Origin of the sequence: Thioclava litoralis, from assembly GCF_045278885.1 — a bacterium.
GTDB lineage: Bacteria > Pseudomonadota > Alphaproteobacteria > Rhodobacterales > Rhodobacteraceae > Thioclava > Thioclava litoralis.
The window spans coordinates 2,749,344-2,792,843 of record NZ_CP135443.1 but is presented as its reverse complement, the minus strand read 5'-3'; the positions used below and the strand labels follow the sequence as shown (position 1 = coordinate 2,792,843).

General features: G+C 61.5%; 43 protein-coding genes (1 of these 43 cut by a window edge). 32 read left to right on the top strand and 11 right to left on the bottom strand.

Annotation, left to right across the window (positions count from 1 at the left end):
• Positions 1-524 precede the first annotated feature (524 nt).
• Together RPE78_RS13720 and RPE78_RS13715 are read left to right on the top strand one after the other, a co-directional pair.
• Positions 525-2,138, top strand: a complete 1,614-nt coding sequence (locus RPE78_RS13720) for an FAD-dependent oxidoreductase (RefSeq protein WP_406720873.1) — start codon at positions 525-527, stop codon at positions 2,136-2,138.
• 178 nt (positions 2,139-2,316) lie between these two features.
• Positions 2,317-3,084 (top strand): DeoR/GlpR family DNA-binding transcription regulator, encoded by a 768-nt coding sequence (locus tag RPE78_RS13715; protein WP_406720872.1) that lies wholly within the window; start codon positions 2,317-2,319, stop codon positions 3,082-3,084.
• A gap of 17 nt (positions 3,085-3,101) precedes the next feature.
• Here the strand turns inward: RPE78_RS13715 and RPE78_RS13710 are convergent, their stop codons facing one another.
• Complete coding sequence (locus tag RPE78_RS13710; protein WP_339107481.1) at positions 3,102-4,547, bottom strand: NCS1 family nucleobase:cation symporter-1; 1,446 nt, start codon at positions 4,545-4,547, stop codon at positions 3,102-3,104.
• A gap of 288 nt (positions 4,548-4,835) precedes the next feature.
• Here RPE78_RS13710 and RPE78_RS13705 point away from each other — a divergent pair, with 288 nt between their 5' ends.
• Both RPE78_RS13705 and RPE78_RS13700 read left to right on the top strand, forming a co-directional pair.
• On the top strand, positions 4,836-5,117 hold the full coding sequence (locus tag RPE78_RS13705) for a FeoA family protein (RefSeq protein WP_339107480.1): 282 nt from the start codon (positions 4,836-4,838) through the stop codon (positions 5,115-5,117).
• A gap of 21 nt (positions 5,118-5,138) precedes the next feature.
• Entirely contained in the window at positions 5,139-7,016 is a 1,878-nt protein-coding gene (locus RPE78_RS13700) for a ferrous iron transporter B (RefSeq protein ID WP_406720871.1), read from the top strand.
• An 11-nt stretch (positions 7,017-7,027) separates the two neighbouring features.
• Here RPE78_RS13700 and RPE78_RS13695 read toward each other — a convergent pair whose 3' ends face one another.
• Positions 7,028-7,789 carry a Crp/Fnr family transcriptional regulator gene (locus RPE78_RS13695; RefSeq protein ID WP_406720870.1) on the bottom strand — a complete coding sequence of 254 codons (762 nt, stop codon included), beginning with the start codon at positions 7,787-7,789 and terminating at the stop codon, positions 7,028-7,030.
• 248 nt (positions 7,790-8,037) lie between these two features.
• Here RPE78_RS13695 and RPE78_RS13690 point away from each other — a divergent pair, with 248 nt between their 5' ends.
• Entirely contained in the window at positions 8,038-8,619 is a 582-nt protein-coding gene (locus RPE78_RS13690) for a YceI family protein (protein ID WP_406720869.1), read from the top strand.
• A gap of 125 nt (positions 8,620-8,744) precedes the next feature.
• Here RPE78_RS13690 and RPE78_RS13685 read toward each other — a convergent pair whose 3' ends face one another.
• Together RPE78_RS13685 and RPE78_RS13680 are read right to left on the bottom strand one after the other, a co-directional pair.
• On the bottom strand, positions 8,745-9,365 hold the full coding sequence (locus tag RPE78_RS13685) for a DNA-3-methyladenine glycosylase I (protein ID WP_406720868.1): 621 nt from the start codon (positions 9,363-9,365) through the stop codon (positions 8,745-8,747).
• Positions 9,366-9,493: 128 nt separating this feature from the next.
• Positions 9,494-10,705 (bottom strand): cytochrome b/b6 domain-containing protein, encoded by a 1,212-nt coding sequence (locus RPE78_RS13680; RefSeq protein WP_406720867.1) that lies wholly within the window; start codon positions 10,703-10,705, stop codon positions 9,494-9,496.
• A 287-nt stretch (positions 10,706-10,992) separates the two neighbouring features.
• On the opposite strand from RPE78_RS13680, the gene fabD reads away from it, so the two are divergent.
• The 25 genes from fabD to cysE all read left to right on the top strand — a co-directional run bounded on the left by fabD (position 10,993) and on the right by cysE (position 34,414).
• On the top strand, positions 10,993-11,925 hold the full coding sequence (gene fabD, locus RPE78_RS13675) for an ACP S-malonyltransferase (protein WP_406720866.1): 933 nt from the start codon (positions 10,993-10,995) through the stop codon (positions 11,923-11,925).
• A 129-nt stretch (positions 11,926-12,054) separates the two neighbouring features.
• On the top strand, positions 12,055-12,792 hold the full coding sequence (gene fabG / locus RPE78_RS13670; RefSeq protein ID WP_339107473.1) for a 3-oxoacyl-ACP reductase FabG: 738 nt from the start codon (positions 12,055-12,057) through the stop codon (positions 12,790-12,792).
• Positions 12,793-13,021: 229 nt separating this feature from the next.
• The gene (locus RPE78_RS13665) at positions 13,022-13,255 is read left to right on the top strand and encodes an acyl carrier protein (RefSeq protein WP_135505123.1); all 234 of its coding nucleotides are present in this window, start codon (positions 13,022-13,024) and stop codon (positions 13,253-13,255) included.
• A gap of 265 nt (positions 13,256-13,520) precedes the next feature.
• Positions 13,521-14,939: a GGDEF domain-containing protein gene (locus RPE78_RS13660; protein WP_406720865.1), complete on the top strand. Its 1,419-nt coding sequence runs from the start codon at positions 13,521-13,523 to the stop codon at positions 14,937-14,939.
• 82 nt (positions 14,940-15,021) lie between these two features.
• Positions 15,022-16,620, top strand: a complete 1,599-nt coding sequence (locus tag RPE78_RS13655) for a GGDEF domain-containing protein (protein WP_406720864.1) — start codon at positions 15,022-15,024, stop codon at positions 16,618-16,620.
• Positions 16,621-16,762: 142 nt separating this feature from the next.
• Positions 16,763-18,022, top strand: coding sequence for a beta-ketoacyl-ACP synthase II (gene fabF / locus RPE78_RS13650; protein ID WP_339107470.1), 1,260 nt, complete (start codon positions 16,763-16,765; stop codon positions 18,020-18,022).
• A complete protein-coding gene (mltG, locus tag RPE78_RS13645; protein WP_339107469.1) occupies positions 18,022-19,191 on the top strand; it encodes an endolytic transglycosylase MltG in 1,170 nt (389 codons plus the stop codon). The genes fabF and mltG overlap by 1 nt, the downstream gene beginning before the upstream one ends.
• A 230-nt stretch (positions 19,192-19,421) precedes the next feature.
• Positions 19,422-19,748, top strand: a complete 327-nt coding sequence (locus RPE78_RS13640; RefSeq protein WP_406720863.1) for a hypothetical protein — start codon at positions 19,422-19,424, stop codon at positions 19,746-19,748.
• The gene (locus RPE78_RS13635) at positions 19,687-21,045 is read left to right on the top strand and encodes a DNA-packaging protein (protein ID WP_406721665.1); all 1,359 of its coding nucleotides are present in this window, start codon (positions 19,687-19,689) and stop codon (positions 21,043-21,045) included. Before RPE78_RS13640 ends, RPE78_RS13635 begins: the two co-directional genes overlap by 62 nt.
• 78 nt (positions 21,046-21,123) lie before the next feature.
• Positions 21,124-22,302: a phage portal protein gene (locus RPE78_RS13630; protein WP_406720862.1), complete on the top strand. Its 1,179-nt coding sequence runs from the start codon at positions 21,124-21,126 to the stop codon at positions 22,300-22,302.
• Between the two features lie 3 nt (positions 22,303-22,305).
• The gene (locus RPE78_RS13625) at positions 22,306-22,539 is read left to right on the top strand and encodes a hypothetical protein (protein WP_339107465.1); all 234 of its coding nucleotides are present in this window, start codon (positions 22,306-22,308) and stop codon (positions 22,537-22,539) included.
• A 9-nt stretch (positions 22,540-22,548) separates the two neighbouring features.
• Entirely contained in the window at positions 22,549-23,106 is a 558-nt protein-coding gene (locus RPE78_RS13620) for an HK97 family phage prohead protease (protein WP_406720861.1), read from the top strand.
• 40 nt (positions 23,107-23,146) lie between these two features.
• Positions 23,147-24,346: a phage major capsid protein gene (locus RPE78_RS13615; protein ID WP_406720860.1), complete on the top strand. Its 1,200-nt coding sequence runs from the start codon at positions 23,147-23,149 to the stop codon at positions 24,344-24,346.
• 187 nt (positions 24,347-24,533) lie between these two features.
• Positions 24,534-25,133 carry a head-tail connector protein gene (locus RPE78_RS13610; RefSeq protein WP_339107462.1) on the top strand — a complete coding sequence of 200 codons (600 nt, stop codon included), beginning with the start codon at positions 24,534-24,536 and terminating at the stop codon, positions 25,131-25,133.
• On the top strand, positions 25,130-25,462 hold the full coding sequence (locus RPE78_RS13605; protein WP_406720859.1) for a head-tail adaptor protein: 333 nt from the start codon (positions 25,130-25,132) through the stop codon (positions 25,460-25,462). The genes RPE78_RS13610 and RPE78_RS13605 overlap by 4 nt, the downstream gene beginning before the upstream one ends.
• On the top strand, positions 25,459-25,869 hold the full coding sequence (locus RPE78_RS13600) for a DUF3168 domain-containing protein (protein ID WP_406720858.1): 411 nt from the start codon (positions 25,459-25,461) through the stop codon (positions 25,867-25,869). Before RPE78_RS13605 ends, RPE78_RS13600 begins: the two co-directional genes overlap by 4 nt.
• A 63-nt stretch (positions 25,870-25,932) precedes the next feature.
• Positions 25,933-26,355 carry a phage major tail protein, TP901-1 family gene (locus tag RPE78_RS13595; RefSeq protein ID WP_339107459.1) on the top strand — a complete coding sequence of 141 codons (423 nt, stop codon included), beginning with the start codon at positions 25,933-25,935 and terminating at the stop codon, positions 26,353-26,355.
• A gap of 1 nt (position 26,356) precedes the next feature.
• The gene (locus RPE78_RS13590) at positions 26,357-26,677 is read left to right on the top strand and encodes a gene transfer agent family protein (RefSeq protein WP_339107458.1); all 321 of its coding nucleotides are present in this window, start codon (positions 26,357-26,359) and stop codon (positions 26,675-26,677) included.
• Positions 26,674-26,904: a rcc01693 family protein gene (locus tag RPE78_RS13585; protein WP_406720857.1), complete on the top strand. Its 231-nt coding sequence runs from the start codon at positions 26,674-26,676 to the stop codon at positions 26,902-26,904. The genes RPE78_RS13590 and RPE78_RS13585 overlap by 4 nt, the downstream gene beginning before the upstream one ends.
• A complete protein-coding gene (locus tag RPE78_RS13580) occupies positions 26,897-27,553 on the top strand; it encodes a phage tail tape measure protein (RefSeq protein WP_406720856.1) in 657 nt (218 codons plus the stop codon). Before RPE78_RS13585 ends, RPE78_RS13580 begins: the two co-directional genes overlap by 8 nt.
• Positions 27,554-27,584: 31 nt before the next feature.
• On the top strand, positions 27,585-28,217 hold the full coding sequence (locus tag RPE78_RS13575) for a DUF2460 domain-containing protein (RefSeq protein WP_339107455.1): 633 nt from the start codon (positions 27,585-27,587) through the stop codon (positions 28,215-28,217).
• Positions 28,214-29,104, top strand: coding sequence for a DUF2163 domain-containing protein (locus RPE78_RS13570; RefSeq protein WP_339107454.1), 891 nt, complete (start codon positions 28,214-28,216; stop codon positions 29,102-29,104). The genes RPE78_RS13575 and RPE78_RS13570 overlap by 4 nt, the downstream gene beginning before the upstream one ends.
• The gene (locus RPE78_RS13565) at positions 29,101-29,541 is read left to right on the top strand and encodes a peptidase (RefSeq protein WP_406720855.1); all 441 of its coding nucleotides are present in this window, start codon (positions 29,101-29,103) and stop codon (positions 29,539-29,541) included. The genes RPE78_RS13570 and RPE78_RS13565 overlap by 4 nt, the downstream gene beginning before the upstream one ends.
• Positions 29,542-29,544: 3 nt before the next feature.
• Positions 29,545-33,450 (top strand): glycoside hydrolase TIM-barrel-like domain-containing protein, encoded by a 3,906-nt coding sequence (locus RPE78_RS13560; RefSeq protein ID WP_406720854.1) that lies wholly within the window; start codon positions 29,545-29,547, stop codon positions 33,448-33,450.
• 160 nt (positions 33,451-33,610) lie between these two features.
• On the top strand, positions 33,611-34,414 hold the full coding sequence (gene cysE / locus RPE78_RS13555; protein ID WP_339107451.1) for a serine O-acetyltransferase: 804 nt from the start codon (positions 33,611-33,613) through the stop codon (positions 34,412-34,414).
• Positions 34,415-34,543: 129 nt separating this feature from the next.
• Here the strand turns inward: cysE and RPE78_RS13550 are convergent, their stop codons facing one another.
• The 6 genes from RPE78_RS13550 to RPE78_RS13525 form a co-directional block, all read right to left on the bottom strand.
• The gene (locus tag RPE78_RS13550; RefSeq protein ID WP_406720853.1) at positions 34,544-35,839 is read right to left on the bottom strand and encodes a pyruvate dehydrogenase complex dihydrolipoamide acetyltransferase; all 1,296 of its coding nucleotides are present in this window, start codon (positions 35,837-35,839) and stop codon (positions 34,544-34,546) included.
• A 12-nt stretch (positions 35,840-35,851) separates the two neighbouring features.
• Positions 35,852-37,222, bottom strand: coding sequence for a pyruvate dehydrogenase complex E1 component subunit beta (locus tag RPE78_RS13545; RefSeq protein WP_406720852.1), 1,371 nt, complete (start codon positions 37,220-37,222; stop codon positions 35,852-35,854).
• Between the two features lie 14 nt (positions 37,223-37,236).
• Positions 37,237-38,262, bottom strand: coding sequence for a pyruvate dehydrogenase (acetyl-transferring) E1 component subunit alpha (gene pdhA / locus RPE78_RS13540; protein WP_339107448.1), 1,026 nt, complete (start codon positions 38,260-38,262; stop codon positions 37,237-37,239).
• Between the two features lie 190 nt (positions 38,263-38,452).
• On the bottom strand, positions 38,453-38,749 hold the full coding sequence (locus RPE78_RS13535) for a septum formation initiator family protein (protein ID WP_339107447.1): 297 nt from the start codon (positions 38,747-38,749) through the stop codon (positions 38,453-38,455).
• Between the two features lie 210 nt (positions 38,750-38,959).
• The gene (locus tag RPE78_RS13530; RefSeq protein WP_406720851.1) at positions 38,960-39,553 is read right to left on the bottom strand and encodes a peptidylprolyl isomerase; all 594 of its coding nucleotides are present in this window, start codon (positions 39,551-39,553) and stop codon (positions 38,960-38,962) included.
• On the bottom strand, positions 39,546-40,052 hold the full coding sequence (locus RPE78_RS13525) for a peptidylprolyl isomerase (RefSeq protein WP_339107446.1): 507 nt from the start codon (positions 40,050-40,052) through the stop codon (positions 39,546-39,548). Before RPE78_RS13525 ends, RPE78_RS13530 begins: the two co-directional genes overlap by 8 nt.
• 202 nt (positions 40,053-40,254) lie before the next feature.
• Between RPE78_RS13525 and RPE78_RS13520 the strand changes: the two genes are divergently transcribed.
• Together RPE78_RS13520 and RPE78_RS13515 are read left to right on the top strand one after the other, a co-directional pair.
• Positions 40,255-41,445: a phosphoglycerate kinase gene (locus RPE78_RS13520; protein ID WP_339107445.1), complete on the top strand. Its 1,191-nt coding sequence runs from the start codon at positions 40,255-40,257 to the stop codon at positions 41,443-41,445.
• Between the two features lie 231 nt (positions 41,446-41,676).
• Positions 41,677-42,579, top strand: coding sequence for a fructose bisphosphate aldolase (locus tag RPE78_RS13515; protein ID WP_339107444.1), 903 nt, complete (start codon positions 41,677-41,679; stop codon positions 42,577-42,579).
• Positions 42,580-42,762: 183 nt separating this feature from the next.
• Here RPE78_RS13515 and tyrS read toward each other — a convergent pair whose 3' ends face one another.
• Positions 42,763-43,500 carry the 3' portion of a tyrosine--tRNA ligase gene (gene tyrS / locus RPE78_RS13510; RefSeq protein WP_406720850.1) on the bottom strand. Its footprint extends 513 nt past the window's final position, so the window shows 738 of its 1,251 coding nt (coding positions 514-1,251); its start codon lies beyond the right edge, outside the window; the stop codon is at positions 42,763-42,765.

Genomic DNA, 43,500 nt, shown 5'->3' with positions numbered 1-43,500 from the left:
ACTTCCTCCCCCCTAATAAGCCCTCGAAAACTGTCGCTGTGACCCGGATCGGAAAGGCCGTTCCTCGCGGCTTTCCGGTCTCCTCCATAGTGACCGGGTCACGGGTAATTTCGATTCTCCATCCGAGCAAGGGCAAAATGTTCGGAATCGAAAATTATGAACTCAAACTTGGCCTATTCGAACATCTGGTCAATATCTCTTTGAATGTTAGCGGATGACAGTTCCGTGAGCGGAGATGCGGAAAGACCATTCGTGGATAAATTGCGAATATTCGATATGTTTTCGCGATTCTCTCTGGGGACTGGGCAGGGGGTTTGCCCTGCATTGGCGATGAGACCTGCAAGCCGATCCGGATCTTGACGGGTCCAAAGGCGGATTTGCGCCCGTTTCAGCGGAAAATCAGGAGCATTGAGGTGTCATTTCCTGTCATGACGCTTTCACTTGAAAAAAAACGAACATCAATCTATCTGGAAAGGACAGCGGACGTTCCGCGACCTGTTTCCTATCCGGCACGAGGCTATCCGATGCGCGCTGAGACACTTGCCAAGCTGCAAAGCAATGAACTCTTCGATCTTCTGATCATTGGCGGCGGGGCAACCGGCTGCGGGATTGCGGTCGATGCGGCCACGCGAGGGCTGAAGGTGGCGCTTGTCGAGCGTTACGATTTCGCGGAAGGCACGTCCAGCCGGTCCACCAAACTGGTGCATGGCGGCGTGCGCTACCTTGAGGCGGCGGTCAAAAAGCTCGACCGCGGGCAATATGATCTGGTGCGCCATGCGTTGCACGAACGCGGGGCACTGTTGCGCAATGCGCCGCATCTGTCGCGCCCGCTGCCGCTGATCACGCCGGTCTATAGCTGGCTGCAGGTGCCCTATCTTTACGCCGGACTGAAGCTCTATGATATTCTGTCGGGCAAGATGAATATCGGCCATTCCAAGATCATCAGCGCGAAAAAGGCCAAGGCGCGGTTCCCGATGCTGCGCTCCAAGGGGCTGAAGGCCGTTGTGCAATATTACGACGGGCAATTCGTGGACTGCCGGATGTGCGTGACGCTGGCCATGACGGCGCAGCGGGCAGGGGCGGTGATGGCCAACCATATCGCGGTGACCAGCCTCACCCATGAGGCGGGCAAGATCACCGGCGCCAATGTCGAGGATGCGCTGACCGGCGCGGCCTTCGCGATCCGCGCCAAGAAGGTGGTCAATGCGACCGGCCCCTTTGCCGATACCATCCGCCGGATGGACCATGCCGATGCCAAGCCGATCCTGAAGGGCAGCTCGGGGATCCATATCCTGCTGGACAGCTCGTTCGTGCCGCCCGATGAGGGGCTGCTGATCCCGCAGACCGATGACGGGCGGGTGGTCTTTATTCTGCCGTGGCAGGGGCAGGCGCTGGTGGGCACCACCGACACCTCCTGCGAGGTGGTCGATCATCCCACCGTGTCCGAGGAAGATATCGCCTATCTGCTGGATTATGTGAAACGCTATTTCGACATCAATGTAACGCGCGCGGATGTGAAATCGGCATGGTCGGGCATCCGGCCTCTGGTCTTCAATCCCGATGCCAAGGACACCGCAGAGCTGGCGCGTGACCATGTGATCATCGAGGATGGCTCGGGGCTGATCACCATTTCGGGCGGCAAATGGACCACCTACCGGCATATGGCGGAAGAGGCGGTCGATAAGGTCGTCTCGGGCGGGGAATTTGCGGGGCTGAAGCCCTGTCGGACCCATGACATGAAGCTTCTGGGGGCCGAAAACTACGTGCCCGAGGGGGCGCAGGCTCTGGCCCGCGAATTTGGCCTGCCGCCGGATGTGGCCCGTCACCTGCATCATTCCTATGGTGACCGTGCGCCCGTGGTGGCGGGGATTGCGCGCGACGAGGGCTGCGCGACCCGTCTGGCCGAGGCGCATCCCTATATCGAGGCAGAGGTGCTTTATGCGATGCGCCACGAGGCTGCGCTGCGGGTGGCCGATGTGCTATGCCGCCGCATGACGCTGACCCATGTCGACAGCCGTGCCGCCGATGCCGCGATTGCCCGTGTGGCGGATCTGATGGCGCGCGAGGCCGGATGGGATGCTCCGCGTCTTGCGGCAGAGATCGCGCTGGCCGAACAGCGCACGCAGATCGCCCTGTAACCCGAACCCTTTCCGTGCCCGGCCTTGAGCGGGGGGCGGAAAGGTGGGCGCGCGGGGCCGGACGAAATGGGCCAGTCCGGCCTCGCGGCGTACGCCCTTTCGGGGCCTAAGCACTTGACAGATTTGGCTCTGCTTCGCCAAGTAGGGCCTGCCGGTGCTTCATGAGATCAAGGTCGCGATGTCCACGCTTACCCAACGCCAGAACCAGATTACCGAAATCGCCCGTTCCGAAGGGTTCGTAGGCATCGAGGATATTGCCGTGCGTCTTGATGTGACGCCGCAGACCATCCGGCGCGACATCAAGCTGCTTTGCGATATGGGGATCTTGCACCGCTATCATGGCGGGGCGAGCCTGATGACCAATACCCGCAACCGCGACCATGCCCGCCGCCGCGAGGATATGGCGCATGAGAAGGCCCGCATCGGCGAGATGGTGGCCGCGCATATTCCCGATGGGGCCTCGCTTTTCCTGAATATCGGCACCACGACCGAGGCCATCGCGCAGGCCCTCCTTGGCAAAAAGGATCTGCATGTGGTGACCAATAATATCAATGTGGTCACGCTGCTTTCCAGCCGCGAGGATTTCGATATCACCATCGCGGGCGGTCAGGTGCGCAAGCGCGATCTGGCAGTGGTGGGCGAGGCGACGCTGGGGTTTATCAACCAGTTCAAGGTGGATTTCGGGATCATCGGGATTTCGGGGATCGACGAGGATGGCACGCTTCTGGATTTCGACTACCGCGAGGTGCAGGTGGCGCAGGCAATCATTGCCAATTCGCGCACGACCTTCCTTGCGACCGATCACACGAAATTCGGGCGTCGCGCGATGGTCAAGCTGGGCCATCTGAACGATCTCGACGGTCTGTTTATCGATGCGCTGCCCGCCGCACCCTATGCCGAGATGCTGGAGGCCTCGAAGGTCTCGGTGCATGTGGCCAAGCCCTGAGGCTTGGCCTGTCGGGCTTACAGCACAATCCGCGAGGGGGCGAGAATGCGGTAGAGGAGGCCGCCCAGAAGCGCGCCGAAGATCCATGCATAGCCGGATAGCACGGCCAGCACCGGCACCCAGACCGTGGCCACCGAGAAGACCGCAGCAATGACGAAGGCAATCAGCGCCGCATCGTTCCAGCCGTTTTTATACTGGTAGCGCCCGCCCTTGGCGCGGTAGAGGTCGGCCTTGTCCAACCGCCCCCTGCGCAGCAGGAAGTAATCCGCGATCATGATGCCATAAAGCGGGGCCAGTGTCGCGCCCAAGGTGTTGACAAAACCCGAGATGCCGACATCGGCGATGAAACTCACCCATAGCCCGCCGATCACCAGCGCAAAGCCCGAGGTGATCGCCCCTGCCATGCGAAAGCTGATATGGCGCGGTGCGAGATTGGCGATGCCATTGACCGCAGGGATGAAATTCGCCACCAGATTGATGCCCACCGTCGCGGCGAAGAAGGTGATTGCGGCGATGATGCCAAGGATCACGCTATCGGTGCGCGCGACGATCTCGGTCGGGTTGGTGAGCGCCTCGCCATAGACCACGGCAGCCCCTGCGGTGGTCAGCAGCGCCAGCGCGGAAAACAGCACCATATTCAGCGGCAGCCCCGCCAGATTGCCCAGCATCATGGCGCGTGTCGATTTCGCATAGCGCGAGAAATCGGAGAAGTTGATCAGCACGGCGGCGAAATAGGACACCATCGTGCCGACAATCGCGACAAAGCCCGAGGTTTCGGTCCAGAACGTGCCTTCGGGATTGGCGAAGATGGTCTGCGCCTGTGTCCAGAGCTGCCCGTCGGATTTGATCCAGAGCACGATCAGCAGGCCGATCATCACCGCATAGACAAACGGGCCCGCGACATTAAGAAAGGTCTCTACCCAGTTCATTCCACGCCAGAAAATGACGATATGGAAGGCCCAGACAAGGAGGAAGCTGATCCAGTCGATCGTGCCCAGACCAAGAAAGGTGCCGCCCGCGCCCAGCCCCGTGACAGAGCGGATCAGCAGCGCCAGTGCCGTCGAGGCGAAATAGACCTGCACCCCGTACCAGAACACCGCCACGATGGCGCGCAGGATGGCGGGAAGTTTTGCGCCCTGAAGTCCTTGGCTTGCGCGCGCCAGCACCGGATAGGGAATGCCGTAACGCTGGCCCGCCACGCCGGACAAGGTCACCAGCCCCATTACCAGAAGCCCCGCCACGATCAGCGCCGCAAAGGCCGTCCACCCGCTGACCCCGTAGGAGATGAACAGCGAGGCCACCAGTGAATATCCGAAAAGCGACTGGATATCATTGGCCCAGATGTTGAAGATGGCAAACCACCCCCAGGTCTGTTCGTAGGGGGCGGTCGGGGCCAACGGGTCGCTGTCATGCGGCGAGGAGGGCAGATGGACCCTTTCGGGGTCGAAGCTTGCATCGGTCATGGGGCGTCTCTTTATGGTTGTCTTATGGAGCATCCTTGATGGGCCCAGCCTAGGCGCAGCGCGGGGACAGGGGCATCTGGCCTGCGGAAAATCGCAAGCAGGCTTCGGGAATTGCGCGGTGGATGCCTGCTTTTCGGGCGTCTGGGCGCGGAAACGGGCGGTCTGTGTCGGGGAGGGACCGTGCAATCCTGATCTTTTCACTCACTTTCCGGCGATTTGATCTGGCGCATGGTTGCGAAATGTATCCGAGTCATTCTATCAGGATGTGACCTGTATAGGATTCGCCTGATGGAACTTGGACAGATTGACGCAATCGAGCGCACGGTGGCTCTGGGACTGACCCGCAAGGGCTATCGCGGGCGGGTGGCCTGTATCCTGCCGATCCCGGGCAATGGCCGCCTTGCGCCCGAAGAGATGGAGCGTCGTCTGATCGAGATGGGCTTCATCGAGGGCGTGGAGATCTCTGTCATCCATGAAGGCCCGTTCGGACGCGACCCGATTGCGGTGCGCGTGGGCGAGGCGACGGTTGCGCTGCGCCGTCGAGATGCTATGGCAATCCTGACGGAGTAAGTTTCCCGACGGAGTGCATATATGCTCGAGCCTCAAGCCAGAGCGGATAGCCCCTTGCGGGTGGCCCTGATCGGGGCCCCGAATTGTGGCAAGACCTCATTATTCAATGCCCTGACCGGCGCCAACCAGCGGGTTGGCAACTATTCGGGCGTCACGGTTGAACGCAAGATCGGGCAGGCCGTGACACCTGCGGGTGTGCCGTTGACGGTGGTCGACCTTCCCGGAACCTATTCCTTGCGCGCGCGCAGTCCCGACGAGGTTGTGACGCGCGATGTCATTCTGGGGCGGCGCAAGGATGTGGGGCAGATCGACCTGCTGATGGTGGTGGCCGATGCCACCCATCTGCGCCCCGGCCTGCGTCTGGCGCAGGAATTGCGCGCCTGCGGTATTCCGATTCTCGTGGTGCTGAACATGATCGATATCGCCCGCCACCGCGGGATCGAGATCGATCTCGAGGTGCTGGAGCGTTCGCTTGGTCTGCCGGTTGCCGCCTCGACCGCGGTGCGCCGCGGGGGAATGGACGCGCTTTGGGGACGGCTTGGCGGGCTGATCGGGCAGGGGCTGCCCGCGCGCGGCGCGATGACATGGGAGGCCCCGAGCGCCGCCCAGCTGCGCGCGGCGCTGCGGCAGGCCGACCAGTTGATTGCCCATGCCGTGCACAAGCCCGTAGCCCCCCGCAGCCTGACCGAGAAGGTGGATGCCGTCGTGCTCAACCCGTTTGCGGGGCCGATGATCCTGCTGGTGCTGATGTTTGCGATGTTTCAGGCGGTCTTTGCCGGTGCCGCGCCGCTGATGGAGGCGATCGGCGCGATGATCGACTGGCTTTCGGGCGCGGTCTCGGCGCTGTTGCCGGAGGGCCTGTTGCGCGGGCTGATCGTGGATGGCGCGATTGCCGGTGTGGGCTCTGTGGTGGTGTTCTTGCCGCAGATCGTGATCCTTTTCGGCTTTATCCTGATCCTCGAAGATCTGGGCTATATGGCGCGGGCAGCCTTCCTGATGGACCGTATCATGGGCCATGCGGGGCTGCACGGGCGGGCGTTCATTCCGCTTCTGTCCAGCTTTGCCTGCGCGGTGCCGGGCATCATGTCGGCCCGCGTGATCGATGACCGCCGTGACCGCCTGACAACCATCCTGATTGCGCCTTTGATGACCTGTTCGGCGCGTATTCCCGTCTACACCCTGCTGATCGGGGCCTTCGTGCCCGCCCGCAGCATCGGGCCGGGGATCGGGTTGCAGGGGCTGGTGATGTTCGGCCTCTTTGCCGCCGGTGTGATCTCGGCGCTGCTGGTGGCCTTTGTCAGCCGGATGCTGTTGCGCCGCAACGAGATTGCCGCGCCTTTGATGCTGGATCTGCCCGATTACAAGATCCCGCAGATGCGCGGTGTGCTGCTGGGCCTGTGGCAACGGGCGCGGGCCTTCCTGCGCCGCGCGGGCACGATCATCTTTTACGCTTCGGTGGTCGTCTGGGTGCTGTCGACCTTTCCGTTCCCGCCCGAAGGGGCAACGGAACCCGCCATCAATTACAGCTTTGCGGCCATGATCGGCCATCTGCTGGAACCGATCCTGTCGCCGATCGGCTTCAGTTGGCAGATCTGTGTGGCTCTGGTGCCCGGTATGGCCGCCCGCGAGGTGGCGGTGGCGGGGCTCTCGACCGTTTATGCCGTCTCGGGCGGGGAAACGGCGCTCGGGGCCGAGCTTGCGGCGAATTGGTCGCTGGCCACGGGAGTGTCGCTTCTGGTGTGGTATATCTTTGCGCCGCAATGCCTGTCGACGCTGGCGGTGATCCGGCGTGAAACGGGGCAGGCGCGCTGGATGTGGGTCTCGGTCGTCTATATGTTCGGGCTGGCCTATATCTGCAGCTTCATCGCCTATCACGTGATGCGGGCGCTCGGAGGGTAGCAGATCGGCGGCTAGAAGATCGGGCCGCCATCCTCGTCATTGCCGGTGGCCTCCATGAGCGCGCGCATGTTCCAGATGGTGATCAACCGTGCGCTATTGGTGCTGAGAATGCCCGCCGCGCGCAGCCGTGCGAAATTCCGGCTGACGGTTTCGGGGGTCAGCCCCAGATAATCCGCGATCTCGTGGCGTGCGAGCGGCAGCGACAGTTCCACCCCCACGGGCGAACGCTGGCGGCGATGGCTATAGCGTTCGGCCACGGTGTAGATCATGCTGGCCAGCCGTTCGAGCGCGGTCTTGCGCCCCAGTACGAACATCCAGTCCCGCGCCTCCTGCAGGTCATGCAGCTTGCGCTCCAGCAGGCGGCGGGACAGGGCCTTTTCGGTCTCCAGCCGGTGTTGCAAGCTGGCTTCGGACAGGCAGCACAGCTCCAGCGGGGTGGTTGCGGTGATGGTGTATTTCGAGGCAAGCGCAGGGCGGGAATTGAAAATATCCGACGGGTAGAGAACCCCCACGATCTGTGAGCGCCCGTCGGACAGGCTGCGGGTCAGGCTGGCCGTGCCCGCGCGGATCGTTGCGGCATAGGGGAAATGATAGCCCGCCATCACCACTGCCTGACCGGGGGTGAAGCGCATATGTTTGAAGCCCGTGGCCGGTTCCGTCCCGGCGCTGTCACTGAGGGGGTCTGTCCGCCACAGGCAGTGACGTTCTTCGGGGCAGGTGATGCAGTCATCGGCGGTATTGCGCGCAATTTTCTGGTAAATCTGCTCGTCCATGCGACCCTCATAAAAAATTCAAATCCAAACACCATGCGCAACAAAATACCCGAAAACGCGTTCAAGGTTGCGCAACATTATTAACCAAAGGTTAAATTAAACTATGACAGTAAAAAAGAGATGAATTCAGTTTTAAGCATGCTTGTGTTTTTTTCTGCACATAATTTGTTTGCTTCTGTTGAATTGTGCAAGGCCACCTTTGGGCTATCCTTCTATCCAACGTACTCATGCAAGCTTTGGAGATCCCAATGAAATCGCTCGTTCTTGCCGCCGGTCTGATGGCCTCTTTCGCGTCGATGGCCCATGCCCAGGCAGAAACCTATACGCTTGATCCCAGCCACAGCCAGATCGTCTTCGATTACAACCACCTTGGTTTCTCGACCACGACCAGCATGTTCTCGGGCTTTGAAGGCACGATCGAGTTTGACGCGCAGGATCCGGCAAAATCCTCGGTCAGCGTCGAATTTCCGGCGGAAAGCCTGATCACCGGCTGGGATGCGCGCACGAAGCATTTCATGACCGATGATTTCTTCGGCGCGGCCGAAAACCCCGAAATCACGTTCAAATCGACCTCGATCGAGGTAACGGGGGAGAAAACCGGCAAGATCACCGGCGATCTGACGGTCAATGGCGTGACCAAGCCGATCACCATCGACGCGACCATGACCCAGATGGGCGAGCATCCGATGCAGAAAAAGCCGTGGGTCGGTTTCGACGGAACCACCACGATCAAGCGTTCGGATTTCGATATGGGAATGTATGCGCCCTACGTGTCGGATGATGTCAATGTGCGGATTTCGATCGAAGCGATGAAGGGCACAGCGGAATAACCCCGATATCCCCTGGCCCATGCTGTATATGGGCCACCACTCAGAATGCCCGTCGCAATTTCGCGGCGGGCATTTCGCGTTCGCGGCGGGCATTTCGCGTTTTGCGCGCGAGGCTGCAAGGCGGCTCAGGCCTTGCAGGGCCGGCTGAAGGTGGCGCGAGCCTGTGCGACGCGCGCGCGGGTGATGCAGCCCTGCGCGTGGTCGTTGATCAATCCCATCGCCTGCATGAAGGCATAGACCGTTGTCGGCCCTACAAATTTCCAGCCGCGTTTGCGCAGATCCTTTGACAGCCGCTCCGAAACGGGGGAGGTGGCCGCCGTCATCAGCGGCATCAGCTCCTGCGGTTGCGGTTCGTAGGACCAGAAATAGGCCCCCAAGGATCCGAATTCGGCCTGCAGTTCCAAGGCACGGCGGGCATTGTTGATGGTGGCCTCGATCTTGCCGCGATGGCGGATAATGCCTGCATCCTGCACAAGCCGCTCGACATCCTGCGCGCCGAACCGCGCGACCTGTTCGATCTCGAAGCCCGCGAAGGCGGCGCGGAAATTCTCGCGCTTGGCCAGAATGGTGCGCCAGCTCAGGCCGCTTTGAAACCCTTCGAGGCAGATCTTTTCGAACAGCCTGATATCGCAGCCCACGGGGAAGCCCCATTCGTCATCGTGATACCGGCGGTAGAATTCTGGCGCATCTGGCAGGCACCAGCCGCAGCGGCACTGCCCGTCCGGACCGGTTTCCAGCATGTTCATGATTTACCCCCTTCTGTTTGTCCCTATATCCTCGGGCAGAGGGCGCTGTGCAAGAGAAAAGGGGGCCGAAGCCCCCTTTGTGTTTGTGTGATACTGTGGTGATGCTGCGCGTGGTCCTGTGCGCGGCCTCAGGATTTGCGCGCCTGCAGATCGACAGAGACCGTGATCGGAAAGCCCACCGTGCCCTCGTCGGGATAGGCGGCCCCCATCTTCCAGTCGCGGCGGTCTATCGTGACCTGCGCGGTCATATGCGCGGTGTCGCCCTGCAGATCGAGCGTGAAGGGCAGGGTCAGCGGGGCGGTGGTGCCGATCAGCGTCAGGCTGCCCGTGGCGATATGGTCGGGGCCTGTGCCCTTGCGGGTGATATCGCCCTCGAATGTCGCGGTGGCGAAGTGCGAGACATTGAAGAATTCCGAACCTTTCGCCTGATCGGTGACCGACCCCAGATCAAGACTGGTGGTGTCGATCTGCACCGTGACATGGCCCGTGCCGCTGCCTTCGTCATAGTGGATATCGGCGGTCCAGTTGCCGAAATGGCCCTGCACCTTGGCCCCCATCTGCACGACATCAAAGCTCAGGCTGCCTTGCGTCACCGCCCAGTTTCCGGTTGCCGCATCAGGGGCTGCGGGGGCGGGGGTGGTGGCCCGTGCTTCATCTTGTGCGGTGCCGTGTGCGGGGAGACCGGCGCTGCCCAGAAGCGCGAAAAGCAGCACGGCGATCCAGATCGCCAATGCGGCCACAGCGGCGGCGCCCTGTGTCGCGGGCGGGGCCTCGCGCCCTGCCGCACGGCCTGTCGTCATCCGTGCCATTGTCGCATCGCGGTCGATCAGCACATGTTTGAGCGCGCCCAGAACATGCAGGGCCAAGGCGGTATAGAGCACCCAGATTGCGGTCTTATGCACATGTCCGGCCGTATGGGCGAGCGTGTCGGATTTGGGCACAAAGGGCAGATCCTGCCCGAAAGGCCACCAGATCGGGGCAAAGCCCTGTTCGGCGGCATGGGTGATCCAGCCCGAAAGCGGCATCACGAACATCGCGCCATAAAGCGCGAAATGCACCGCCTCTGCGGCCCATGTCTCGAGGCGGCGTTCGGGATGGAGGGGCACGGGGCGGGTCTGGCCAAGCGTCCAGAGCACCCGTAGAACGGCCAGAAAGAATGTGGCCACGCCGATGGTTTTATGCGCGCTGTAGATCGTTTGCAGCAGGGCCGTGGTGTCGGCCGTGCGCGGCACGCTTTCGCCGTAAAGGCCCAGCCCGATCGCGCTCAGGATCAGCAGGGCGATGGCCCAATGCAAGCCCCGCGCCATCACGCCATAGCTGAGAGGGGTATTGGTCAGCATCTGAAATCTCCGATGGGTGCTACCTGTCTGTCGGCCTTGATACGGGAAAATCGCGTAGGAACCATAGCCGTGATCGGGGTGAAACCGCGCACAGGACCTGTGCGGTGCCTTCGCGCATCCTTTGCGGGCCTGCTGTTTGTGGGGCCGTGGTCTGCGGCCCGATCTTGTGGACCCGCGTTCCCGATCCGTGCGACGGGCGCGCCGGTTTGCGGGCTTTGCTTGCCTGACGGGCAAAGCCGCGCTAGAGGGGAGGCCAGCAAAGGATAGTCTGAAAAGGACAAGGACGCATGAGCAAAGCATTCGTATTTCCGGGTCAGGGCGCGCAGACCATCGGTATGGGGCGGGATCTGGCCGAGGCCTATCCCGAAGCCCGCGCCGTATTCGACGAGGTGGACGCGGCATTGGGCGAGAACCTTTCGGGTCTGATCTGGGAGGGCGATATCGAGACGCTGACCCTGACGGCCAACGCCCAACCCGCGCTGATGGCCACCTCGATTGCTGCGTTGCGGGCCCTCGAAGCCGAGGGTTTTGCGGTGGGCGATGCGGCGTTCGTCGCGGGTCACAGCCTTGGGGAATATTCGGCGCTTTGTGCGGCGGGCAGCCTGTCTGTTGCGGATGCGGCCGTGCTGCTGCGCAAACGCGGGGCGGCGATGCAATCGGCGGTGCCGGTGGGCGAAGGGGCGATGGCTGCGGTGCTGGGGCTGGATCTGGCCACGGTGCAGGAGGTGGCTGCCGAGGCCGCACAGGGCGAGATCTGTCAGGCGGCCAATGACAATGACCCATCGCAGGTGGTCGTGTCGGGGTCCAAGGCCGCCATCGAGCGGGCATGCGAGATTGCCAAGGCCAAGGGCGCCAAGCGCGCGCTTCTGCTGCCGGTCTCCGCACCGTTCCATTGCGCGCTGATGCAACCGGCTGCGGACGCTATGGCTGCGGCGCTGGCCTCGGTGACGATCAACGCCCCTGCGGTGCCGCTGGTGGCCAATGTGCGTGCGCAGGGGGTGAGCGATCCCGAGGTGATCCGTCAGTTGCTGGTCGAGCAGGTGACGGGGTCGGTCCGTTGGCGCGAGAGTGTCGAGTGGATGGCCGCACAGGGCGTTGACAGCTTCTGGGAGATCGGTGCGGGCAAGGCGCTTTCGGGCATGATCAAGCGCATCGTGAAAGGGCTGGAGACGCAGGCTGTCGGCACGCCTGCCGATATTGCCAAGCTGAAAGAGGCGTAAGGGGCGCTGCCCCTCTGGAGCCCCCTCGGGGGCTCCATTCACCCCGGGATATTTCGGGCAGCTGGAAAGCGGCGGGCCCGTTCACCAAACCGCATCGGGTTGCGGAAGAGATTGCAGGAAGGAAGAGACATGTTCGATCTGACGGGCAAGTCGGCGCTGGTCACCGGCGCATCGGGTGGGATTGGCGGCGAGATCGCGCGCGCGTTGCATCAGGCGGGGGCCAAGGTGGCCCTGTCGGGCACGCGTGAGGCGCCGCTGCGGGCGCTGGCGGAGGAGCTGGGCGAGAATGCCTTTGTCTGCCCCGCCAATCTGGGTGATGCGGACTCTGTGGAGGCGCTGCCGAAAGCGGCGGTCGAGGCGATGGGGAGCCTTGATATTCTGGTGAACAATGCCGGGATCACCCGGGATAACCTGTTCATGCGGATGTCGGATGACGAGTGGAATTCGGTTCTGGATGTGAACCTGACCTCGGCCATGCGTCTGATGCGCGCCTCCATGCGGGGCATGATGAAAGCGCGTTGGGGCCGGATCATCAATATCACCTCGATCGTGGGGGCGACCGGCAATCCGGGGCAGGTCAATTATGCGGCGGCAAAAGCCGGTATGGTCGGCATGTCGAAATCTTTGGCCTATGAGGTCGCCTCGCGCGGAATCACGGTCAACTGTGTGGCGCCCGGGTTCATCCAGACGGCGATGACCGACAAGCTGAATGACGAGCAGAAAGGCAAGATTCTGACGCAGATTCCGGCGGCGCGGATGGGCAAACCGGAAGAGATCGCTGCGGCGGTCCTGTATCTGGCCGCGCCGGAAGCCGGTTACGTTACGGGCGCTACGCTGCATGTGAATGGCGGCATGGCCATGATCTGAGTGCTTTGCCCCTTGTTTCATTGAGCGGGGGGCAAAGTTTCTACCGATTGCAGGCTGTTGCGTTTAACCGCTTGCCATAGGCTTTCACACTGGCTATTCAGCGTGCAGTCGGGTCGGTGGCAGCAATGTGATCGGCCACTTCGTTTCGTCGTGAGGCAGGCGGAGTGTTACAGCCGCTCTTATGAGCAATTCAGGATGGGCTGCGGCCCACGAAACTGGAGAAACAGTTATGAGCGATATCGCAGATCGCGTTAAGAAAATCGTCGTTGAGCACCTGGGTGTCGAAGAAGACAAGGTCACCGAGAATGCTTCCTTCATCGATGATCTGGGCGCAGACAGCCTTGACACCGTCGAGCTCGTGATGGCTTTCGAAGAAGAATTCGGCATCGAGATCCCCGATGACGCAGCCGAAACCATCCAAACCTTCGGCGACGCAGTCAAGTTCATCTCCGAAGCGTCCTGATCTCTTAGAGACCAAGAATTTTACGGCGTCCTTTGTAAGAAGGGCGCCGTTTTTTTTGGCGTTGCGTCTAAAATAGGCTTGAATGTCATCGAGGTGACTCCGCTGCGGGAAAAGCTTGCGAAAATGTGTTCTTTCCGTTTAGGTAAAGTGATCGGTTTGTCGCCGTTTCTGTTACCTATATATAATAAGCTGGTCCTCCGGAGAATTATATGATCTCGCATGGGCGAGACCGAGAGGATCGAATGTAATGTCGAGGTCATTGGTTATGACGGCTATCCGTTATGCGCATTGGGTAAGGCGGGGGGCGGCTTTCGTAGCGGCCTCGGTTTCTATCGCCATGCTTGTGATGGGCAGCGGGCTGGACGCGTTCCGTGGCCTCCCGCGGGGGGAATACGACTTTCTTCTGGCGCCACGGGCCCTGTTTTGCGTGATCGGTGCCTTTATGGCCGGTCTGGGCTTTCTGCCGCGCAATCCGCTGGGACGTATGCTGCAGATGATGGGCGGGGCGGCGGTCATTGCCACGGTGCTGACCGGTATCGTGCTGAATATCCGAGATATGAAATCCGGTTTCGAGACCATTGGCTGGGTGCCTTTGCAACTTTTCCTGAGCGGGGAGGTGCTGTTTGTGCTGCTGGCTCTGGCGCTGATGTTGCAGGCCATGCGCCATTATCTTTCGGGGCAGTTGCTGGTGCTGGTCGGGATTGCGTTCCTGCTGAGTGCGGTGTCGGGAAATCTGGACCGTTCGGAGGCCTTTCTCGGGCTGGCCGATCCGCAATATCTGCTGGCGGGGGTGGCCCTGACGCTTTCGGTGCTGCTCTATCAGCCGCATCGGGGCGCGCTGCGGATCTTTCTGGCCGGTCACCGTGCCAGCGGGGTGGCGCGTTTGCAGCTTTGTCTGGGGATCGCGGGGCCTGCGATTGTCGGGATTCTGACGGTGGGCGCGGTCAATGTGCCTGTGGTGCAGATCTATGGCGGGTTGATCGTGTCGAATATGATCGCCTTCAATATGGTGGTGATCGTTCTGAATGCGGTCTATTCCGAGCGCAGCGATATCAGCCGCCGCAAGCTCGAGCGCGCTCTGGCGCGGCAGGCGCTGCGTGATGGGCTGACGGGGCTGTTCAACCGCGTCATGCTGCGGCGCCGGTTCGACCGCGCGGTGCAGCGGGCGCAATCGGATCGCGAGTTTTTCTCGCTGCTGATCTTCGATCTGGATTACTTCAAGAAGATCAACGATATGGGCGGCCATGAGATTGGCGATCAGGCGCTTGTGCGGGTGGCGCATGTGATTTCCGACTGTCTGGAGCGTGAGGATACCGCTGCGCGACTGGGGGGCGAGGAATTTGCCGTCATCTTGCGCAATAGCGATATGCACCGTGCCGAGCTGCGGGCCGAGCAGTTCCGCCAAGCGATCGCCGCGCTACAGGTGCGCATGCGCAACGGGCGCTGGCAGTATCTGACCACCTCGATCGGGATCGCGCAATGGATGGAGGGGGAAAGCTTCGATCAGAGCTATGCCCGTGCCGATGCCGCGCTTTACCATGCCAAAGCGCAGGGGCGGAATCGGGTCTGTGTGGCGCCGATGGCTCCGGTGGCGGTGGGCGAGACCACGACCACCACCACAGCCGCCGTGGATCTGGATTTCACGATCCCGCCGCTGCATCTGGTTAAAGCGAGTTTTAAGTAACCTTGGGGCAGCCCTTCAGCTTCTGTTAGTGAGGCTGGCGTAGCATTCCTCTCAGGCGGGTATCGCCCAGGAGGAACGCGGCATGATGACGACAGAGGCTACGACGGACGGTCAAGCTGTTTCGGCTGCGGATTGGTGTTACGTCCTGTCGATCTTTCCAACGATATTCGTGGTCTTCGTGGCGATTGTACCGGTTTTCGGGTATCTGATGCCGACCTCCGGTATTTTCGGGGTGCTGCCGGTCTTTGTCGGGGTGCATCCGATAACCTCGACAATGGCCCTTCTTCTGGCGATCTCCCTGTTTTTACCGATGAACCGTCTTTGGTCGCGCAGAGTGGCGCTGGCACTGGCGGGGGCGACTTTCCTGCTGGCCATTGGCAAGTTCGTTCCGGGACTGGCAGGGGTCTATTCGCTGGGCGATGGCAGCACCAAGACGGCGATGAACACCGCGCTGGTTTTTGTGATGCTGGCCTTTGCGCGTGCGGGGCTGGAGACGGCGCGGCCCGCGCGCGGCCAGTTCATGGCGCTTTTGTCGCTGACGGTGCTTTTTGCCGCGCTGATCGGTTATATTTTCGATGATGCGGGGCTTTACGGCCATATGTCTCTGGCCACCGTGATGATGTCGGGCGGGCTGGTTGCGGCCCTGTTGTGCCGCCGCGCGAATAAGGGCCTGATGGCAAGCGTGATGGCGATGGGGGCGTTCCGGATCGATCTGACGGTCAGTGTTCTGGGCCCGATCTTGATCGGCTGGACTCTTGTGACCTATGCCGATTACGGGGTCTATGCGCAGGCGATTTCGGTCGTGGTGGCGCATATCGTGGGGCTGAACATCATCTTGCAGGTGATCGGGATGCGTCGCAGCCATATCATCGAACGCAAACGTCGCGCGCTTGAGGATCAGCGGCTTTGGGACATGGTCACGGATGAGGTGACGGGAATTTACAATCGCGCCTCCTTGCGGGCCCGTTTTGCCGAACTGACCGAAGAGGCGCGACAGGCACGATCGGCGCTGACGGTGATCGTGCTGGATCTTGACGGGTTCAGTGCTGTCAATTCGATGGGGGGCTACGAACATGGTGACGAGGCGTTGCGTCGCGTGGCGCAGGGGGTCTTGCCCCATTTACGCGGGGAGGACTGTTTTGGCCGTGCCCATGCGGATGAGTTTCTTGTGTTCCTGCCCGGTCTGCGGGCAACGCAGGTGGCCACTTTGGCGCGGCAGCTCTGTCAGGTGATCGAGAAACTCGAGATCAAGACGGGTCAGGGCGTGTTGACCGCCTCGGCAGGGGTGGCCCGTTGGCATTTCTCGGAAAGCTCGAAGCAGGTTTACGAGCGTGCCCTTGCCGCGCTCGAGCTGGCGCGCATTCGTGGGGGGAATCAGGTGTGCGTGGCGCCGGGGCCGGACGGCGGCCATGCCGTCTGGAGCGCGGTGCAGGAGGTGCCGGTTGAAACATGGCCAGAGCAGCTGGACAAGGCCGCTTCGCTGCAGGCCATGCAAAAGGCGGCATGCTCGCCATCCGGCCCGATTTCTGGTCTAGCCCCTGATCACGCCGGCAGCCCGATCTCTGGCCCGACCTCTGGTCTACCTAAAGGCGGGGCGACGCAGGTGGGGCTTTCAATGTTCGAACGGCCAATGGAGGGGCTTGTGACGGGTTTGTCCAAAGCGGCAAAGCTTTCGAAATAGGCGCGATGGCGTAGGAATTTATGTCGGGCCCAACCTCTTGCGTGGCGGAAACCGCCTATCGGAGCAATCCTTTGAATTGCGCGCAGGGGATTGCCCGTGTATGTGATGCCCGAAGGTTAATTAGCCACAAGAGGTATGGCATATGCGTCGGGTTGTCGTCACAGGTCTTGGAATGGTGTCTCCGCTGGCTTGCGGTGTCGAGGAAACTTGGTCGCGTTTGCTGGACGGTCAGTCGGGGGCAGGCCCGATCACGCGCTTCGATGCGTCCGAGGTCGTCACCAAATATGCCTGCGAAATTCCGCGTGGTGACGGGACCAACGGAACATTCAATCCTGATGACTGGATGGCCCCGAAAGAGGCCCGCAAGGTTGACGAATTCATCCTGTACGGGATGGCGGCTGCCGATCAGGCTGTGAAAGATGCCGGCTGGGCGCCGCAAACCGACGAAGAGCGCGAGCGGACCGGCGTGATGATCGGTGCCGGGATCGGTGGCCTCAAGGCGATTGCGGATACCGCCGTTCTGATCAAGGAGCGCGGGCCCAAACGTGTCTCGCCCTTCTTTATTCCGTCGGCGCTGATCAACCTCGTTTCGGGACAGGTCTCTATCAAGCACGGCTTCAAGGGCCCCAACCACGCGGTGGTCACGGCCTGTTCGACGGGGGCGCATGCCATCGGGGATGCGGCGCGTCTGATCCAGTGGGGCGATGCCGATGTGATGGTGGCGGGCGGTGCCGAAAGCCCGATCTGCGAGATCGGGATTGCGGGGTTCAATGCCTGCAAGGCCCTCTCGACCAAGGCCGAAGACCCGACCAAGGCTTCGCGCCCCTATGATGCCGATCGCGACGGTTTCGTGATGGGCGAGGGCGCGGGGATTGTGGTTCTGGAAGAATATGAGCACGCCAAAGCGCGCGGTGCCAAGATCTATGCCGAGGTGATCGGCTATGGTCTGTCGGGCGATGCCTATCACATCACCGCACCTTCGGAAGATGGCGATGGCGGCTTCCGCTCGATGAAAATGGCGCTCAAGCGTGCGGGCATTACCGCCGACCAGATCGATTATATCAACGCGCATGGCACCTCGACCATGGCCGACACGATCGAGCTGAAAGCGGTCGAGCGGCTGATGGGCGAGGCGGCGGCAAAGGCCACGATGTCCTCGACCAAATCCTCGATCGGCCACCTGCTGGGGGCGGCGGGTGCCGTGGAGGCGATCTTCTGTATTCTGGCGATCCGCGATCAGGTCGCACCGCCGACGCTGAATCTTGATAATCCCGCGGTGGAGACGCCGCTGGATCTGGCGCCCAATGCGCCGGTCAAGCGCGAGATCAATGTGGCTCTGTCCAACAGCTTCGGCTTTGGCGGCACCAATGCCAGCCTTGTGCTGCGCAAGGTGGCGGACTGATGTGGCGTAACATCACGTCGAATTTTCTGACGGCCATGATCGTCATCCTCGTCGCTGTGGCGGGGGTGGTGGCATGGGCCAAACGGGAATATGTGTCCGAAGGCCCGCTGTCGCAGGCGATCTGTTTGCGGGTGGATCAGGGCGATAGTTTCGTGAAGGTCTCGGATGATCTGAAGGCCAAGGGCGCGATTTCGTCGGGCTATATCTTCCGCACCGGTGCCGATTACACCGAAAAGGACGGCAAGCTGAAATTCGGTTCCTATCTCATCGAGCCGGGGTCGACGATGGAAGACATCGTGGATCAGATCACCCGTGGGGGGCCGTCCAGCTGTGGGTCGGAACTGATCTACCGTATCGGCGTCAACACCCAGACACTGGCGCTGCGCGAGCTGGATCCGGCGACGGGGATCTACGAGGAACTTGCCAAATATGATCCGGTGGCCGATCCCGAACCCGACGGGTTCAAGGAACTGGTCGATGAGAAAAACATCACCAATCACCGTGTTATTCTCGCCGAAGGGGCAACCAGCTGGCACATTGTTCAGGCGCTGAAATCCTATGATTTCCTGTCTGGCGATGTGAAAGAGGTCCCCGCCGAGGGAAGCCTTGCGCCGCAAAGCTATGTGGTGACCAAGGGCGAGGACCGCAATGCGCTGATCGCACAGATGCAGACGGCGCAATCCGAAATCCTGAACACGGCTTGGGCCAATCGGGCCGAAGGGCTGCCCTACAAGACGCCGGAAGAGGCGCTGACCATGGCCTCTATCGTCGAGAAAGAGACCGGCGTGACGGCGGAGCGTCCCGAAGTGGCGAGCGTGTTTATCAACCGGATCGAGAAGGGCATGCGGCTGCAGACCGACCCGACGGTGATCTATGGGGTGACCAATGGCAAAGGGTCGCTCGGGCGTGGGTTGCGTCAGTCCGAGCTGCGGGCGAACAGCCCTTATAACACCTATGTCATCGCAGGTCTGCCGCCGACGCCGATTGCCAATCCGGGTAAGGCCGCGATTGAGGCGGCGCTGAACCCTGATTCCACCGACTACCTGTATTTTGTGGCCGATGGCACGGGCGGGCATGCTTTTGCCAGCACTTTGGCCGAGCATAATGCCAATGTTGCCAAGTGGCGCGCGATCGAGGCGCAACGGGCAAAAGAGGCGGGTGGTAACTAATTCCAGCCAATCGCGATTGGGAAAACCGGGCCAGGCGCCCGGTTTTTCTTTGCGCAACGTGCGCTGGCTGGGTGCAACCTAGGCGCGATTTCCTTTGACAGTCAGAGCGTTGCATGGCATCACTTATGGCATGCTAGGAGAAGTGGGCAAGACGCCGCGGGGTGACCCGTTGGGCGTCTTTTTCATTTTGCTCGTGCGGAGTCACACCACATGAGAGGCGGATTACAGGAATGAAAGTGACTTCCGTTGATTTGGAAGGGGCATCTTCGGTCGAAGCACTGGAGATGGCCGGAGCGATGTATCGCGATGTGGCCGAGGAGCTGGCCGTTGCGATGGAGGGTCTGAGGCAGGGGGAGCTTGCCGAGGCCAAGACAGCACGGGCCGCCGTGCGTGATTTGCGCGCGGCGTTGCAACTTTTGCTTGAGGAAAGGAACCGCGTTGAGAAACTCCGCAGAGAGGCTGCCGGGGTCGTCGAAGGACAGCACCTCGACTTTGATGCAGCCAGAACTGAGATCGGGCGCCGCTTGGCTTGCCTCCGCGACGCCTCAGGACGTTGACGCCTTTCTGGACGGGCTGGACGAGAATTCTCTTCTGGCCCTTCCGTGGCTGTTCGAGTTCTGGGCCTTGCCTCACCAGTTGCCGCCGATGGGGGACTGGAAAAGCTGGGTAATTATGGGAGGGCGCGGCGCGGGCAAGACCCGCGCCGGTGCCGAATGGGTGCGCTCGCAGGTAGAATCCTCCACGCCGCTGGATGCGGGTAAGGCCTCGCGTGTGGCTTTGGTGGGGGAGACCTATGATCAGGTGCGTGACGTGATGATCATGGGGGACAGCGGGATCATCGCCTGTTCGCCGCCCGATCGGCGTCCGACATGGGAGGCCTCGCGCCGCAGGCTGGTCTGGCCGAATGGCGCGATGGCGATGGCCTATTCGGCGCATGACCCCGAGGCTTTGCGCGGGCCGCAGTTCGATGCGGCTTGGGTGGATGAGCTGGCCAAGTGGAAACGCGCCGAGGATACGTGGGACATGCTGCAATTTGCTCTGCGTCTGGGGTGGCATCCGCAGCAGGTGGTGACCACCACGCCGCGGGATGTGGCGGTGCTGCGGGCGATCATGAAGAACCCTTCGACCGTGGTGACCCATGCGCCGACCGAGGCCAATCGCGCCTATCTGGCCGAGAGCTTTCTGGCCGAGGTGCAGGCGCGTTATGCTGGCACCCGTCTGGGGCGGCAGGAGCTGGAGGGCGTTCTGCTGGAAGATATCGAGGGAGCGCTTTGGTCGACGCAGATGCTTGAGGCTTTGCGGATTGATGAGGTGCCTGCGCTTGACCGGATCGTGGTGGCGCTTGATCCGGCGGTGACGGCGGGGTCGGCTTCGGATGAATGCGGGATCATCGTGGCGGGTGCTGTCACCAAGGGGCCGCCGCAGGATTGGCGCGCCTATGTCTTGGGTGATCTGAGCATCGGCGGCAAGCCTACCGATTGGGCCAAGGCTGCGATTGCCGCGATGGAGCGCTTCGGGGCCGACCGTCTGGTGGCCGAGGTCAATCAGGGCGGTGATCTGATCGAGGGCGTTTTGCGGCAGGTCGATCCGCTGGTGCCCTTCCGTGCGCTGCGTGCAGGGCGCGGAAAGGGGGTGCGTGCCGAGCCGGTGGCCGCCCTTTACGAGCAGGGTCGCGTCTACCACGACCGCAAGGCCAGCCTTGGCAAGCTGGAGGACCAGATGTGCCAGATGACGGTGCAGGGCTATCAGGCGAAAGGCTCTCCGGACCGGCTGGATGCTTTGGTCTGGGCTTTGACGGAATTGATGATCGAACCTGCCGCCCATTGGCGCAGGCCACAGGTAAGACGGTTGTGATGCGAAAAGGGGTCGGTGTTCCGGCCCCTTTCGTTTTGGCCCGCTTGGTCGGGGAGCACTAGAGATAAGGAGATCTGCATGGGGCTGAATATCTTTCGTAAGGGGCCTGCGCCCGGGACAAAGCCCGAGACAAAAGCGGTGCGCGGTCGCCCTGTGTCTTTGTCGGGTGGCTCGGGGCGGGTGATCTGGAGCCCGCGCGATACGGCCTCGATGACGCGGCAGGGCTTTGTCGGCAACCCCATCGGTTTTCGCTGTGTGAAGCTGATTGCCGAGGCAGCCGCCGCGCTGCCGCTGATCTGTCAGGATGCCGAGCGCCGCTATGAGACGCATCCGGTGATCGACCTTCTGCGCCGTCCGAATGGGGCTCAGGGGCAGGCCGAGTTTCTTGAGGCGCTATTCGGCCAGATGCTGCTGACCGGTGACACCTATATCGAAGCCGTGGGCGAAGGCGCCGATGTGCCGATGGAGCTGCATGTCTTGCGCGCCGATAGGATGAGTGTTGTGCCCGGCGAAGACGGTTGGCCCGTGGCCTATGATTACACGGTGGGCGCGCGAAAGCACCGCTTTGATCTGACGGGCCATCCCGATCCGATCTGCCATATCCGCACCTTCCACCCGCAGGATGATCACTACGGGCTGTCTCCGATGCAGGCGGCGGCGGTGGCGGTGGATGTCCATAACAGCGCAAGCCATTGGTCGAAGGCGCTGTTGGATAATGCTGCGCGGCCCTCGGGGGCGATCATCTATAAGGGGGCCGATGGCCAGGGGGTTCTGAGCCCCGACCAATATGACCGGCTGACCTTCGAGTTGGAGGCCAATCATCAGGGCGCGCGCAATGCGGGCCGTCCGATGCTGCTGGAGGGTGGGCTTGACTGGAAACCCATGGGGTTCTCGCCCTCGGATATGGAGTTCCATGAGACCAAGATCGCCGCCGCACGCGAGATTGCCGTGGCCTTCGGGGTGCCGCCGATGCTGTTGGGCATTCCGGGCGATGCGACCTATGCCAATTACGCCGAGGCCAATCGGGCCTTTTTCCGGCTGACCGTGCTGCCTTTGGCCACGCGGGTGACGGCGGCGCTTGCGTGGTGGCTGTCGTGCTTTCTGGGCGCGCGCATCGAGCTGCGTCCTGATCTGGATCAGGTGCCCGCGCTGGCCTCGGAACGCGATGCGCAATGGCAGCGCGTGGGCGAGGCGAGCTTTCTGACCGCTGCCGAGAAGCGCGTTCTTCTGGGGTTGCCGCGTCAACCGGAGGAGTAAGCCATGCCGACTGGAGGCTCGCGCTTTCTGAAAGAGCCGTTCGATCTGCATGAGGAACGGTTCAACGCGACGGAGAAGATTATGGAGCTGCAATTCGATCAGGTGGAACGCCGGTTGCAGCGCATTGAAGCGATGATCGAGGGGCTTGAGCGGCGTCTGTGGATGGCGGTTTACGGCGTTGTGGCCGTGGTGCTGTCGCAGGCGGTCTACGGGCTTCTGGATATGGTGCCGCATTAGGAGGGCTGAATGGAGCAAATGACACTGGGGCTGGAGTTCAAATCGGTGCGCACCGATACGCCCAGCACCCTGAAGGTGACCGAGGACCGGATCGAGGGCTATGCCAGCCTTTTCGGCCTGCCTGATCAGGGCGGCGATGTGGTCTGCCCGGGCGCCTATACCGATTGTCTTGCGCGGCTTGCGCAGGAAGGCCGCCGCGTGGCGATGCTCTGGCAGCATGACCAGACGCAGCCCATCGGCGTCTGGGAAGACATCCGTGAAGATCGCACCGGCCTATTTGTGCGCGGCTATCTTCTGGAGGATGTGACCCGTGCCCGTGAGGCGCGTGCGCTTCTGGCGTCGGGGGCGATGGACGGGTTGTCCATCGGCTACCGCGTGGTGCGGGCGCATCGCGACGGGCAGGGCCAGCGGATGCTCACCGAGCTGGATCTTTGGGAGGTGTCTTTGGTGACCTTCCCGATGCTGAAGGAGGCGCGGGTCGCCGCCAAAGCGATGTCCGAAGGGGCAGAGCTTTCACATCTGGCACGGGCGCTGCGTGCGGCCGCGTCGCAACTGGCGGGTAACTGACCCCGCGCTTTCGATCTTCGTGAAACATTGAGGAGAGACAATGACCCCCGACAAAAGCGTCTTTGGGGAGCGGACAGCTATGTCCGACGGGGCCCCGATCGTGGCCGAGGTGCACTCGGCCCTTAGCGAATTTGTGAAGGAAGCCAAGGGCTTCCAAAACGAAATGACTTCACGCATTCAAAAACAGGAAGAGCGTCTGACCATGTTGCAAACCAAATCCATCCAAAATCGTCCGGCCCTGTCCTATGCAGCGCAAGAGACCGCCCCCCATGTGAAGGCCTTTGATGCCTATCTGCGTTCGGGCGATGATGACGGTCTGCGCGGTCTGGTTGTCGAGACCAAGGGGCTGAACACGGCCGTTGCCGCCGAGGGGGGCTATCTGGTCGATCCGCAGACCAGCGATACCATCCGCTCGATCCTTGGCTCGACCGCCTCGATCCGCATGATCGCCAATGTGGTGCAGGTCGAGGCCACCAGCTTTGACGTGCTGGTCGATCATGGCGAGATCGGTTCGGGCTGGGCGTCGGAGACCGCGAACCTCACCGAGACGAGCACGCCGCAGATCGACCGGATCTCGATCCCGCTCTACGAGCTTTCGGCCATGCCCAAGGCCAGCCAGCGTCTGCTGGATGATGCGGCCTTCGATATCGAGGGCTGGCTTGCGGGCCGTATTGCCGACCGTTTCGCCCGTGCGGAGGCTGCGGCTTTCGTGAATGGCGACGGGGCAGATAAGCCCAAGGGCTTTCTGGCTCATCCGGCTGTGAATAATGAAAACTGGGCTTGGGGTAGTCTGGGCTATGTGGCGACCGGCGTTGCAGGGGATTTCTCGGCCACGGCGGCCGCAGATGCGGTGGTCGATCTGGTTTATGCACTTGAGGCGGAATATCGCGCCAATGGCAGCTTCGTGATGAATTCCAAAACCGCAGGGGCCGTGCGCAAGATGAAGGATGCTGATGGCCGCTTCCTATGGTCGGACGGTCTGGCTGCGGGCGAGCCTGCGCGCCTGATGGGCTATCCGGTGCTGATCGCGGAGGATATGCCCGATATCGCAGCGGATACCTATGCGATTGCTTTCGGCGATTTCCATCAGGGCTACACTATTGCCGAACGGCCCGATCTGCGTGTGCTGCGTGACCCCTTCTCGGCCAAGCCGCATGTGCTGTTTTACGCCTCCAAGCGAGTGGGCGGCGATGTCAGCGATTTCGCGGCGATCAAGCTTCTGAAATTTGCGGTCTCCTGAGGCGCGGGCGCGGCTGAGGCTGCGCTGACCCCGATCCGGGCTTCGGTCCGGATAAGGGCAGACGCGGTCTTTCTGCCGTCCGCCTAGCTGCTCCCTCCGTCCGAGCGGGTGGCGGAAGGCGGCGTCTGTCCGAGATGGCGCCCGTGGTCTTACGGGCGTCATCATCCCAATTTCGGAGGTGCTTTCCATGTTGAACGAAATAGTGCCGGTGACAAGCGACCGGCTTCCGATTGCGGCCCTGCGCGACCATCTGCGGCTGGGGCGCGGGTTTGCGGATGTGGGGGCCGAGGATGTGGCGCTTGAGGCCTATCTGCGTGCGGCGATTGCCTTGATCGAACAGCGTATTTCAAAGGCGCTTTTGACGCGCGGCTTTCTGCTGCGGCTGCGTCGCTGGGCCAATCCGCAGGCACAGCCTCTGCCTCTGGCACCGTTGACGGGCGTGACGCAGGTCGCTTTGCGCGGGGCCGATGAGGAGGTGGCGGTGCTGGACGCGGCGCGTTACCGGCTGATGCCGGATGGGGTGCGGCCCGTGCTGTTGGCGGTTGGGGGCAATTTTCCGCCCCTTGAGGACGGCGGACTGATCGAGATTTCGGTCGAGGCAGGCTTTGGGGTCATGTGGGAGAATGTGCCCGCAGATTTGCGACAGGCCGTGATGTTGCTGGCGGCCCATTATTTCGAGCACCGTCATGAAAGCGACCAGAGCGGCGCGCTGCCCTTTGGCGTAAACGCGCTGATCGAGCCTTGGCGCGTGGTGCGGCTGTTTGGTGGGAACGGGGGGCGGGGATGAGTGTGCCGAAGCTTTCCACCTGCCTCGTGCTGGAAGAACCGCAGAATGTCCCTGATGGTGCGGGGGGCCTGATCGAGACTTGGGTCGAACTGGGCGAGATCTGGGCGGCGCTCGATTTCGGCACCGGCACCGAGCGCGCCGATCAGCTGCGCGCGATCGCTGCGGTATCGGTGACGGTCACGGTGCGCTCGGCGCTGCCTTCCTCGCCGCGCAGGCCAACGGCCAATCAGCGCTTTCGGCTGGGCGATCGGGTCTTTCGTATTCTTGCCGTGGCGGAGGATGCCCCCGGTTACCTGCGTTGCTTTGCCCGCGAGGAGGTTGTGACATGAGCTATCTCTTGGCATCGGCCTTGCAGGCGGCGGTGTTTCAGGCGCTGTCGGGCGACGCGACGGTTGCCGAATTGAGCGGCGGAGCGATCTATGATGCCCAGCCTCTTGGTGCAACCGCCGGTTCGTATATCAGTCTCGGCCCCGAAGACGTTGTCGATATCTCGGATCGCAGCGGCCCGATTGCTCGGCATGATTTTACCATTTCGGTGGTGACGGATGCGGCGGGGTTCCAGGCGGCCAAGACCTTGGCCGAAGCGGTGAATGCCTGCCTGACACAGAGTGCGCTGACGCTTCCAGCGGGACGGGTGGCGGGGGTGTGGTTTCGCAAGGCCAAGGCGCGTCGTGTAGGGACCAATGCGACACGGCGGATCGATCTGACGTTTCGCGCCCTCGTCAGCCCCGAGTGACCGGACAGGCGCGTCCATATCTGGCTCCGATACGGGGCCTTTTTGCATTTCTAGGAGAGAAAAATGGCAGTCCAAAACGGAAAAGACCTGCTGGTGAAGCTCGATCTCAGCGGAGACGGACAGTTCCAGACGATCGCTGGCCTGCGCGCAACGCGGATCAGTTTCAACGCAGAGACGGTGGATGTGACCTCGCTGGAAAGCGAGGGGCGTTGGCGCGAGCTCTTGGGGGGCGCGGGGGTGCGTTCGGCCTCGATCTCGGGGTCGGGGGTGTTTCGCGATGCCGATACGGACGCGCGTGCGCGGCAGATTTTCTTTGATGGCGAGATCCCCGAGTTTCAGGTGATCATCCCCAGCTTCGGCATCGTGCAGGGGCCGTTCCTGATTTCGTCGATCGAATATGCGGGGTCGCATGATGGCGAGGCCACCTATGAGATGGCGATGGCTTCGGCGGGGGCGCTGAGCTTCATCGAGCTGACGGAGGAGTGATATGGCGAACCCTTGGGCAGGTGAGGTCGAGGTGACGCTGGACGGGGTGCCGCATACTGCCAAGTTGACCCTTGGCGTATTGGCGGAACTTGAGGCGCAGCTGGAGACAGAGACGATGCTGGATCTGGTTACGCGGTTTGAAAGCGGGCGGTTTTCCAGCCGCGATGTCTTGGCGCTGCTGGTGGCGGGGCTGCGCGGTGGTGGCTGGCGGGGACGGGCGGAAGATCTGCGCATGGTCGAAATCGGCTCTGGGCCGGTTGAGGCGGCCCAGCTTGCCGCACGCCTTCTGGCCCGCGCTTTTGGCGCGCCAGAAGAGCAATGATGCGCCGGTATGAGGCATCGGGGCGGCTGGATTGGCCGGGTCTGATGCGGGCGGGATTGGTGGGCTTGCGCCTGCGCCCGCAGGAGTTCTGGGCGCTGAGCCCTGCCGAACTGGCGCTGCTTCTGGGCGATATGCCCAAGGCGCGACCACTGACACGCGCGCGGCTGGAAGAGCTGGCGCAGGCATTCCCCGATCGTCGCGGACCTGAAGGAGAAAGTGATGGATGATACTGATTTCGATGCGCTGAGCGAAAGCGCGCAGGAACTGGAGACGGTTCTGGGCAATGTCGGGGTTCTGACGGGGGCATTTTCGAGCGAATTATCGAGCCTGCGTGACAGCATGGGGCTGACGTCTCGCGAGATCGGCACATTGTCGCGCCGTTTCTCGACCACGATCGGCAGTGCGTTTGAAGATGTCGTTTTTGATGGGGAGAGCCTGTCGAACGCGCTGCGCTCTGTTGCGCAGAGCATGTCGGATGCGGTTTATGCGGCGGCGGTGAAGCCGGTCAGCGACACGCTGGGCAGCACCTTGGCAAGCGGTGTTGCCTCTTTGGCTGGCGGTTTGATGCCGTTTGCCAATGGCGGGGCCTTCTCTTCGGGTAAGGTGCGCGCTTTTGCCAAGGGGGGCGTGGTCAGCGAGGCCACGGGTTTTGCGATGCGCGGCGGAATGGGGCTGATGGGCGAGGCGGGGCCGGAGGCGATCATGCCGCTGACCCGTGGCGCGGATGGTCGTTTGGGCGTGCAGGCACAGGGCGGGCGCGCGGTGAATGTGACGATGAATGTGACCACGCCGGATATTGCGGGCTTCAGTCGCTCGCGCGCGCAGTTGGCTGCCCAGATGAGCCGCGCTCTCTCGCGCGGGTCGAAAACGATGTGAGCCGTTTCAAGACAGTTTTCGGAGGAACAAGATGGCATTTCATGAAATCCGCTTTCCCGCCAGTCTGAGTTTCGGCTCGCTTGGTGGACCGGAGCGCCGCACAGAGATTGTCACCCTTGCCAGCGGCTATGAGGAGCGTAACAGCCCTTGGGCCCATTCACGGCGTCATTACGATGCCGGTGTGGGGCTGCGGTCGTTGGATGATGTCGAGGCGCTTCTGGCCTTTTTCGAGGCGCGGGCCGGACAGTTGCACGGGTTCCGCTGGAAGGATTGGGCCGATTACCGTTCGGCCCCTGCCAGCCGCGCGCTTGGATATGAAGATCAGGTGATCGGGACTGGCGATGGGAAAACCGTCGCCTTTTCTTTGGCTAAAACCTATCGCTCTGGCGATATCACCTATACGCGCCCGATCACCAAGCCGGTGGGGGCGACGGTGCTGGTCGGGGTGCAGGGCGGCTATCAGGCCGAAAGCATCGACTGGTCGGTGGACACGACAACGGGTGTGGTCACCTTTGCCGCTCCGCCCGAAAAAGGCGCGCGGGTAACGGCAGGCTTCGAGTTCGACGTGCCGGTGCGGTTTGACACCGACCGGATTCAGGTTTCGGTGCAATCGTTTCAGGCGGGAGAAGTGCCACAGGTGCCGGTTGTGGAGGTGCGCCTATGAGCTATTCCGCACAGTTTCAGGCCCATCTTGACACGAAGGCCACCACGATTGCGCGCGCATGGGCGGTGACACGGCAGGATGGCATCGTGATGGGGTTCACCGACCATGATCGGCCATTGGCGTTTGCTGGCCTGACGTTCCAGCCCGAAACCGGCATGTCGGCCAGCGCGCTGGGGCAATCTTCGGGGCTCTCGGTCGACAATTTCGAGGTTGTCGCGGCTTTGCGCGCTGATGCGATTACCGAAGACGATATCCGCGCAGGCCGTTACGATGGGGCCGAGTTGCGTAGCTGGCTTGTCAACTGGGCGGATACGTCCGAACATGCACTGATCTTTCGCGGCCATCTGGGGGAGCTGACGCGCAATGACGGTGCGTTTCAGGCGGAGTTGCGTGGCCTTTCTGACCGGCTGAACAATCAGGTCGGTCGGGTGTATCATCCGGCCTGCTCGGCGGTTCTGGGCGACGGGAAGTGCCGGTTTGATCCTTTGCAGGCGGGGTATTTTGTCGAACTGGCCGTGGAAGAGTGTGAAGGGGCGACACGGTTTTCGTGGCAATCCTTGACAGGCTTCGAGGATCGCTGGTTCGAACGCGGTCTGCTGACGGTTCTCGATGGAGCGGCTGCCGGTCTTTCGGGAGCGGTGAAATTTGACCGTCTGGCACAGGATGGTCGCCGCGTGATCGAATTATGGCAGTCCTTGCGTGCCGAGCTGGTGGCGGGCGACAGGGTGCGGATTGTTGCAGGCTGTGACCGGCGTGCCGAAACGTGCCGGTTGAAATTCGACAATTTCGTGAATTTCCGCGGGTTCCCGCATATTCCGGGGGAGGACTGGCTGGTGTCCTATCCGGTTTCTGGCGGAAATTACGACGGCGGGAGCCTCTTCCGATGACCGCCCGTTCCGAGGTCGTGTTTTTGGCGCGGGCATGGATCGGCACGCCTTACAGCCATCAGGCGTCCTGTCTGCAGGGGGGCACGGATTGTCTGGGGCTGATCCGCGGGATCTGGCGCAGCCTTTATGGCTGCGAACCCGAACTTCCGGCCCCCTATAGCGCGGATTGGGCCGAGGCGGGGGGCGCCGAGGCGCTTTGGCAGGCCGCCGCGCGTCATCTGGTGCCGGTTCAGGCCAATGACCCGTTCCGAATGGGGCAGGTTCTTCTGTTCCGTATGAAACCCCGTGCGGTGGCCAAGCATGTTGGCCTGCTCTCGGAGCGGGGGCCTTTGCGCTTTATTCATGCTTATGGCGGGCATGGGGTGGTGGAAAATGCCCTGTCCGCGCCTTGGCGTGCCCGATTGGTGGCGCGCTTCGACTTTCCGGATGTGAGGTGAGACATGGCAACGATCCTTTTGGGCGCGGCAGGCGCTGCGATTGGCGGTGGCTTCGGTGGCACGGTGCTGGGGCTTTCCGGTGCGGTCATCGGGCGGGCGGTCGGAGCGACCTTGGGGCGCGCCATCGACCAACGGCTTCTGGGAACCGGATCGCAAAGCGTTGAAACCGGGAAGGTCAGCCAGTTCCGCCTTTCCTCGGCAAGCGAGGGGACGCCCGTGCCGATGGTCTGGGGCGGGATGCGGGTGGCAGGACAGGTGATCTGGGCAACGCGCTTTCGCGAGCATGCCAGCACCAAGAAAAGCGGGAAGGGCACGGGCACGACCGTGTCGACAACAAGCTACAGCTATTCCGTCAGTCTTGCCTTGGCCTTGTGCGAAGGCGAGATCCTGCGGGTCGGGCGGATCTGGGCAGATGGCCAGATACTGGATACGGCAGGCCTTGATTTTCGTGTGTATACCGGGGCCGGGGATCAGGAACCGGATGCGAAGATACAGGCGGTCGAAGGGGCGGATGCCGCCCCGGCCTATCGCGGTATCGCTTATGTGGTTTTCGAGGATCTGGCGCTTGCTCCGTTTGGCAATCGCGTCCCGCAACTGACCTTCGAGGTGTTCCGCGCCGCCGCGCCGTCTGTGCCGCAGGAGATCGCGGGGTTTGAGGGCTGTGTCAGGGGGGTCGCGCTTATTCCCGGCACGGGCGAGTATTCTCTGGCGACGACCCCTGTCTATTTTGCGGGAGAAGAGGGAGGCTCAAGCAAGGTCATGAACCAGAGCGCCCCGGGCGGGCTTAGTGATTTCGCGACCTCTCTCGCGGCACTGAATGGTGATTTGCCGAATTGCGAAGCCGTTTCCCTTGTGGTGTCGTGGTTTGGTGATGACCTGCGCGCGGGTCAGTGCAAGATCCGCCCGCGGGTGAATGAAACCGCAGGAGACGGGAAAAATATGGCATGGTCTGTCTCGGGGGTGGGGCGCGCCGAGGCCGGAAAGGTTGCCCATACCGCCGAGGGCGATCTTTATGGGGGCACGCCCGCCGATGCTGCGGTGATCGAGGCCATTCGGGCCTTGCGAGCTGCGGGAAAATTCGTGACCTTCTATCCCTTCATCCTGATGGAGCAGATCGCGGGCAATGCACGTCCCAATCCGTGGTCGCCGACCGAGGAACAGCCCGCTTTGCCGTGGCGCGGACGGATTACGACAGACATCGCCCCCGGACTGGAGGGCTCGACCGATCGTAGCGCGGCTGCTGCGCAGGACGTTGCGGCCTTTTTCGGGGAGGCCGCACCAGAATCCTTCGCGCCGGAGGGGATGACGCTGCGCTATAGTGGTGCCGAAGAATGGTCCATGCGCCGTTTCATTTTGCACTACGCCCATCTTTGCGCGCAAGCGGGTGGGGTAGATGCGTTTTGCGTGGGCACCGAAATGTGCGCCCTGACCCAGATCCGTGATGCCGAGGACGGGTTTCCTGCCGTCGAAGCCTTGCGCCGTCTGGCAAATGACGTTCGCGCTATTCTGGGCGAGACTTGTAAAATCGGCTATGCGGCGGATTGGTCGGAATATTTCGGATATAATTCGCCGGATGGAAACCGCTACTTCCATCTGGATCCGCTCTGGGCAGATAGTGCCATCGATTTTGTCGGCGTCGATAATTATCTGCCGCTTGCCGATTGGCGTGAGGGCGAAAACCATGCCGATGCGGCATGGCCTGCCATCCACGATCTGGGCTATCTGCAAAGTAATATCGAGGGTGGAGAATACTATGACTGGTATTATGCGACCGATCTCCATCGGCAGATGCAGATCCGCACGCCCATCACCGATGGGGAGGGCGAACCCTGGATCTGGCGGGCGAAGGATTTCCGTAGCTGGTGGCAGAACCGTCATTATGAGCGGATCGACGGGCTGCGGGAGGAGGAGCCGACGGCATGGATCCCGCAGATGAAACCGATCTGGTTTACCGAATATGGCTGTGCGGCGATCGATAAGGGGGCCAACCAGCCCAACAAGTTTCTGGACCCGAAAAGCTCTGAATCCATGCTGCCCCATTTTTCCAACGGGCGGCGCGACGAGCTGATCCAGATGCAATATGTGCGGGCGATGGAGGGGTGGTGGCAGGACCGTGCGCATAATCCTGTTTCCGAGGTCTATGAGGGGCCGATGATCGATATGACCAAGGCGCATGTCTGGTGTTGGGACGCGCGGCCTTGGCCCGAGTTTCCCTCCCGTGACGATCTCTGGAGCGATGCCGAGAATTACGCGCGCGGGCATTGGCTATCCGGTCGCGCGGTGGCGCAGCCGCTGGCGCGTGTTGTGGCCGAGATCTGCGCGATGGGTGGCGTGACGGCGGTGGATGTGTCGGGGCTGCGTGGCTCTGTGCGCGGATATAGTGCGCAATCGGGGGAGTCCCCGCGGGCAATGCTGCAAACGCTTATGCTGGCCTATGGTTTCGATGCGGTCGAGCGCGACGGAGCACTGCATTTTATCATGCGGAGCGGTCAGGTGAGCCGGGCTCTTGCCGATACGGATTTTGCTTTGCAGGAGGACGAGAGCACGCTGACCCGCATTCGTGCTTCCGAGGCGGAGATGTCGGGCAGGGTGCGGCTGTCCTATATCGAGGCAGAGGGAGACTATGCCACCCGTGTGGTCGAGGCGATTGCGCCGCAGGAGACCGATCAGGGCAGCAATAGTGCCAGTGAGGTGAATGCCGCATTGCATCGTCCGCAGGCAGTGGCCACGGTTGAACGCTGGCTGGCAGAGGCGCAGATGGCGCGGGATGTCGTGCAATTCGCGGTGCCGCCCTCCTTGACGGGGCTCGGGGCGGGGGATGTCATCGCGATCGAGGAAGAGCGGTACCGGATCGACCGTGTCGATCTGGCGGGGGCGGCGACAATGGAGGCCGTCCGGATCGAGGCGGGGCTTTACGAGCCGTCCGATGCGGCCGAGGCGGATGTCTCCACGACGCGGTTTTACGCGCCTGTGCCGGTGACGGCGCAGTTCATGGATCTGCCGCTTCTAACCGGAGAGGAAGTGCCCTATGCGCCGTATCTGGCGGTGACCGCCAGTCCGTGGCCCGGAACGGTTGCGGTATTCGATGCGGTGAGTGATGCCGATTACCAGTTGAATGCCACGCTGACGCGCCGTGCGACGTTCGGGCGTAGTCTGGGGGCGCTGAATGCGGCCCGCGCGGGGCTATGGGACCGTGGGGCGCCGCTGCGGGTTTCGCTTGTTTCGGGGGAGCTGCAATCGGCCAGCGAAGAACAGCTATTGGCCGGAGCGAATGCAATGGCCATCGGCGATGGCAGCAGTGACAACTGGGAGATCTTCCAGTTCGCGCAAGCTGAACTGGTCGGCAATAATACATGGGATCTGAGCCTGAGGTTGCGCGGCCAGCTGGGCACCGATGCGCTGATGCCCGAAATCTGGCCGGAAGGTTCGGTGGTGGTGGCACTTGATGGCAATCTCGATCAGATCACGCTGGCGCAGGCACAGCGCAATATTTCCCGCCATTATCGTATCGGATCGGCGCGGCGCAGCTATGACGACCCGAGCTATGTGCATCTGAACGAGGCGTTCAAAGGCAATGGCCTGCGTCCCTATGCACCGTCGCATCTGCGGGTGTCCAAGGCGACGGAAGACTGGAGTATAGGCTGGGTCCGGCGTACGCGTCTGAACGGTGATCCCTGGCTGGAGCAGGAGGTGCCGCTTGGCGAATTGCATGAACGATACAGGCTGCGTCTTCTGACCGAGACCGGTGCCGTGCTGCGTGAGGTTACGCTTGAGGCACCGAGTTGGATATATACTGCGTCCCAGCGTCAGGCCGATCTTGCGAGCGGTTCTGCGTTGGTGCTTGAAGTGGCGCAACTGAGTGATCTTTACGGAGCGGGATTGCCGGCACGACTGGCACTCGGACTTTGACGGGCGGGGCATCGGATGGCGGACAAAGAAAGGTTTGTGACCGATGTTAAGGACTTTTCTCTATTTTGCACTTGGTTTATCTCTGGTCGGCCTCCATGTGGTATTGTGCTAGAGCATGCCTGTGAAGGTGAGCCCGCATTTGCTGCGCAAAGGAGACGTCATGGCTGAGCCCCAAGTCAGAATTGCCACCGTTGATCCTGTCTGGGAGCGGATCTGTACCGAGGCGCGCGCGGCCGTTCAGAACGAGCCGCTTCTTGGATCGCTGATCCATGCCGGTCTTTTGCATCACCCCACTTTCGAGAGGGCGCTGTCTTTCCGGTTCTCGTTGAAACTGGCGTCGAACGAAATGAGCGAGCAGATCCTGCGCGAAATTGCGGATGATGCCTATGCGCAGGCCCCCTATCTGATTGCGGCAGCGCGTGCCGATCTGGTTGCGGTTTACGAGCGCGACGCGGCTTGCCACCGTCTGATGCAACCCCTGTTGTTTTTCAAGGGTTTTCAGGCGCTGCAATCCTACCGGATAGCCCATTGGCTGTGGTCGGAGGGGCGTAAGGACATGGCCTATTACGTCCAGATGCGTACCTCCGAGATGTTCGGTGTCGATATTCACCCCGCTGCCCGCATCGGGCAGGGCGTGATGATCGACCATGCGCATTCTATCGTGATCGGCGAGACGGCTGTGGTCGGGGATAATGTGTCGATGCTGCATTCTGTCACGCTGGGCGGGACCGGCAAGGAAGAGGAAGACAGACATCCCAAGATCGGCAATGGCGTATTGATCGGGGCCGGTGCCAAGGTGCTGGGCAATATTCGGGTGGGAGACAATTCCCGCATCGCGGCAGGGTCGGTCGTGTTGAACGAGGTGCCGCCGTGTAAGACGGTCGCAGGGGTGCCCGCCCGCATCGTGGGAGATGCCGGTTGCAGCCAGCCGTCGGTATCAATGGATCATCTTTTGGAAAAATAGCACGATTTGTGAGAGCGTCAGCCCGCGTGGCGGATGTTTGCTATATGAAAAACGGGCTACCGGTTATGCCGGTAGCCCGTTTTGTTTTTGTTACAGCAGGCGTTTGCACCCCTGCCGCGCACTGACCTATCAGGCCAGCATCGTCATCGGGTTTTCGAGGTTCTCGACGATGATCTTCAGAAGATCCGCGCCAAGCGCCCCGTCGATCACACGGTGATCGACCGACATGGTGACCGACATCACGGTGGCCACTTCGATCTCGCCTTCGGCATTCACCACCGGCTTTTTCACACCACCACCCACGGCAAGGATGCCGGCATGGGGCGGGTTCACGATGGCGTCGAAGTTATCGATACCGAACATGCCAAGGTTGGAGATCGCGAAGGAGCCGCCCTGATATTCATGCGGCGCAAGCTTGCGGTCGCGGGCACGTTTGGCCAGATCCTTCATCTCGGTCGACAGCGCCGAGAGCGACTTCATATCGGCGTCTTTCAACACCGGCGTGAAGAGGCCGCCCTCAATCGCCACAGCCACAGCCACATCCGAAGGCTTCAGCTTCAGCACGCGGTCGCCCGCCCAGACAGCATTCGCATCCGGCACGGCTTGCAGTGCTTGGGCGACGGCTTTGATGATGAAGTCATTCACCGACAGCTTGATCCCACGGCCTTCCAGCTGCTTGTTCAGCTGCGAGCGGAACTTCAGCAGGGCATCCAGCTTGATGTCGCGGCGCAGGTAGAAATGCGGGATCGTTTGCTTGGCTTCCGACAGGCGCGCGGCAATCGTCTTGCGCATCCCGTCCAGCTTGACCTCTTCGAACTCGCGGCCTTCATACATCTTGATGACGGCATCGGCAGAGGGGCCAGCGGGGGCTGCTTTGGCGACAGGCGCCTCGGCTTTGGCCGGAGCAGCTTCGGCCTTGGGCGCAGCGGTTGCACCTTCGACATCCGCCTTCACGATACGGCCTTTGGGGCCCGAACCCGCGATAGTCGCCAGATCCAGACCTTTCTGGGCCGCGATACGGCGGGCCAGCGGCGAGGCGAAGATACGCTTGCCGTCTTTTGCAGGAGCCGCAGGCGCCGGTGCCGCAGCAGGTGCGGCTGCGGCCTTGGGGGCCTCTGCAGGCGCTTCCGCCTTGGCAGGGGCTGCGGGGTTCGACGCGGTCTCGATGGCCGAGGCGTCTTCGCCCTCTTCCAGCATGACGGCGATGGGCGTGTTGACCTTCACGCCTTCGGTGCCTTCCGCGATGAGGATCTTGCCAAGCACACCCTCGTCAACCGCTTCAAACTCCATCGTCGCTTTATCGGTCTCGATTTCCGCGATGATGTCACCGGAGGCGACAGTGTCGCCTTCCTTCTTGAGCCAGCGCGCCAGCGTGCCTTCTTCCATCGTCGGAGAAAGGGCCGGCATCAGGATTTCAGTTGCCATCTCTGGATCTCCTTAGCGATAGGTGACTTTTTTCACCGCAGCGATGACTTCATCGGTGGTGACAAGAGCCAGTTTCTCGAGGTTGGCGGCGTAGGGCATCGGCACGTCTTTACCGGTGCAGTTGATCACGGGCGCATCGAGGTAATCGAAGGCGCGTTCCATGATGACAGCCGACAGGTGGTTGCCGATGGAGCAGACGGGGAAGCCTTCTTCCACGGTGACGCAGCGGTTGGTCTTCATGACCGAGGCCAGCACGGTGTCGTAATCCAGCGGACGGATCGAGCGCAGGTCGATGACCTCTGCCGAGATACCTTCCTCTGCCAGCTTCTCTGCCGCTTCCAGCGCATAGGTCATGCCGATACCGAAGGAGACGATGGTGACATCGGTGCCTTCGCGCCAGACTTTCGCCTTGCCGATCGGAACGGTGAAATCATCCATCACCGGCACTTCGAACGACTTCCCGTAGAGGATCTCGTTTTCAAGGAAGATGACGGGGTTCGGATCGCGGATCGCCGATTTCAGCAGGCCTTTTGCATCGGCTGCCGAATAGGGCTGAACGACCTTGAGGCCCGGGATCTGCGCATACCATGCGGCGTAATCCTGGCTGTGCTGCGCACCCACGCGGGCGGCGGCGCCGTTCGGGCCACGGAACACCATCGGAGCACCCATCTGGCCGCCCGACATGTAAAGCGTTTTCGCGGCCGAGTTGATGATCTGGTCAATCGCCTGCATGGCGAAGTTGAAGGTCATGAATTCGACGATCGGACGCAGGCCACCGAAAGCGGCACCGACTGCGATACCGGCAAAGCCATGCTCGGTGATCGGCGTGTCGATCACGCGCTTGGAGCCGAATTCGTCCAGAAGACCTTGGCTGATTTTATAAGCGCCTTGGTATTCGGCCACTTCCTCGCCCATCAGATAGACGTTCTCGTCGCCGCGCATCTCTTCGGCCATCGCATCGCGCAGAGCTTCGCGGACCGTCTGGGTCTTCATCTCGGTACCTTCGGGCCAATCCGGCGTCGTATTCGGCGCAAGAGGCGTATCCGGCGTGTCGTCTTTGGCCGCGGCGGGAACCGAAGCCGGGGCAGGGGCTGCCTCTGCCGCAGGTGCCGAAGCCGATGCGATATCATCCGCCGATTCGCCTTCTTCCAGAAGAACCGCGATGGGGGTGTTCACTTTCACGCCCTCGGTGCCTTCTTCGATCAGGATCTTGCCCAGCGTGCCTTCATCGACCGCTTCGAATTCCATCGTCGCCTTATCGGTTTCGATTTCTGCGATGATATCCCCTGCGGAGACGGTATCGCCTTCTTTCTTGAGCCAGCGCGCCAGAGTGCCCTCTTCCATAGTGGGCGACAGGGCGGGCATCAGGATTTCAGTTGCCATTCTTCTCTTCCCTCTCAGGCGTTCTGCGGTGCCGCGTCGGCATAGATGTCGGTCCAGAGTTCTTCGAGCGCGGGCTCGGGGCTTTCTTTCGCGAATTCAGCCGACTCGTTGACGATCGCCTTGATGTCCTTGTCGATGGCCTTCAGGTCATCTTCGGTGGCATGATTGCCGGTCAGCAGCAGTTGGCGGACATGCTCGATGGCGTCACGCTCTTCGCGCATCTTCTGCACTTCGTCGCGCGAGCGGTATTTCGCGGGGTCCGACATCGAGTGACCGCGGTAACGGTAGGTCTTCACCTCGAGGATATAGGGGCCTTTGCCCGCACGGCAGTGCGCCACGGCCTTTTCGCCAGCCGCTTTGACCGCCAGAACATCCATGCCGTCGACTTCCTCGCCCGAGATGCCATAGGCCTCGCCGCGTTTCCACAGCGCCGGGGATTTGGTCGAACGGGCGACCGAGGTGCCCATTGCATACTGGTTGTTCTCGATGACGAAGACGACCGGAAGATCCCATAGCTGCGCCATGTTATAGGTCTCGTAAACCTGACCCTGGTTGGCCGCACCATCGCCGAAATAGGCGAAGGTCACATTGTCATTGCCCTTGTACTTGTCCGAGAAGGCAAGACCTGCGCCAATCGGAACCTGCGCACCAACAATGCCGTGGCCCCCATAGAAATGCTTCTCTTTCGAGAACATGTGCATGGAGCCGCCTTTGCCTTTCGAATAGCCGCCCTCGCGGCCCGTCAGCTCGGCCATCACGCCCTTGGCGTCCATGCCGCAGGCAAGCATATGCCCGTGGTCGCGATACGAGGTCACGCGCTTGTCGCCCTCTTTCGCGGCGGCCTCAAGGCCCACAACAACAGCCTCCTGACCGATGTAAAGGTGACAGAAGCCACCGATCAGCCCCATGCCGTAAAGCTGGCCTGCCTTCTCTTCGAAGCGGCGGATCAGCAGCATGTCACGATAGTAGCTGAGAAGCTCGTCCTTGGAGACGTTCGCACCAGCCTTGGGTGCGGTCCCCGAACTCTTGCGAGCAGCCATAGGCATCCTCCCTAAAAGCGGATAGTTCAGTATTAAACCATCTCTAGCGGAAAGCATCTGCAAAGACAATCACCGCGATATGCAACAGTGTCTTCTGCGGGCATAAAGTGATGGTATGTGGAGAAGGATGACGCAAAAAACCCGCAAGGCAAGCTTGCGGGTTGCTAAAAATGTCCACATTTCGGGCGCTTTAGCGAATGACGACCTCGTCGCCACGCACCAGTCCAAGGATATTGCGCGCCTGCTCGTCCAGAAGGTCGAGGTCCAGATAATCATCCGACAGGCGATGCGTCAGATTCGCCATACGCTTGACCTCGTCGCGCAGTGCGTCGCGCTTTTGCGTCATGTCGGTGATTTCGGCCTCGATCTGCACCCGCTTGAAGATCCCGTAAGATCCCTGCACGGCGGCAAAGGTGAAATATGCCGCCAGCACGAAGGCGATGGAAAAGAAGATCAGCGGACCGACCGCCCGGTTTTTCTGCTGCATGTTCTGCCTATATCGGGCGCGCAAGGGCGCCATTTTGCTCTGCCAGTTTTTTGCGCGTTCTGCGCGGCCTCTTGTCGGGCCTGAGATCCGACTATGCCACGAAGCGCCCCGCTTCGCCTAGGCATTTTTGCATGGAAAGGGGACCGGAACAGAAAAAGGCGCCCCCTTTGGGACGCCTTGCAAGCTTGGGCCGGGTCTCGGCACGGGATCTTATTTGCTGACCGTTGCCGAAACGATGTAATCGGGGTCATCGACCAAGCCGTTTTTCGCGGGATCGCCCTTCTTGATCTGGTCGACGATATCCATGCCTTTGATGACATGGCCGACAACCGTGTACTGCCCGTTCAGATGCGGCGCATCCGCGAACATGATGAAGAATTGCGAATTGGCGGAATTCGGCGATTGCGAGCGTGCCATGCCGACAATGCCGCGCACGAATTTGCGTTTCGAGAACTCGGCCGGAAGGTCGGGCTTGTTCGAACCGCCCATCCCCGCCATCTCGATCTGCGAAGAGCCGCGCTTGCCAAATTGCACATCGCCCGTCTGCGCCATGAAGCCGTCGATCACGCGGTGGAACACCACGTCATTATACGCGCCTTCCTTGGCCAGCTCTTCCAGACGTTCCGCCGCTTTGGGGGCGACATCGGGCAGCAGGTCGATGACGATCTCGCCCTGAACCGAGCCGCCGATCTCCAGCGTCAGATTCGGGCCGGGCCCGTCGGGCGCGGTGTCTTCGGCATAAGCGCCAGTGGTCATTGCCCCGGCACCCATCGCAATCAGGGCTGCCGCAACAAGATTACGCATCGGCGGCCACCGTGACTTTGATCATGCGGTCGGGATTCGCCGGCGGTTCACCGCGCACGATCTTGTCGACAAATTCCATTCCGGAGATCACGCGGCCATAAACGGTGTATTGGCCGTTCAGGAAGTGGTTGTCCGAGAAGTTGATGAAGAACTGCGAGTTGGCCGAGTTCGGATTCATCGAGCGGGCAGCCCCCAGCGTGCCGCGATCATGCGGAATACGCGAGAATTCTGCGGGAAGGTCGTCATATTCGGACCCGCCGGTGCCTGCGCGGCCCGGATTGTAGTCTTTTTCCATATTCGCATTCGCCACGTCGCCGGTTTGCGCCATGAAACCGTCGATCACGCGGTGGAAGGCCACGTTGTCATAGGCACCGTCGCGGGCCAGCTGTTTCATACGCTCGGAATGCTTCGGCGCGATTTCGGGCATCAGCTCGATAACAACGGGACCATCCTTCAATTCGATGATGATGGTGTTCTCGGGGTCTTTATATTCGGCCATGAGGTCCTCCTGGATTTGGCCCGCAATCTACACGACAGGGCCGCTATGGAAAGCCGAAACCTTCGTTTTTCGTTTTCACGCCTTCTCACGCGCGGGTCATGTCCGGTGATTGCGTGTGTTGACGCCATTTCATGGACGGTGCAAGTTGCGGCACAACGGGCACCCCATCCCCTGATTTGGTGCCGGAATGAGGAGATAACGCATGGCATGGAAAACCCTCGACGATCTGGAACTGGAGGGCAAGGTTGCCCTTGTTCGCGTCGATATCAACGTTCCGGTTGAGGACGGACGTGTGACGGATACCACGCGGATCGACAAGATCGTTCCGACCGTCAAGGATATTCTGGCCAAAGGCGGGAAGCCCGTCCTTCTGGCCCATTTCGGCCGCCCCAAAGGAAAAGTCGTGCCGGAAATGAGCCTGAAACCGCTGGTTCCGGCGCTTGAGGCCGCATTGGGCGTTCCGGTGCATTTTGCCGAGGATTGCATTGGCGGTCCGGCCAAGCGGGCTGTGGCGGCCCTGCCTGCGGGCGAGGTTTTGCTGCTGGAAAACACCCGTTTCCACGAGGGCGAGGAAAAGAACGACCGCGAGCTGGCGGCGGCGATGGGCGCGCTTGGATCGGTCTATATCAATGACGCTTTCTCGGCGGCCCACCGTGCGCATGCCTCGACCGAGGCTCTGGCCCGTGTTCTGCCCAGTGCTGCGGGGCGTCTGATGGAAGCGGAGCTGAAGGCGCTGGAGGCCGCGCTGGGGGATCCGGAGCGTCCGGTAACAGCGGTTGTCGGCGGGGCGAAAGTGTCGACCAAGCTGGATCTGCTGGGCAATCTGGTGAGCAAGGTGGACAATCTGGTCATCGGTGGCGGCATGGCCAATACCTTCCTCGTGGCGCAAGGCATTTCTGTCGGAACGTCGCTGGCCGAGCGCGATATGGCGCAGACTGCTCTGGAGATTCTCGAAAAGGCGAAATCTGCCGGTTGTACGATTGTGCTGCCCTCGGATGTGGTCGTTGCCCGCGAGTTCAAGGCCAATGCGCCGCATGAGACCGTTGCCGCCGATGCCTGCCCCGAGGATGCGATGATCCTTGATGCGGGTCCCGAGGCCGTGGCTCGGATCTCGAAGGTCTTTGCAGAATCGCGCACGCTGATCTGGAACGGCCCGCTGGGGGCTTTCGAGATTACGCCCTTTGATGCGGCCACCAATGCCGCGGCTGCCAAAGCCGCAGAGTTGACGCAGGCGGGGCAGCTGATTTCGGTGGCGGGTGGCGGGGACACCGTGGCCGCCCTGAACAAGGCCGGTGCGGCGGAGAAATTCAGCTATATCTCCACCGCAGGCGGTGCCTTCCTTGAATGGATGGAGGGCAAGGTTCTGCCGGGGGTGGAAGCTCTGGAAGACTGATCCGGTCAATAGGGACGCTGGAAACGGGGTGGCTTGCGGGCCGCCCCGTTTTCTTTTCACGGTGCCGCCTGACGGGCGAAGCGGGGGGATTTCTGGCCGCTTTCCGCGCAGCAGACCGACAAAATGAAATAATCCAAGTCGGTTAGCGCCACCAAGATTGTCTAACCCCGCGCATCGCGCTAGGTCTGGAACTGGCCCACAATTCAGTCTCCGTATCGGAGGGAGAGATATATGCCGAACGCGCAACAAACCGAACAGATTTCCAAGGGCGAGGGTTTCATCGCCGCGCTCGATCAGTCGGGCGGTTCGACGCCGAAGGCTCTGCGCCTTTACGGTATCGAGGAAAGCGAATATTCCAACGACACCGAGATGTTCGATCTGATCCACAAAATGCGGACCCGCATTATCAAATCCCCCGCGTTTTCCAGCGGTAAGGTGATCGGTGCGATCCTGTTCGAACAGACGATGGACCGCGAGATCGATGGTATTGCGACCGCGACCTACCTTAACGAGAAATGTGGCGTTGTGCCCTTCCTGAAGATCGACAAGGGTCTGGAAGCGGAAGAGAACGGTGTGCAGCTTCTCAAGCCCATTCCGGGTGTGGACGCGCTGTTGGACCGCGCCCGTGAAGCGGGTATTTTCGGCACCAAGGAACGCTCGGTCATTTCTGCGGCCAATCAGGCCGGGATCGCGGCGGTTGTCGCGCAGCAATTCGATCTGGCTGCGACCGTGATCAAACATGGTCTGATGCCGATCATCGAGCCGGAAGTCACGATTTCGATTTCCGACAAGGCCGAGGCCGAAGCCATCCTGCGCAGCGAGATCCTCAAGCATCTCGATGCTCTGCCTGCCGATCAGCAGGTGATGCTGAAACTGTCGCTGCCGACGGTTGCGAATTTCTACAAGCCGCTGGTGGATCATCCGCGCGTGCTGAAGGTCGTGGCGCTGTCGGGCGGTTATGCGCGCGATGAGGCCAATGCGATCCTGTCGAAGAATGACGGGATGATCGCCTCGTTCTCGCGTGCCCTGACCGAAGGGATGTCGGATAAGCAATCCGATGCGGAATTCGATGCCGCACTTGCCTCGGCCATCGACAGCATCCATGCCGCCTCGCTGGCGCATGAACCGGCCTGAGGTCGTCCTGTTTTGGAAATGAGAGAGGCGGGGCCGTAAGCGGCTCCGCCTTTTTCGTTTCGAGGTTTGAAAGTGAGGGGGCTGTCTGCCCCCTCTTGGGCCTGCGGCCCAATTCACCCCCGAGGATATTTGGGGCAGCTGGATGCCGGATGGAAAAAGGCGCCTTGTGGGGCGCCTTTGATTTTAGCCGATTTGTACGAGGGCGTGGCGTTTTTTACCCGCCGAGAGTTTGACCGGCGTTTCGAAGTCGGATGCGGTGAACATGCGGCCTGCTTCGGTGCAGGTCTCGTCATTCACTTTCAGGCCGCCTTCGCCAATCAGCCGCTTGCCGTCCTTGCCGGTTTTGGCAAGGCCCGAGCGTGTGACAAGCTGGGCAAGGCTGATGCCGTCGCCCAGTTCGTCCGCCGAGAGGGTCAGCGTGGGCAGATCATCGCCGGTGCCGCCCTTCTCGAAGACTTCGCGCGCGGTGGCTTCGGCGGCGGCGGCGGCTTCTGCCCCGTGCAGGAGGGTGGTCACCTCGCGGGCGAGGATGATTTTGCCCTCGTTGATTTCCGAGCCCTGAAGGGCTGCCAGACGGTCGCATTCCTCGACCGGAAGTTCGGTGTAAAGCTTGAGGAAGCGGCCCACATCGGCGTCCGTGGTGTTGCGCCAGAACTGCCAGAATTCATAGGGGCTGAGCATCTCGGCATTGAGCCACATCGCGCCGCCTTGGGATTTGCCCATCTTGCGGCCGTCGGAGGTGGTCAGGAGCGGTGTGGTGAGGCCGAAGATCTCGTGGTCGAGCACGCGGCGCGTCAGATCGATCCCGTTGATGATATTGCCCCATTGGTCCGAGCCGCCCATCTGAAGCGCGCAATCATAGCGGCGGTTCAGTTCGAGGAAGTCATAGGCCTGTAGGATCATGTAGTTGAATTCGAGGAA

Bases quoted from the DNA above. Each gene is read 5' to 3' on its own strand.
- RPE78_RS13720 (WP_406720873.1), top strand. From the start codon at position 525: ATGCGCGCTGAGACACTTGCCAAGCTGCAAAGCAATGAACTCTTCGAT.
- RPE78_RS13715 (WP_406720872.1), top strand. From the start codon at position 2,317: ATGTCCACGCTTACCCAACGCCAGAACCAGATTACCGAAATCGCCCGT.
- RPE78_RS13710 (WP_339107481.1), bottom strand. From the start codon at position 4,547: ATGACCGATGCAAGCTTCGACCCCGAAAGGGTCCATCTGCCCTCCTCG.
- RPE78_RS13705 (WP_339107480.1), top strand. From the start codon at position 4,836: ATGGAACTTGGACAGATTGACGCAATCGAGCGCACGGTGGCTCTGGGA.
- RPE78_RS13700 (WP_406720871.1), top strand. From the start codon at position 5,139: ATGCTCGAGCCTCAAGCCAGAGCGGATAGCCCCTTGCGGGTGGCCCTG.
- RPE78_RS13695 (WP_406720870.1), bottom strand. From the start codon at position 7,789: ATGGACGAGCAGATTTACCAGAAAATTGCGCGCAATACCGCCGATGAC.
- RPE78_RS13690 (WP_406720869.1), top strand. From the start codon at position 8,038: ATGAAATCGCTCGTTCTTGCCGCCGGTCTGATGGCCTCTTTCGCGTCG.
- RPE78_RS13685 (WP_406720868.1), bottom strand. From the start codon at position 9,365: ATGAACATGCTGGAAACCGGTCCGGACGGGCAGTGCCGCTGCGGCTGG.
- RPE78_RS13680 (WP_406720867.1), bottom strand. From the start codon at position 10,705: ATGCTGACCAATACCCCTCTCAGCTATGGCGTGATGGCGCGGGGCTTG.
- fabD (WP_406720866.1), top strand. From the start codon at position 10,993: ATGAGCAAAGCATTCGTATTTCCGGGTCAGGGCGCGCAGACCATCGGT.
- fabG (WP_339107473.1), top strand. From the start codon at position 12,055: ATGTTCGATCTGACGGGCAAGTCGGCGCTGGTCACCGGCGCATCGGGT.
- RPE78_RS13665 (WP_135505123.1), top strand. From the start codon at position 13,022: ATGAGCGATATCGCAGATCGCGTTAAGAAAATCGTCGTTGAGCACCTG.
- RPE78_RS13660 (WP_406720865.1), top strand. From the start codon at position 13,521: ATGACGGCTATCCGTTATGCGCATTGGGTAAGGCGGGGGGCGGCTTTC.
- RPE78_RS13655 (WP_406720864.1), top strand. From the start codon at position 15,022: ATGATGACGACAGAGGCTACGACGGACGGTCAAGCTGTTTCGGCTGCG.
- fabF (WP_339107470.1), top strand. From the start codon at position 16,763: ATGCGTCGGGTTGTCGTCACAGGTCTTGGAATGGTGTCTCCGCTGGCT.
- mltG (WP_339107469.1), top strand. From the start codon at position 18,022: ATGTGGCGTAACATCACGTCGAATTTTCTGACGGCCATGATCGTCATC.
- RPE78_RS13640 (WP_406720863.1), top strand. From the start codon at position 19,422: ATGAAAGTGACTTCCGTTGATTTGGAAGGGGCATCTTCGGTCGAAGCA.
- RPE78_RS13635 (WP_406721665.1), top strand. From the start codon at position 19,687: ATGCAGCCAGAACTGAGATCGGGCGCCGCTTGGCTTGCCTCCGCGACG.
- RPE78_RS13630 (WP_406720862.1), top strand. From the start codon at position 21,124: ATGGGGCTGAATATCTTTCGTAAGGGGCCTGCGCCCGGGACAAAGCCC.
- RPE78_RS13625 (WP_339107465.1), top strand. From the start codon at position 22,306: ATGCCGACTGGAGGCTCGCGCTTTCTGAAAGAGCCGTTCGATCTGCAT.
- RPE78_RS13620 (WP_406720861.1), top strand. From the start codon at position 22,549: ATGGAGCAAATGACACTGGGGCTGGAGTTCAAATCGGTGCGCACCGAT.
- RPE78_RS13615 (WP_406720860.1), top strand. From the start codon at position 23,147: ATGACCCCCGACAAAAGCGTCTTTGGGGAGCGGACAGCTATGTCCGAC.
- RPE78_RS13610 (WP_339107462.1), top strand. From the start codon at position 24,534: ATGTTGAACGAAATAGTGCCGGTGACAAGCGACCGGCTTCCGATTGCG.
- RPE78_RS13605 (WP_406720859.1), top strand. From the start codon at position 25,130: ATGAGTGTGCCGAAGCTTTCCACCTGCCTCGTGCTGGAAGAACCGCAG.
- RPE78_RS13600 (WP_406720858.1), top strand. From the start codon at position 25,459: ATGAGCTATCTCTTGGCATCGGCCTTGCAGGCGGCGGTGTTTCAGGCG.
- RPE78_RS13595 (WP_339107459.1), top strand. From the start codon at position 25,933: ATGGCAGTCCAAAACGGAAAAGACCTGCTGGTGAAGCTCGATCTCAGC.
- RPE78_RS13590 (WP_339107458.1), top strand. From the start codon at position 26,357: ATGGCGAACCCTTGGGCAGGTGAGGTCGAGGTGACGCTGGACGGGGTG.
- RPE78_RS13585 (WP_406720857.1), top strand. From the start codon at position 26,674: ATGATGCGCCGGTATGAGGCATCGGGGCGGCTGGATTGGCCGGGTCTG.
- RPE78_RS13580 (WP_406720856.1), top strand. From the start codon at position 26,897: ATGGATGATACTGATTTCGATGCGCTGAGCGAAAGCGCGCAGGAACTG.
- RPE78_RS13575 (WP_339107455.1), top strand. From the start codon at position 27,585: ATGGCATTTCATGAAATCCGCTTTCCCGCCAGTCTGAGTTTCGGCTCG.
- RPE78_RS13570 (WP_339107454.1), top strand. From the start codon at position 28,214: ATGAGCTATTCCGCACAGTTTCAGGCCCATCTTGACACGAAGGCCACC.
- RPE78_RS13565 (WP_406720855.1), top strand. From the start codon at position 29,101: ATGACCGCCCGTTCCGAGGTCGTGTTTTTGGCGCGGGCATGGATCGGC.
- RPE78_RS13560 (WP_406720854.1), top strand. From the start codon at position 29,545: ATGGCAACGATCCTTTTGGGCGCGGCAGGCGCTGCGATTGGCGGTGGC.
- cysE (WP_339107451.1), top strand. From the start codon at position 33,611: ATGGCTGAGCCCCAAGTCAGAATTGCCACCGTTGATCCTGTCTGGGAG.
- RPE78_RS13550 (WP_406720853.1), bottom strand. From the start codon at position 35,839: ATGGCAACTGAAATCCTGATGCCGGCCCTTTCTCCGACGATGGAAGAA.
- RPE78_RS13545 (WP_406720852.1), bottom strand. From the start codon at position 37,222: ATGGCAACTGAAATCCTGATGCCCGCCCTGTCGCCCACTATGGAAGAG.
- pdhA (WP_339107448.1), bottom strand. From the start codon at position 38,262: ATGGCTGCTCGCAAGAGTTCGGGGACCGCACCCAAGGCTGGTGCGAAC.
- RPE78_RS13535 (WP_339107447.1), bottom strand. From the start codon at position 38,749: ATGCAGCAGAAAAACCGGGCGGTCGGTCCGCTGATCTTCTTTTCCATC.
- RPE78_RS13530 (WP_406720851.1), bottom strand. From the start codon at position 39,553: ATGCGTAATCTTGTTGCGGCAGCCCTGATTGCGATGGGTGCCGGGGCA.
- RPE78_RS13525 (WP_339107446.1), bottom strand. From the start codon at position 40,052: ATGGCCGAATATAAAGACCCCGAGAACACCATCATCATCGAATTGAAG.
- RPE78_RS13520 (WP_339107445.1), top strand. From the start codon at position 40,255: ATGGCATGGAAAACCCTCGACGATCTGGAACTGGAGGGCAAGGTTGCC.
- RPE78_RS13515 (WP_339107444.1), top strand. From the start codon at position 41,677: ATGCCGAACGCGCAACAAACCGAACAGATTTCCAAGGGCGAGGGTTTC.